General features: G+C 58.5%; 31 protein-coding genes, 1 tRNA gene and 2 pseudogenes (1 of these 34 only partly in view). 6 read left to right on the forward strand and 28 right to left on the reverse strand.

The window, feature by feature from the left end:
- The 9 genes from ffh to ftsY all read right to left on the reverse strand — a co-directional run.
- Positions 1 to 1,446, reverse strand: partial view of a signal recognition particle protein gene (gene ffh / locus ACED87_RS05080; RefSeq protein WP_449089652.1) — the 5' portion only. Its footprint begins 129 nt before the window's first position; 1,446 of the gene's 1,575 nt are visible here — the first part of the coding sequence; the start codon lies at positions 1,444 to 1,446; its stop codon lies off the left edge, out of view.
- A gap of 251 nt (positions 1,447 to 1,697) precedes the next feature.
- Complete coding sequence (locus ACED87_RS05085; RefSeq protein WP_449083363.1) at positions 1,698 to 3,413, reverse strand: ABC transporter family substrate-binding protein; 1,716 nt, start codon at positions 3,411 to 3,413, stop codon at positions 1,698 to 1,700.
- A 74-nt stretch (positions 3,414 to 3,487) separates the two neighbouring features.
- Positions 3,488 to 5,563, reverse strand: a complete 2,076-nt coding sequence (locus ACED87_RS05090; RefSeq protein ID WP_449083365.1) for a dipeptide ABC transporter ATP-binding protein — start codon at positions 5,561 to 5,563, stop codon at positions 3,488 to 3,490.
- Positions 5,564 to 6,538: an ABC transporter permease gene (locus ACED87_RS05095; RefSeq protein ID WP_449083367.1), complete on the reverse strand. Its 975-nt coding sequence runs from the start codon at positions 6,536 to 6,538 to the stop codon at positions 5,564 to 5,566.
- Positions 6,535 to 7,521 (reverse strand): ABC transporter permease, encoded by a 987-nt coding sequence (locus ACED87_RS05100; RefSeq protein ID WP_449083369.1) that lies wholly within the window; start codon positions 7,519 to 7,521, stop codon positions 6,535 to 6,537. The genes ACED87_RS05095 and ACED87_RS05100 overlap by 4 nt, the downstream gene beginning before the upstream one ends.
- 290 nt (positions 7,522 to 7,811) lie before the next feature.
- Positions 7,812 to 8,642 (reverse strand): exodeoxyribonuclease III, encoded by an 831-nt coding sequence (locus ACED87_RS05105; RefSeq protein WP_449083370.1) that lies wholly within the window; start codon positions 8,640 to 8,642, stop codon positions 7,812 to 7,814.
- Between the two features lie 136 nt (positions 8,643 to 8,778).
- Positions 8,779 to 9,117: a P-II family nitrogen regulator gene (locus tag ACED87_RS05110; protein WP_449083372.1), complete on the reverse strand. Its 339-nt coding sequence runs from the start codon at positions 9,115 to 9,117 to the stop codon at positions 8,779 to 8,781.
- Positions 9,118 to 9,131: 14 nt separating this feature from the next.
- Positions 9,132 to 10,388 carry an ammonium transporter gene (locus tag ACED87_RS05115; protein WP_449083373.1) on the reverse strand — a complete coding sequence of 419 codons (1,257 nt, stop codon included), beginning with the start codon at positions 10,386 to 10,388 and terminating at the stop codon, positions 9,132 to 9,134.
- 299 nt (positions 10,389 to 10,687) lie between these two features.
- Positions 10,688 to 11,797: a signal recognition particle-docking protein FtsY gene (gene ftsY / locus ACED87_RS05120; protein ID WP_449083375.1), complete on the reverse strand. Its 1,110-nt coding sequence runs from the start codon at positions 11,795 to 11,797 to the stop codon at positions 10,688 to 10,690.
- A 150-nt stretch (positions 11,798 to 11,947) separates the two neighbouring features.
- On the opposite strand from ftsY, the gene ACED87_RS05125 reads away from it, so the two are divergent.
- The gene (locus tag ACED87_RS05125) at positions 11,948 to 13,306 is read left to right on the forward strand and encodes an MFS transporter (RefSeq protein WP_449083376.1); all 1,359 of its coding nucleotides are present in this window, start codon (positions 11,948 to 11,950) and stop codon (positions 13,304 to 13,306) included.
- Between the two features lie 42 nt (positions 13,307 to 13,348).
- Here the strand turns inward: ACED87_RS05125 and smc are convergent, their stop codons facing one another.
- A complete protein-coding gene (gene smc / locus ACED87_RS05130; RefSeq protein WP_449089653.1) occupies positions 13,349 to 16,828 on the reverse strand; it encodes a chromosome segregation protein SMC in 3,480 nt (1,159 codons plus the stop codon).
- A 199-nt stretch (positions 16,829 to 17,027) separates the two neighbouring features.
- Here smc and ACED87_RS05135 point away from each other — a divergent pair, with 199 nt between their 5' ends.
- The 3 genes from ACED87_RS05135 to ACED87_RS05145 are packed head-to-tail and all read left to right on the forward strand — an operon-like array spanning position 17,028 to position 21,840.
- The gene (locus ACED87_RS05135) at positions 17,028 to 18,059 is read left to right on the forward strand and encodes a 3-oxoacyl-ACP synthase III (RefSeq protein ID WP_449083379.1); all 1,032 of its coding nucleotides are present in this window, start codon (positions 17,028 to 17,030) and stop codon (positions 18,057 to 18,059) included.
- A gap of 8 nt (positions 18,060 to 18,067) precedes the next feature.
- On the forward strand, positions 18,068 to 20,782 hold the full coding sequence (locus ACED87_RS05140) for an alpha/beta fold hydrolase (RefSeq protein ID WP_449083381.1): 2,715 nt from the start codon (positions 18,068 to 18,070) through the stop codon (positions 20,780 to 20,782).
- Positions 20,776 to 21,840: an NAD-dependent epimerase/dehydratase family protein gene (locus ACED87_RS05145; protein ID WP_449083383.1), complete on the forward strand. Its 1,065-nt coding sequence runs from the start codon at positions 20,776 to 20,778 to the stop codon at positions 21,838 to 21,840. The genes ACED87_RS05140 and ACED87_RS05145 overlap by 7 nt, the downstream gene beginning before the upstream one ends.
- Positions 21,841 to 21,892: 52 nt before the next feature.
- Here the strand turns inward: ACED87_RS05145 and mutM are convergent, their stop codons facing one another.
- The 11 genes from mutM to ACED87_RS05200 all read right to left on the reverse strand — a co-directional run bounded on the left by mutM (position 21,893) and on the right by ACED87_RS05200 (position 32,297).
- The gene (gene mutM, locus ACED87_RS05150) at positions 21,893 to 22,846 is read right to left on the reverse strand and encodes a bifunctional DNA-formamidopyrimidine glycosylase/DNA-(apurinic or apyrimidinic site) lyase (RefSeq protein ID WP_449083385.1); all 954 of its coding nucleotides are present in this window, start codon (positions 22,844 to 22,846) and stop codon (positions 21,893 to 21,895) included.
- A gap of 54 nt (positions 22,847 to 22,900) precedes the next feature.
- The gene (rnc, locus tag ACED87_RS05155; protein ID WP_449083387.1) at positions 22,901 to 23,593 is read right to left on the reverse strand and encodes a ribonuclease III; all 693 of its coding nucleotides are present in this window, start codon (positions 23,591 to 23,593) and stop codon (positions 22,901 to 22,903) included.
- Positions 23,594 to 23,602: 9 nt separating this feature from the next.
- Positions 23,603 to 23,806, reverse strand: a complete 204-nt coding sequence (gene rpmF / locus ACED87_RS05160; protein ID WP_135011069.1) for a 50S ribosomal protein L32 — start codon at positions 23,804 to 23,806, stop codon at positions 23,603 to 23,605.
- Between the two features lie 33 nt (positions 23,807 to 23,839).
- Positions 23,840 to 24,322, reverse strand: a complete 483-nt coding sequence (locus ACED87_RS05165) for a YceD family protein (RefSeq protein ID WP_449083417.1) — start codon at positions 24,320 to 24,322, stop codon at positions 23,840 to 23,842.
- 204 nt (positions 24,323 to 24,526) lie between these two features.
- On the reverse strand, positions 24,527 to 25,000 hold the full coding sequence (coaD, locus tag ACED87_RS05170) for a pantetheine-phosphate adenylyltransferase (protein ID WP_449083389.1): 474 nt from the start codon (positions 24,998 to 25,000) through the stop codon (positions 24,527 to 24,529).
- 173 nt (positions 25,001 to 25,173) lie between these two features.
- Entirely contained in the window at positions 25,174 to 25,794 is a 621-nt protein-coding gene (locus ACED87_RS05175) for an LURP-one-related/scramblase family protein (RefSeq protein WP_449083391.1), read from the reverse strand.
- Entirely contained in the window at positions 25,791 to 26,363 is a 573-nt protein-coding gene (rsmD, locus tag ACED87_RS05180) for a 16S rRNA (guanine(966)-N(2))-methyltransferase RsmD (protein WP_449089654.1), read from the reverse strand. Before rsmD ends, ACED87_RS05175 begins: the two co-directional genes overlap by 4 nt.
- Before the next feature lie 243 nt (positions 26,364 to 26,606).
- Complete coding sequence (locus ACED87_RS05185; protein WP_449089655.1) at positions 26,607 to 29,249, reverse strand: ATP-dependent DNA helicase RecG; 2,643 nt, start codon at positions 29,247 to 29,249, stop codon at positions 26,607 to 26,609.
- Positions 29,249 to 30,250 carry a DAK2 domain-containing protein gene (locus tag ACED87_RS05190; protein ID WP_449089656.1) on the reverse strand — a complete coding sequence of 334 codons (1,002 nt, stop codon included), beginning with the start codon at positions 30,248 to 30,250 and terminating at the stop codon, positions 29,249 to 29,251. The genes ACED87_RS05185 and ACED87_RS05190 overlap by 1 nt, the downstream gene beginning before the upstream one ends.
- Entirely contained in the window at positions 30,231 to 31,274 is a 1,044-nt protein-coding gene (thiL, locus tag ACED87_RS05195) for a thiamine-phosphate kinase (RefSeq protein ID WP_449089657.1), read from the reverse strand. The genes ACED87_RS05190 and thiL overlap by 20 nt, the downstream gene beginning before the upstream one ends.
- A 9-nt stretch (positions 31,275 to 31,283) precedes the next feature.
- Positions 31,284 to 32,297 (reverse strand): hypothetical protein, encoded by a 1,014-nt coding sequence (locus ACED87_RS05200; RefSeq protein ID WP_449089658.1) that lies wholly within the window; start codon positions 32,295 to 32,297, stop codon positions 31,284 to 31,286.
- Between the two features lie 178 nt (positions 32,298 to 32,475).
- On the opposite strand from ACED87_RS05200, the gene ACED87_RS05205 reads away from it, so the two are divergent.
- The gene (locus ACED87_RS05205; RefSeq protein ID WP_449089659.1) at positions 32,476 to 33,003 is read left to right on the forward strand and encodes a DUF3515 family protein; all 528 of its coding nucleotides are present in this window, start codon (positions 32,476 to 32,478) and stop codon (positions 33,001 to 33,003) included.
- On the opposite strand, the gene ACED87_RS05210 is transcribed toward ACED87_RS05205, so the two are convergent.
- From ACED87_RS05210 to murA, 4 genes are read right to left on the reverse strand one after another with little or no spacing between them, the layout of a single operon-like run.
- The gene (locus ACED87_RS05210) at positions 33,000 to 34,127 is read right to left on the reverse strand and encodes a D-alanine--D-alanine ligase family protein (protein ID WP_449089660.1); all 1,128 of its coding nucleotides are present in this window, start codon (positions 34,125 to 34,127) and stop codon (positions 33,000 to 33,002) included. The genes ACED87_RS05205 and ACED87_RS05210 overlap by 4 nt on opposite strands.
- A gap of 49 nt (positions 34,128 to 34,176) precedes the next feature.
- Positions 34,177 to 35,265 carry an NAD(P)H-dependent glycerol-3-phosphate dehydrogenase gene (locus ACED87_RS05215; RefSeq protein WP_449083405.1) on the reverse strand — a complete coding sequence of 363 codons (1,089 nt, stop codon included), beginning with the start codon at positions 35,263 to 35,265 and terminating at the stop codon, positions 34,177 to 34,179.
- A gap of 25 nt (positions 35,266 to 35,290) precedes the next feature.
- On the reverse strand, positions 35,291 to 36,064 hold the full coding sequence (locus ACED87_RS05220; RefSeq protein WP_449089661.1) for a lysophospholipid acyltransferase family protein: 774 nt from the start codon (positions 36,062 to 36,064) through the stop codon (positions 35,291 to 35,293).
- A 1-nt stretch (position 36,065) separates the two neighbouring features.
- Complete coding sequence (gene murA / locus ACED87_RS05225; RefSeq protein ID WP_449089662.1) at positions 36,066 to 37,388, reverse strand: UDP-N-acetylglucosamine 1-carboxyvinyltransferase; 1,323 nt, start codon at positions 37,386 to 37,388, stop codon at positions 36,066 to 36,068.
- Positions 37,389 to 37,772: 384 nt separating this feature from the next.
- Here murA and ACED87_RS05230 point away from each other — a divergent pair, with 384 nt between their 5' ends.
- Positions 37,773 to 38,489 carry an IclR family transcriptional regulator gene (locus tag ACED87_RS05230; protein ID WP_449089663.1) on the forward strand — a complete coding sequence of 239 codons (717 nt, stop codon included), beginning with the start codon at positions 37,773 to 37,775 and terminating at the stop codon, positions 38,487 to 38,489.
- Between the two features lie 1,083 nt (positions 38,490 to 39,572).
- Here the strand turns inward: ACED87_RS05230 and ACED87_RS05235 are convergent.
- From ACED87_RS05235 to ACED87_RS05245, 3 genes and pseudogenes are all read right to left on the reverse strand, one after another.
- Positions 39,573 to 40,187, reverse strand: a pseudogene (locus tag ACED87_RS05235) (dynamin family protein); the annotation flags it as partial.
- Between the two features lie 1,273 nt (positions 40,188 to 41,460).
- Positions 41,461 to 42,063 (reverse strand): annotated as a pseudogene (locus ACED87_RS05240) (dynamin family protein); the annotation flags it as partial.
- A gap of 96 nt (positions 42,064 to 42,159) precedes the next feature.
- Positions 42,160 to 42,232: transfer RNA gene (locus ACED87_RS05245), tRNA-Glu, on the reverse strand.
- Positions 42,233 to 42,502 lie beyond the last annotated feature (270 nt).

Raw genomic sequence — 42,502 nt, forward strand, 5'->3', positions numbered from 1 at the left:
GCGCTTGGCCGGGTTACCGGAACGGGCCTTCTGCTTGCCCTTACCCTTGCCCTTGTTCTTGCGGGCAGAACCACCGGCTGCTGCCATACCGGGCATCTGCATGCCACCGGGCATACCAGCCATGTTGCCGCTAGCAAGCTTCTTCATCATCTTCTGGGCCTGAGCAAAACGCTCCATGAGCATATTGACCTCAGAAACAGTCACACCGGCACCCTTGGCGATACGGGCACGGCGGGAGCCATTGATAATCTTGGGGGCAACTCGCTCATGCGGGGTCATAGAGCGAACGATTGCCTCGACGCGGTCAATTTCCTTCTCGTCAAAGTTCTCCAACTGCTGACGGATCTGGGCGGCACCGGGCATCATCATGAGCAGCTTCTTCATGGAGCCCATCTTGCGAATCTGCTGCATCTGGGCCAGGAAGTCCTCAAAAGTGAAGTCTTCCTGATCCACAAACTTCTTGGCCATGCGGTCAGCTTCGGCCTTATCCCAGGTCTGCTCGGCCTGCTCGATCAGGGTGAGCACATCACCCATGTCGAGAATTCGGCTGGCCATACGGTCTGGGTGGAACTGCTCAAAGTCGGTGACGTTTTCACCGGTGGAGGTAAACATGATGGGCTTACCGGTGACGGATGCAACGGAGAGAGCGGCACCACCGCGGGCGTCACCGTCCAGCTTGGAGAGCACGACACCGGTGAAGTCTACGCCCTCGTTGAAGGCGTTAGCGGTGTTAACAGCGTCCTGACCGATCATGGCGTCGATAACGAAGAGGACTTCGTTGGGTTCAATGGCGTCGCGGATATTGCGGGCCTGCTGCATGAGCTCAGCGTCTACACCCAGGCGGCCTGCGGTATCGACAATGACCACATCGTGCAGCTTGGCGCGGGCCTCAGCCACACCATCACGGGCCACCTGTACGGGGTCACCGCTGGGTGCATCGAACTCACTGGTGACACCGGGGTGAGGGGCGTAAACGGGTACACCGGCGCGCTCACCAACCACCTTGAGCTGGTTAACAGCATTGGGGCGCTGCAGGTCAGAGGCCACCAGCAGGGGGGTGTGCCCCTGCTTCTTGAGCCAATGGGAGAGCTTACCGGCCAGGGTGGTCTTACCTGCACCTTGTAGACCTGCCAGCATGATGATGGTGGGGCCGGTCTTGGCCATGTTGATGCGGCGGGTCTGGCTACCCAGAATATTGACCAGCTCTTCATTAACGATCTTGACGATCTGCTGGGAGGGGTTGAGGGCTTCGGAGACCTCGGCACCCAGGGCGCGTTCTTTGATGTGGGCGGTAAATTCGCGCACGACGGGGACGGCGACGTCAGCATCCAGGAGGGCACGGCGGATTTCGCGTACTGTTGCGTCAATGTCTGCTTCAGTTAGCTTGCCTTTGCCGCGCAGGTTTTTGAAGGTTGCTGTCAACCGGTCTGAGAGTGAATTAAACACGGGCTGTGCACTACTTTCGTGGCTGGATGGGCGTCGCGGGCTGAAGGGGCCCGCCACCATAAATTTTTGAGTCAGCTATTAAGAATAACGTATGTGGGCAAGGGTGCACCGGGTTTGCAGGGTCAAGAGTGCAAGATTCCCCAGCACACCCTGTTCACAGGTTGATTCTTAAAAACCTTGCCCCACCACCTTGTGGAAGGTGATGGGGCAAGAGAGGGGTGAGCTTGAGAAAATCTCTCAGTTAGAGAAACTTAGTTCTTCATCCAGCCAACGCGAGCCCACTGCTGGGGGTTGTCTGAGGGGCTACCGAACATGGCTGCACCGTAGTTAGCCAGCTTGTTCTTGCAGTAGACGATATCGGGGCCGTTGAAGACGGTACCGAGAGTAGCGAACTCTGCCATGAACTTACTCTCGATTTCGTTGCACTTTGCGTTACGCTCAGCGTCATCCTCAATCTTTTCCATCTCAGAAATCATGGCATCGATTTCTGCTGAGCCGGCAGCACCGTCCAGGTTGGATGAGTGGTAGTACTGGCGGGTTACCGAGGTTGCATCAGAACCTACGGTGTAACCCGAGAAGGTCATGTCGTACTCCTTGTTACCCATGACTGAGGCGAAGTTAGCGTCGGGCTGCTGGTCGATGGAGCATTCGATGCCAATGGCCTTCATCTGCTCAATCATGGTCTGAGTCAGGGCTGCGCCGCTGGGGTCATCACCGAAGTTGGTGATACGGAAGCTGGCATTTGCGCCGTCCTTAGCGTAGTAATCACCGCTCTTGGTGTAACCGGCATCTTCTAGAATCTTCTGAGCAACCTCAACACCGCGCTCTTCGGGGTAGTTGTCCCGGTAGTACTCAGAAACCGGTAGCAGCATCATGGAGCCGGGGGTCTCTTCAGTCCAATTCAGGCCCTGGAAGCGGACGTCGGAGAGAGCCTTACGGTCGGTACCTGCGAAGATAGCACGGCGCAGGGCAACATCTTTAATACGAGCCGGGTTGAGGTTCAGGCCACCAGCGAAGAGGCGCAGGGAGCGGCGGGGTTCTGCATCAGCAGTTCCCTCAACGTCCTTGTAGGCTGCCAGGGTACGGGCACCTACAGCATCGATTTCGCCATTACGGAAGGCGGCACGAGCTGCGGCTGCCTCCATCTGACGGAAGGTAATCCGATCCAGCAGGGGCTTGGTGCCCCACCAGTTTTCGTTGGGAACAACAGACAAACGCTTCTCCGCTGAGTTCCATTCTTCTAGCTTGAAGGGGCCTACACCGTAGTCGGGGTTGGGGTTATCGGTCCAGCCATTGTTGAAGACCTCAGGGTCTACCATGGCAGGGTGCAACAAGGCGCCAAAGAGGTTATCTGCCGGGTAGTAGGGTTCCTTCATAGTCACAAGAGCTGAGAAGGCGTCGCCATCTTCTTCAATGGACTCAATGAACTCGTACATACCCGAGGTAACAATGTTGTACTCACCCTCAGATGACTTAAAGACATTCCATGAGGTGCGCAGAGACTCAATGTCAATGGGGGTACCGTCATTGAACTTGGCCTTGGGGTTCAGCTTCACGCGGATGGTCTGAACGCCATCGACGGTCTCAGCCTCATAGGATTCACAGAAGTCAGGGTTAACGCTAACGTTACCCTCAAAATCTGACTGCCAAAGACCGCTGGTCATTGAGGTGTGGAAGGTGGAGAGAACGAAGCTGTTATCTAATGAGTTACCGTTCTGCGAGGTACGGTTGAAATCGGGGCCCAGTGAGGCAACAGGCAGAGTCAGCACACCGCCGGTTTGCAGATTAGCGATGTCCTGCTCATTGATTTCTACCCTAATTTCATCACCTGCTGCTGCCATGCTGGCGCTTGCTGCGCTGGTGGTGTTGGAACCTGAACCGCCACATGCAGTCAGCAGGCCGGTGGTTCCTAGGATGCCGGTACCCCAAAGCAGGGTACGGCGGTTCAGAACAAGATTCTTATTCATTCTTTTCTCCTCATGTGATAAAGATGGACAAAAGCGGAAGTGAAGTGATTTCAATTACATACTATACTTGTAATTTAGCTTACAGCAACTTCATGTTCAGGATAATAGCAGGCATACTGATGATCTCCGTCTGCCTTGCTCAGTGCAGGCACATTCTCAGTACATTTCTTCTGCTTATCCTCAGGCAGCAACTTAAAGATGGGGCACCGCGTTGCAAAAGCACAGCCCTCCGGCGCATTCACAGGAGTAGGCAAATCGCCTTCCAACACAATACGCTGCCGACTAGCCTCAACATCAGGGTCAGGCACCGGAATAGCAGAAAGCAGAGCCCGCGTATAGGGGTGCACGGGGTTATCAAAGACCTGATCCACATCACCTATCTCAACGACGCGACCCAAATACATCACAGCTACCCGGTCAGAGGCATGGCGCACCACAGCCAAGTCATGAGCCACCATCAAATAGCTCAGCCCCAACTCAACACGCAACGTTTCCAGCAGATTAATAACACCTGCCTGAACCGACACATCCAGAGCAGAAACAGGCTCATCCAAAGCCACCAACTTAGGGTTAACAGCCAGCGCACGGGCAATACCGATACGCTGACGCTGACCGCCAGAGAACTGGTTAGAGAAACGATTAACGTGGTCAGGTTGCAGACCTACCGTCTTCATCAGTTCAAGCACGCGCTTCTTAATGTCCTTGACCGCCCAGCCCTGATTTTGCAAAGGCTCAGCCAAAATCTCATAGACAGTGAAGCGAGGGTCAAGGGCACCGGTTGGATCCTGGAAAACCATCTGCTGGTTTTTACGCAGCTCATTCAGCTCAGAACCATGCAAGCCCTGCTTGTTCGAGACACCCGCAATCACAATCTCGCCGTCAGTATCTGGTGAGAACTCCATAATTTCAAGCAGAGTAGTGGTTTTACCACAGCCTGACTCACCCACAATAGAGAAGCACTCCCCCTCACGGATATCAAAGCTCACCCCGTTAACTGCCTTAACGGTACCCACCCGACGCTTAATCAGGGCCCCCTTAGTGAGGGGGAAGAACTTTTTAACATCCCTCACCTCAAGCACGCTAGCGCGCTCTTCACGGGGCACACCCGTAAGCGGCGAGGTAGGGATCTGAGGTACAGGGAACATCTGCTCAGGGCGCTCATTAACGAACTGATCTGCATAAAGACAGGCTGCACGGTGATTCTCACTAGTACCAGCAACAAGCTTTAGCGGCGGCTCTTCCACCAGGCAGACGTCCGTAGCGACAGGGCAACGAGGGGCGAAGGAACAACCCACCACAGGCTTCAACAGATTAGGAGGAGTACCTTCAATAGGAACCAAAGACGCCTTCTCCTTGCGGTCTACACGAGGCACAGCACCCAGCAGGCCAATGGTATAAGGCATAGAGGGCTTCTTATAAAGGTCACTAGCCTGAGCATGTTCCACGGCCTTACCGGCGTACATCACCATGATCTCATCAGCCATGCCAGCGACGATACCCAAATCGTGGGTGATCATGATAGTTGCTGCCCCGGTCTCTTCCTGGGCCTTCTGCATCACTTCAAGCACCTGAGCCTGAATCGTCACGTCCAAGGCGGTAGTGGGCTCATCAGCAATCAGGACGCGTGGCTCATTTGCGATAGCCATAGCAATCATGACGCGCTGACGCATACCACCAGAGAACTCGTGGGGGAAAGACTTGAGTCGGCTCTCAGGTGAAGGGATACCCACCAGGCGTAGCAGCTCAACAGAGCGATCATGGATAGCTTTCTCGCTCATCCCCTTGTTGTGGGTCTTAAGCACCTCAGCTAGCTGGTTACCGATGGTAAAAACCGGTGTCAGTGATGAGAGCGGATCTTGGAAGACCATGGAAATTTCTTTACCACGGTAGTCACACATCTGCTTATCGCTCAGGCCCAAGAGCTCAGTGCCCTTGTATTTGATAGAGCCGGTGATATCAGCGGTCGTGGGGTGCAGACCCATAATCGCCATAGAGGCAACCGACTTACCTGACCCGGACTCACCCACGATGCCCAGTGTTTTACCCGTGTACAGGTCGAAGTCAATGCCGCGCACCGCGTGCACAATACCATTTTCAGTATTGAACTTTACGTTGAGGTCTCGGACGCTCAGTACTGGTGTAGTGCTCATTTACTTCTTCTTTTTCTTAACTTTGCCAACGGACAGGGAGGTAGGATCGAAGGCGTCACGCAAGCCGTCATTCATCAGGGCTAGAGGGCCAACCAGCAGGAAGAAGAACAGCAGCGGAATCCAGAACATCCAGGGCAGGGTGTTGATTTGGCTTGAAGCCTGGGCGATCAAAGAACCCAGTGAGAAGTTCGGGTATTTCACGCCGATACCAATAAAGGTAAAAGACACCTCAGCCAGAATCGCTGCGGTAATACCGCGAGTAAATTCAAGCACCATCAAGGAGCCAATATTGGGGACTAGGTGACGCCAGACAATTTTGAAAGGGTGCACGCCCATGTAGCGGGCCGCTTTGACATAGTCACGGGAAATAAGCGACATAGCCATAGCTCGAATCACGCGGGCAGTGTACATCCAGCTAAAAATTAGAAGCACAACGGTCAAAATCAGCCAGCCAGGAATATTATCGCGTATAGCCTGACCACCAGAACCGTTAATAACAATTGCTACCACCAGCAGGCTGGGTGCCATGATGAGGGTCTCCAGCACAAAAAGCATGGTCTTATCAACCTTGCCGCCAAAGTAGGCCATGACACAACCGTAGATAGCTGCAAAGATTACCGATACGCCACCCACAATCAGACCGATAAAGACCGAGGTGCGAACCGCCTCAACCATCTGAGCGTAGAGGTCAGTACCTGCACTGGTCGTACCAAACCAGTGTTCTGAGCTAGGGCCAGTGGAAATATGGAAAGGGTCAATGGTGGTGGTGCCCCACTTGGAGAGGAAGCCACCGAATAGACCGAAGGCAATAACCAGAAGAAGAACAACCAAACCGAAAACCGCAGTCTTATTACGCATAAAACGACGGAAGATAATCTTCTTCTTACTGATAATTTCAAAATCAGCTTTTTTATGGTCAACCCGGGTAATGATACCGGTAAGGTTGTCGTGGTTGATAGCTGGTGAGTTACTCATGAGATCCTCACTCGGGGATCGACGATAGTGGTTGCAATATCAGCAATAATTGCGCCAACTGCAAAGATAAAGGAGCCGTAGGCCAAGGTTGCTACCGCAGCGTTGACGTCCTGGGCCCCAATTGCCTGAATCGACCAGAGGCCAATACCAGGCCAGGCGAAGATTGCTTCAGCGAAGAAGCCGCCGGTAAAGATAGCGGGAACGGTGAAAGCAATAGATTGAGCTACCGGGATGAAGGAAACTCGCAGAGCATGGCGGCGAATAGCCTGGTTGCGGGTCAGGCCCTTAGCACGAGCGGTACGGACGAAGTCAGCATTGACACTATCGAGAAGGTACTGGCGCTGGGAAATCTGGTAGCCACCCCAACTCATAATGGTGATACAGAAAGTAGGCACAATATAGTGGGCCGCCAAATCTACCCAGTATTCCACACTGCCCGGTGTGAGACCTGGCGAGGAAATACCGGTGACGAAGAAGATGCGCTCCCCTGCGGCATTGTTAATAGCAACAGCTCCAAGCTGCACCAGGAAGTAGGCGATAGGAGCGGGCAAAATGTAGACCAGGTAGGAGTAGCCGGTAATCACACGGTCTGAGAACTTATACTGGCGGGCTGCAGAATAGACACCCAGAGCGACACCAATGATGAGGGAGAGAATCACAGCCACCATGTAAAGACGGGTAGAGACCCACACACGCTGACCGAATTCAGCGTTAATGTAAGCGCCATTGGGGCTACGGCCCCAATCCCAGTGCAGTACAACGTTGGTGAGCCACTGAACGTAGCGGTCCCAGGCACTCATGGTGGGGTCAAGGTTCAAGGAGGAGAAGTTACGCTGAATCTGCTCGGGGGTGGGGCGAGGAACGCGTTCCTGTTCAATCAGGGCGGGATTCAGCGAGGTGACAGCGAGGAAGTAGCCACCGGTCGTCGTTAAGAAAATCATGACGGCGTAGGTAGCTACTCGCCTCAAAAGATACTTGATCATGAGGCGAACTCTTTCTGGAGGACGAACATTGTGCGTGAGCCTTTACAGATACTATGGGGTTTGTGATGCCCAACATATGCTGACGTATTGAGTTGAGTATATTGAGTCACACCCGGCACATCAAGTTAGACAACCCATCCTTGAAACCCCGCCTCACAGCAATGAAATACACCAGAAATAATTTCCGCCTTGAAAAGCCCGATAATACCTGGGAAAACTCCCCGCACCCCACCCACACACGGCTCATTCGCCTCTCAGAAAGGCCCCAAACGTTAAAAAAGATTAAACAATTACCCCATATTAATCTCCAAAAGAATCGGGGTGTGATCCTGGCGGGGGCCAGAGTCAATCATTTCTGAAGCCTGCACCTTCTCAGCAAGACGATCAGAAACCAGCCAGTAATCAATACGCCAGCCGGTGTTGTTAATCTTCGAGGTCCGCGAGCGCTGAGCCCACCAGGTATAGGCCCCTAGAACATCACCGTGCAGGTGGCGGAATGTATCGGTAAAGCCGCGAGAAAGGATGTGGGTGAAGCCCTCGCGTTCTTCGTCTGTGAAGCCCGGTGAGCGGCGGTTGGCTTTAGGGGTGGCTAGATCAATTTCGGTGTGGGCTACGTTGAAGTCACCGGTGGCAAGTACCGGTTTGGTGGCGTCTAGGCTAGCGAGGTAGTCAGCGTAGAGGCGGTCCCAGATTTGGCGGTCAGGTAGGCGGCGCAGACCATCGGAGGCGTTGGGGGTGTAGACCTGAGTGACGTAGAAATCCTCAAATTCTAGGGTGATGATGCGCCCTTCGGCGTCCATGGTGGTGGGGGCGGCCAGCTGGGGGTAGGTGACGGTGGGTTCTAGTTCCTGTTTGTAGAGGAACATGGTTCCGGCATAGCCTTTGCGGGCAGGCTCGTCAGATGATACCCAGGCGATTTTGTAGTCGGGGAAGTAAGCGTGCAGCGCTTCAAGGTGCTTCTTGGTGGGCCCCTTGGCAGATAGCTTGGTTTCTTGCAGGGCAAGGACGTCGGGCTTTAGCAGGGCGATAGAGGCAAAGACATCGCGTGAGAGCAGGGCACGAGCCGACTCACTGGTGAGTGCGGCGTTGAGTGAATCAACGTTCCAGGAGACAAGTTTCATGCCCTCCAGTCTACCCGGCAGGGCCCTGCCACCTCCTCGGTACTGCCTCGCTCCCCTCTGCCGTGGGACTCCCCTGTATCTCAAGCAGAAGGGCAGGCCTGAACGATGGTGGGCCTGCCCTAGTGTCTTGATGTTTTTAGATGGCTGAGATGCCGCGTTCGCCGGTGCGCACTCGCACCACCTCATCGACGGTGCTCACCCAAATTTTGCCGTCCCCGGCGCTGCCAGTGTTGGCGGTAGAGATGATGAGGTCGATGATGTCCTCAGCCCGGCCGGTATCGGCCAAGATTTCCAGTCGAACCTTAGGGATCAGGCGAATGTCGTATTCCTTGCCGCGGTAAACCTCTACGTGCCCGTGCTGGCGTCCGTACCCTTGGGCCTCTGAGACTGTCATACCATCGACCCCAAAGTTTTCCAGGGCCTGGCGTATTTCATCAAATTTTTCAGGTTGGATCAAAGCGGTAATGAGTTTCATAACTGTTTCTTCCTCTAGTTCTTTGCAAAGGCCCCGGAAGTACCGGAAGACATGGCGTAGGCAGTTTCAGCGTGCTGGGCCAGGTCAATACCCTGAACTTCCTGCTTCTCACTCACACGGAAACCCATGGTGCGGTGAATCGGAATGACAATCAGCAAGGTCACCACCGCGCAGTAAACAATGGAGATAATGGTTGCCACCGACTGGGTCACCAGTAGCCCCAGTCCGCCCCCGTAGAAGAGGCCCGCTGTACCGGTCGACGGGGTTGCAATAAAGCCCAGAGCCAAAGTGCCGATGAGACCAGAGACCAGGTGTACGCCTACCACGTCCAGGGAGTCGTCATAGCCCAAGCGGAACTTAAGGCCAACAGCCCAACCTGAGGCGATACCAGACACAAAGCCCAAGGCCAGAGCGCCGATAGGGTCGACGTTAGCGCAGGCCGGGGTGATAGCAACAAGACCAGCTACCAGGCCAGAGGCTGCACCCAGAGAGGTGACGTGACCATCACGGACGCGCTCTAGCAGGCACCAGCCCAGCATGGCCGCTGCCGGGGCAGCAAGAGTATTGACCCAAATCAGACCAGCCTGGGTGCCATTTGAGGCTGCACCTACGTTGAAACCAAACCAGCCGAACCACAAGATAGCTGCACCGAGCATGACCAGAGGCAGGGAGTGGGGGCGCTGGTTGGGGTCCTGGCCAAAGCCCTTACGGGCACCCAGCACCAGGGCCAGAATCAGGCCAGCAACACCGGCGTTGATGTGAATTACCAGGCCACCAGCAAAGTCAATGGCTTCACCGAACATGGAGCCAATGAAACCTTCTTCACCGAAGAGGCCCCCACCCCAGACCATGAAAGCTAGAGGGCAGTAGACCAGGGTAAGCCAGAGGGGGACGAAGAGGCACCATGCACCAAAGCGGGTGCGGTCGGCAATAGAGCCGGAGATAATAGCTACCGCGATGATAGCGAAGGTGGAGCTAAAAGCGACCGCTAACATGTTAGTGCCGCCATCAGCCAAAGTGGCAGAAAGACCAAAGTCCTTGAAGGGTGAGCCGACGATATCGTGGATGAGGGCGTTTCCTCCGCTCATGCTATAGCCCCAGAGCACCCAGCAGACGCCAACGATGCCCATAGAAATCACGGACATCATCATCATATTAAGTGCTGACTTAGCCCGCGTCATACCGCTGTAGAAGAGAGCGAGACCCGGTGTCATGAACAGAACAAGTGCCGCGGCCACCACGGTCCAAACATCACTGGCGGTGAGTTCCATGCCTGTTACCCCTTTCAAAATCTGTACAGAAAACCTGTGTGCCGGTCTGAGCCGGCCCTGGTGTGTTTGACAGTTTCCATTGTTCTTTTGGCATGTTTCGGCCTCAGGCGAGCAGAGTTTCACCAGAGTTACAGGTGGCCTAGACCTGTTGCCAGCAAGAAAACGCCGGTTACAGGCGTGTTACTAGCAGTAACAGGGAAGTTACTCCCCCTCAGCAAAGGGAAAGCACAGCAAAAAACCGGGGGTAACTAGCCCTTAGGCAGTTACCCCCGGTTCATAACCAAGGTCAGCAGGTGGTTTTATGTATCAAGCAGAGCATCAACAAAAGCAGCAGGCTCGAAAGGAGCCAAATCGTCAGGGCCCTCACCTAAACCGATCAGCTTAACGGGCACGCCCAGTTCTTCCTGGATAGCAACCACAATGCCGCCCTTAGCTGATCCATCCAGCTTAGTCAGCACAATACCGGTAATCTGGACGACCTCAGAAAAGACCTTAGCCTGAATCATGCCATTCTGGCCGGTGGTAGCATCAATCACCAGAAGCACCTCGGTAACAGGTGCCTCCTTCTCAACAACACGCTTGATCTTACCTAGCTGGTCCATAAGACCCGCCTTATTCTGCAGGCGCCCGGCAGTATCAATCATGACGGTATCTACCCCGCGCCCCTTACCCTGACGGATAGCTTCAAAAGCAACGGAGGCCGGGTCGGCCCCGTCCTTATCTGAGCGGACGGTCTGAACACCCACCCGGTCACCCCAGGTCTGCAACTGGTCAGCTGCCGCCGCACGGAAGGTATCTGCTGCCCCCAACAGGAGGGTCTTGTTCTCAGCGACCATCACACGGGCCAGCTTACCCACGGTCGTGGTCTTACCGACACCATTGACACCAACAACCAGCACCACACCCGGGTTACCATCGGCACCATCTAGCGCCAGCGAACGGTCAGTATCTTCACCAACAATAGACAAAAGCTCCTCGCGGAGCATCTGCTTCACCTGGGCCGGATTCTCCGTGCCCTCCACACGCACACGCTGCTGCAAAGCAGCTACCAGGCGCGCTGAGGGCTCAGCGCCCAGATCAGCTAGAAGCAGGGTTTCTTCTACCTGATCCCAGACATCCTGGTCAATTTTGTCGCGAGAGAGCAGGGCCAACAGCCCCTTACCCAGCAGGTTATTTGAACGAGAGAGACGGGCGCGCAACCGCACCAGGCGGCCCTGGGCAGAAGCAGGGCGCTCAATAGTGGTCACCGGCCCATCAGCAGCACCATCTGCTGGGAGGTCATCGGCATCACGAGTGCCCTGATAGCCTTCCTTAGGGGCTTTGGGGCCGCGCAGCAAAACAGCGAGCACGCCACCTAGAATCAGCACACCAAGAAGTATGTACACAATGAGAGTTAGAGAATCATTCACCCCTCTAGCTTGCCATATTCTCCCGGCACCAAACAGCCTGGGCATGAGAGTAAGACGCACATCTACCCAGCACCCCCTACCACAAACTAGTATTGTGAGCTAAGATACCTAAACCGTTAGTAGAGCCTGACAACACCAGACCCCCACAGCATGAGCAAGCACATACCCACCCCCTCCATGGACACCGGGGCAATCCCCATCATCCCCGAAACCGTACGCCAAGAAAACCGCACCCAGCACCCCCACACCGCAGAAACCATCAAAGTACCCACCCAAATCAAAGTACTCATCTGCGCCTCCTTCCTCATTGCCCTCGGCTACGGCCTAGTAGCGCCCGTGCTCCCAGGTTTCGCACGCAGCTTCGACGTAGGGGCTATGGCGGCAACCTTCGTTGTCTCAGCCTTCGCCCTTTCCCGCCTAGCCTTCGCACCAGCGTCCGGACGCCTCATCTCCCGCTTCGGCGAACGCCGCATCTACTCAGCAGGGCTCATCATCGTAGGTATAGGCTCCATCGGGGCAGGGCTCTCCATCAACTACCCCATGCTAATTATCTCCCGCATCATCAGCGGCACCGGGTCAGTCATGTTCACAGTAGCGGCCATGGGAATCCTCGTGCGCAACGCACCACCAGCCATTCGAGGTAAAGTCTCAGGCTACTTCGCCACCTCCTTCCTACTGGGCAACATCTTAGGCCCCGTCTTAGGAGCTGCAACATCATCACTGGGCATGCGAGTACCCTTCTTCGTCTACTGCGCCATGCTCCTATGCGCGGCCCTAGTAGTTCTCACCCGGCTCAAAGAGCGACCCCAGGAGGTCCACCTCAATACCCAGGGCATCGCCGTCCCCAAGCCCCAGCTCAAACTAGCTGACGCCCTCAAATTCACCAACTACAAGGCAGCCCTCATGGCCAACCTGGCAGTAGGGTGGAGCATCTTCGGCCTACAAACCACCGTCGTACCCCTTGCCGCCGTGGCCCTCCTCGCTAGCCTTCACACCGATCAAGCAGGCTACGATGCGGCAGCAGCCGGAGCTAAACTAGCAGGGTTCACCCTAGCCACCTATGCAGCCGGCAACGCCCTGGTACAGATTTACTCAGGCAAGATGGGCGATAAAATAGGCCGCCGGCCCATGGTTTTCTCTGGGCTTCTTCTAGCAGGTTCGGTCACCATCATCTTTGGTCTAATTACCAGCCCCATAGTTTTTGTGGCCGCCGCCGTGCTTCTGGGGGTTGGCTCCGCCCTTCTGGGCCCCTCCTTGCAAGCCGCAATCTCCGATATTGTCGGCAGCAAACGCTCAGGTGGCCAACCCCTGGCCTACTACCAGATGGTCTCAGACATGGGCCTAATTATCGGCCCCCTGGTTGCCGGTTTCATCATCGACACCTGGGGCTTCTTCCCGGCCTTTATCGTAGCCGGTGCCCTGCTCTTTCTGGCCGCTATCGGCTGGTTCCCCGGCTACCGCCCCGAGTTCCCACCAGAGATAGCCGATCAAGGCTACACCGGCAGGTAACCCCGCCCTCTTAGTCTCCCCCGGCTAGTCTTCCAGAAGGTCTTATCGTGGGTCTTCTAGGCGGTGGGACAGAACACTAGAGACACCCTGGCGCATAGTAATACCGTACAGAGTATCTGCCTGGGCCATGGTGCGCTGATGGTGGGTAATCATCAGCAACTGCGACTTCTCTCGAAGCTGGCCCAAGACCTCAAGCAGGCGCCCCAGGTTACGGTCATCTAAGGCCGCCTCTACCTCATCAAGCACATAGAAAGGTGCAGGGCGGGCCATGAAAACTGCCAGCAGCAGGGCCAGCGAAGCTAGGGTGCGCTCGCCACCAGAAAGTAGGGAGAGGCGAGTGACCTTCTTCCCAGCCGGTGTCACCCGAATATCCAGCCCACTATGCTCCAGGTCCTTGGGGTCTGCAAGGATGAGCTCTGCCTGGCCGCCGGGAAAGAGCAGGGCAAAGATACGGCTAAATTCCACCTGTACATCGGCAAGAGCCTGGGTGAAGGATGTTTCAATAGTCTGGGTCAGGTCTTTCATGACCGTACGCAGGTCAGCCCGTGAGGCCTTGATGTCCTTAATTTGCTGACGCAGGTAGTGATGGCGCTGTTCTAGGGCCTCATATTCTTCTAGCGCCAGAGGGTTAATGACGCCCAGGCGGGCAAGCTCCGCTTGGGCTGCCGCCAGGTTCTTCTGAAGACTCTGACGGGGCACATCGGGGGTTTCTCGCTCAAGGAGGGTTTCAAGGCTCAGCCCCAGTTCGCTCTTCACCCGCTCAGTCAGGGCCTCCCAGCGGGCATCGACACGGGCCCCTTGGGCCGCTGATTCAGCCTGTAAGGTCAGGGCAGCAGCGAGGGAGGCTTGGGCCCCTGCTAGTTCTTCGCCGGTGATGGTTAGGGCCTTCTGCGCTTCTTGGGCTTTGAGCTGGGCCTGAGAGTAGGCCGCTTCTTCCTGGTGGCTCACCTGCTCTAGGGCGTAGCTGAGGGCGCGGGCACGGGCTGCTATTTTTTGTACTCGATGGCGGTTTGCCTCCGCCTGGTCTTGGCGTTGCTGGCGGGTTTTATCAGCCTCTTCCAGGGCTGTGAGGGCTTCTTGGGCTTGGGTCAGACGAGCCTGGGCTGTTTCTTCTATCTGGTGGGCGTATGTGCGGGCTGCTTCTGCGCGGGTCTTTGCTTCAGTTGCTTGAGCAAGAGTATCTTCTGCGGTGAGTAGCTTCTGGCGCAGGGTATCAAGATCAGTGTGGGTGCGCTTCTTCCGCGCGTGAGACAGGACTTCTTGGGCTGCACTGACGGTTTCTTGTGCCTTGTGCTGTGCCTCTTCGGCGCGCTGGGCGGCTTCGCGCAGGCGGGCAAGGGTGAGTTGGGAGCTTTCTGCCCGGCCGGTGAGGGTGGCTAGTTCAGCGCGGGCGGTGGCTAGTTGGGCGGTGAGTGTGCCGGTGGTGCGGGCCTGGTCTTTTTCAGCTTTTTGGGCTTGGGCCAGAGCTTCTTCTGCCTGCTGGTAGGCCTGCTCTGTTTGTTCTTGCAGGTTAGTTAGGTGCTGGTAGGCCTCTTTAGCCTGGGTTAGTTCTGTGTAGCTTTCGGTCAGGGGCCGCTGTTCTGAGGGGTAGAGGGTTGAGCCTGCGGTGAGTACAGTACCGTTTGGGGTCACAGCGCGGACGCCCGGGTGGGCTGTTACCAGGGCGCGGGCGGTTTTTTTATCAGGTACCAGGTAGGTGCTGGCGGTCAGTAGGGCCAGGGTTGGGGTGAGCGGCTCTGGTGCTGTGAGGGCCTGAATCAGTGGCCGAGATTGGCAACCTTCAGCTTGAGATGCAGAGAGTTGGTAGAGGTCAGATAGGTCAAGAGAGCTCTTGGGGGAATGAAGGTGAGAGACTTCCTCAGATAGGTAGGCGCCATCGGTACGGGCTAAAGCCCGCAGGTAGGGCGTCAGTACAAGCGCCACGGCCTTCTGCCATTCATCTTCAATCTCAAGTAAAGAAATAAGCTCCTGGGCGCCCTCTTCTAGAGCCTGCCGACGATGCTCTGGGTTATCGCCTACTTCTGAAGAATCATGATTCCAGGCAGCTTCAAGGGCCTCATACCGTGCCTGAGCAGCATGAAGTTTCACTTGAGCTTGATGAGACTCTAGGCGGCTAGCATCTACCAGCTCCCCTGCCCTCTGACGCAGCTGCCGACATTTCTTCTCCTCTTCTTCAGCAACCCGCACCTGCTCCTGGAAGGTAGCGACCGCAGCCTGAGCCCGCTCAGTATCAGCCGCAGAAGAAGCCCCCTGAGCCTGCGCCTCAGCGTATTCATCGGCCCGGCGCTTAGCCTCTTCGCAACTACGCTCAAAAGCCACCCGGGCTGTAGCAAGCTGACCAATTGCCTCAGAGATACCCTCCTTAGCGGCCTTAGCCTGCTCCTGGGCAGTTGCAAGAGCCTGCCGGGCTAGGTGCTGCTCTTTCTGAGCAGTGTCCAACCCTGCCTGAGCAGCCGCTAGCTCCTGCTCCGCTCTATTTCGTGCCTGCCGGGCCTGCTGGAAGGCTTTCTCCTCCCCATCGCGAACCTGCCGGGCCTGCGATAGGCGGGCGGTGGCGTCCTGCTCTTCTTGCTCACGGTCAGAACCTTTCAAACGCTCAGCAGCCACCAGCTGAACCGTCTCCACCAGGTGCCCAACCTCTTTCAGGGCAGCACGGCCTTGAAGAGCCTCATCAAGAGCCTGCTGGGCAACCTGCCGAGCAAGTGTCACAACCCCTAGCTGCTCCTGCAAGGTTCCCGCCCGCTCCTCAGCCCTTACACGGGCAGCCTCAGCCTGCTCACCGGCCACCCGCTCAGACTCCCGCTCCTGCACCATGGCCCGGGCATCACAGGCCAACAAATCAGCGCTCAGACTCCGCACCCGGCCAGCCACCTCGCTAGCTGCCCGGGCAGTCTCAGCCTGCTCCCGGCGTCCTTCTAACTGCTCCGCCAACTCGGCAACCACATCTTCTAACCGGTCAAGATTGGTCTTTAAATCCTCAAGCTTGGTGGCAGTCTTAGCCTGACGCTTACGATGCTTAAGCAAACCAGCAGCCTGCTCAACCAGCTCACGGCGGTCATCTGCGGTGCCGTGCAAAATCCTATCGACCTGCCCCTGCCCCACCAGGGTATACAGTTCCCGGCCCACACCAGCCTGCGCCAACAAATCCTGCACATCAGCCAAACGGGCAGGCTCACCATTAATCTCATACTCAGAACCACCAGCAGAAAACATGGTGCGCGACAGACGAATCTCAGAGTGCGGAAGCGACAAGGCACCACTCTGGTTATCAATAACCAGCTCAACCTTGGCACGGCCCAACGCGCCCCGGGAGCCACCACCAGCGAAAATGACGTCCTTCATAGCCCCACCGCGTAGCTGCTTAGCGCCCTGGGCACCCATCACCCAGGCAAGAGCATCCACCACGTTAGACTTACCCGACCCATTAGGCCCCACTAGCACATTCAGCCCCGGCTCAAACTCAAAAACTGTAGCCGATGCAAAAGACTTAAAGCCACGCACGGTCAAAGATTTCAGATACATAGTGGTAAGCCCCATCGGTTGGGTAAAAACGGGTTTAGGTCGGCATACCACTTTACCGCAGGCCCCTACACCTGTTCGGTGTGAGATGAACCCGCGTCATCAATCACCGCCCCAGCCCCCAGGGAGCCTATTATTGAAAAGTGCCCTTTTCTTCATCGAAGGGTTTGCCCAAGTCCGAAACTAAGGCTAGAAGAGTAGATTGACCGCTAATTCAGATATTCGCCACAAGAACGCCTCCCTACTATCGGTAACCAGAGTGCTACCACCGGAGGTCGTCACCAGCTCCTACTTTGATGAGCAACTAGCGGCTACCTACCAGCGGCTCAGCATGCCCAAGGGCCTCCTAGAACGACTGGCCGGCATTAGAGAACGCCGCGCATGGGGCCCCACTATGCACTTTGAAGACGGCGCCGTACAAGCAGCCGAAGAAGCCATCGCCCAGGCCGGTATCAGCAAGGAACAGATCGGGCTCATCATTAACACCTCTGTTACCCGCGATAACTTTGAACCGGCTGTAGCAGTAGGCATCCACGACCGTTTGGGCCTTCCCCGCCACGCCCTCAACTTTGACATCACCAACGCCTGCCTTGGCTTCGTTAACGGTGTGACGGTGGCCGCCAGCATGATCGATGCCGGTGCCATCGACTACGCCCTGATTGTCGATAGCGAAGACCCCTCCCCCTGGCACGCCACCGCCCTACGCCAGCTGGGCCGCCCCGATTCCACACGCGATGACGTCCTCACCCAATTCGCCACCCTCACCCTGGGCTCAGGGGCTGCCGCTGCCATCATCGGCCGCTCTGATGTGCACCCCGAGGGGCACATCATTGTCGGTTCAGTCTCCCGCGCAGGCACAGAACACCGCAAGCTCTGCATCGGCGGTGACGCCGATCAGGGCATGAGCACGGACGCCGAAGGGCTGCTCAAGCACGGCCTGCAACTAGTAGCTGAGGCCTGGGAAGAAGCCCACCAGCAGGGCTGGGACTGGAAGGAGATGGACTCCTACGTCACCCACCAAATTTCTAACGCCCACACCAACGCCATCATTGAGGCTGTAGGTATTGACCGTCAGCGCATCCCCCTCACCTTCCCGGTCTGGGGTAACGTGGCAGCGGCCGCCTTGCCCATGACCTTGGCTGAAGAAAGCCCCCGTTTCACCCCCGGCGACCGGATTCTCTGCATGGGTGTGGGCTCTGGCCTGAACACTGCCCTGATGGAAATCACCTGGTAGGAGCCGCCATGACTATTTCTCAGCTGACCGCAGACCCCTCTCTCTGGCCCGGTGTTGACCCTGCCTGGTCCCACCAGATGCAGGTGCCAGCCTCCGCCCCGGTAGAAGAACCCGGCACCAGCCGCCGCTGGCACTACCTCGATAACGGCCCCGCTCTCCAAGCAGCCGGACGCACCCCGGTAGGTACGGTACTAGCCGTGCACGGTAACCCCACCTGGTCTTACCTCTGGCGGTCAGTCATCGCTGCCGCAACCAAGGCCCAGCAGCCCTGGCGGGTTATCGCCGTCGATCAGCTCGATATGGGCTATTCAGAACGCACTGGCAAGACCCGTTCCCTCGCTGACCGTATTGCTGACCTGGGTGACTTCACCGCAGCTTTAGGGCTTGATGATACTGACCTACCCCTAGTGACCCTAGCTCACGACTGGGGCGGGCTGATTTCTCTGGGCTGGGCTCTACGACACCGCGAGATTGTCTCAGGGCTCATGCTGACCAACACCGCTGTTTTTCATGATGCCGGGCAGAAACTTCCTGTTGCCCTACAGGCTGCCCTGAACCCGGCTTTGCATGGGTGGGCTACTGAAAAATCAACCGCCTTCATAGACGTAACCCTGGGCCTAGCCCAGGGCAGCGGTCTTGATGCCGCAGTCAAAAAGGCCTATAAACTGCCCTACAGAACCGCTGAACACCGGGCAGGTGTGCGTAATTTCGTTGCCGATATTCCCGCCACCGAAGCGGCCTCTAGTTACCGCCCCATGGTCTCTGTGGCTGAAGGTATCACCGATTTAGAGGTCCCTGCCCTCATGCTCTGGGGCACTAAAGACCCGGTTTTCCAGCGCCGCTACTTAGCTGACCTAGCTACCCGCCTACCGCAGGCTGACATTCACCGTTTTGAGAACGCCAGCCACCTGGTGGCCGAAGATGAAGACATCGCCAGCCCTATTCTAGAGTGGCTAACCGAGCACTTCGTCACCGGTAGCACCCAGCGGGAACGCCACCAAGAAGCACGCGCCACACAGGTGCAAGAAGACTACCGCCCCATAGGCGCCGAACTAGCAGACCGGGCATCAGACACCACCCTAGCTGTGGTCGATATGAGCAAGAAGGGGGACGGCACCCAGGTCGCTGCCCAACTTTCCTGGGCCGAACTGGCCGCTGAAGTGGACCGGGTAGCTTCTGGGTTGCACAAGCTCGGAATCAAACCCGGTGACAGGGTTAACCTGCTAGTCCCTCCCGGTATCAAGCTCACCACCCTCATCTATGCCTGCCTCAAAATTGGGGCTGTGATTGTTGTAGCCGACACCGGCCTGGGTGCTGCGGGGCTGACGCGCGCACTCAAGGGGGCCCGCCCCTCCTGGCTCATTGGTGTTCCAGCAGCGCTCACCCTCGCTCAAGCCCTGGGCTGGCCGGGCAAGCGCATTGTGGCCGGTTCCCTGCCCTCGCTTGCTGCCCGTGCCCTGGGTGTAGTAGGTGCGGTCGATGATTTTGTGGCCCCTGAAATTTTTGCGGTAGCTGACCCTGACCCCGACATCGACGCCGCTATTCTCTACACCTCTGGCTCCACCGGCCCGGCCAAGGGCGTGGTTTACACCCACCGCCAGCTAGCAGCCATGCGAGATACTATCGCAAGAACCTACCAGCTAGCTGCAGGCAGTGGCCTGGTGGCAGGCTTTGCCCCCTTCGCATTACTGGGCCCGGCCCTGGGCGCTACTTCGGTGACTCCAGCTATGGACGTCACCAAACCTAAGACCCTGACCGCTGCCGCTTTGGCCTCTGCTGCCCAGGCCATCGGGGCAAGCACCATCTTTGCCTCCCCTGCCGCGCTCATGAACGTGCTCGATACGGCAGCTGATCTGACCGACCAGCAGCGCACTGCCCTGGGGCAGGTCACTACCTTGCTCTCAGCCGGTGCACCTATCACCTCTCCCCTGCTGGCGCGTTTGCAGAACCTGCTACCGGCAGCCTCCTTGCACACCCCTTACGGTATGACCGAGTCCTTGCCCGCCACCGATGTTTCTTACGCTGACATCAAGCAGGCTGAGAAGGACGCTACCGCAGGCCTGCCCGGTGCTGGTGGCGGCGTCTGTGTGGGCACCCCGGTGGACGGGGCCACCCTCCAGCTTGCGCCTCTGCTGCCCGATGGTACCTCTTCACACGAGGTCACCACCGAGCCCGGTATCACCGGTGAGATCCTGATTTCTGCCCCGCATATCAAGGACCGCTATGACGGGTTGTGGGTCACCGAACAAACCTCTACGTCCAACCCTGGCTGGCACCGCACCGGCGATGTGGGCCACTTCGATGCTAGCGGACGCCTCTGGGTCGAAGGGCGCCTAGCCCATGTCTTAGTCACCGCCCAGGGTGTGCTAACCCCCGTGGCCTTAGAACAGGCCGCCGAACTTGATTCTGAGGTGCGCCGGGCTGCTGCCGTTGCTACTGGCCCCGCCGGAGCGGCGTCCGTACTAGTGGTGGCTGAAGTTGGCCCCCGTTTCCGGGGGAAGAAGACCCGCAACGGTCTAGCCCCAGCAGATTTGGCTCAGCGGGTACGCCAGCGGGTTCTGGATGAAACCGGGGTAGAAGTTTCTGCTGTGCTGGTGGTAGCTGAGCACCCCACCGATGTGCGGCATAACTCTAAGATTGACCGCCCGGTTCTTGCTACCTGGGCCCAGCAGCTCTTGGAGGGGAAGAAGACCCGCCTGGGCAAGGGGGTTATTGCATGGTAGTCTCGCTGCGTTCACTTGCCCCAGATGCCTGCCAGCCTGCCCGGGCTGAGCGGGTGCTGGTCACCGGCGCATCAGGGCTGTTGGGCCGGGAGATTGTCTTTGCCCTGCTGCGGGCTGGCTATGCTGTGCGAGCCTTTCAACGCGGGGACTGCCAGATAAGCCAGATGCTCCCGCCCCACCTGGTAGATCGCTTTGACCAGGTGCAAGGTTCCCTCACTGACCCGGCTGCGGTTCGTGAGGCTGTGACCGGTGTGCAGGGGGTCATCCATCTTGCCGCTAAAGTTTCTGTGGTCGGTGACTGGGAAGACTACCGGCAGGTTAACGTCGAGGGCACTCGCACCCTCTTAGAGGCTGCCCGCGCAGCCGGTATCGGCAAGTTCCTGCATGCTTCTTCCCCCTCGGTAGCCCATTCCGGGGCCTCTATTGTGGGTGAGGGTAACCCGCCGGCCAGCCCTGAGCAGGCCCGCGGTAACTATGCCCGCTCTAAGGCTGAGTCGGAGCTGCTGGCGCTGAGTTTTGATGCAGATAATTTTTGGGTTGGGGTGCTCCGCCCCCATATTGTCTGGGGCCCCGGTGACACTCAGCTGGTGGAGCGCGTCTTAGAACGTGCTGCTGCGGGCCGCCTGCCCCTGCTCAATCAGGGTACGGCCATGATTGATACCCTCTATATTGATAACGGGGCGGACGCCTTCGTGCGCGGCTACCAGCGTCTTGAGACGATTCGTGGGGTGCCTTTGGTGGTCACTAATGGTCAGCCCCGCCCGGTCGGTGAGATTATTGCCGGCATGTGTACCGCCTGCGGCGTTCAGCCCCCCACCTATTCGCTCCCGGCCTCCGTGGCTTACGGGCTGGGTGTGGTCATGGAAAAGGCCTGGGCCCGTTTTGCCCCCGGGCAGATCCCTCCGTTGACGTCTTTCTTAGCTGAGCAGCTTTCTACAGCCCACTGGTTCGATCAGCGCACCACCCGGAAACTACTAGATTGGACTCCGGCTGTTGCCCTTGAGGAAGGCTATGAGCGGTTGGGTGACTTCTACGGGGACAGGTTCACTGGCTCTTAGTCTCTGGCGCACCTATAGGCCCTGCACCTATAGGGCCCTTTGGCTATAAGGGCTATACGCCTCGTGGTTTTCTCTGGCAGTGGGGACAACGGTAGGAGCTTCTTCCCGCAAAAGGCTCACGCACTATGAGGGAGGTTCGCCCGCCCGCTAGGCAGCGGGGGCAGGGCTGCCCGGCTTGCCCATAAGCCCTAAGGGACCGGTCAAAATAGCCTGATTGCCCGTTGACGTTTACATAGAGGGCATCAAAACTGGTGCCACCTTGGGCCAGGGCCTCACGCATGACCGTGCGTGCAGCCTCCACCAGTTCCCGGGCCGTTGCAGCCGGGATGCTTTTCGCTGGTTTAGCGTAGTGGAGTCTCGCCCGCCACAGGGCCTCATCGGCGTAGATGTTCCCCACCCCAGAGATAGCGCTCTGGTCTAGGAGGAGCTTCTTAATGCCGGTAGAGGTAGCCAGCATGGTGCGCCGGAACTGCCCAAAATCAAAGTGAGGGTCAAGCGGGTCGCGGGCAATATGAGCTACAGCCTGAGGGATTAGGGCCAAGCCCAGGGCGGACGCTGACGCCGCAGGTAGCGGCTGCCCGTCCGCGCTCTGGGTGGGTAGTAGGGGGCTGGTGAACATGCCGCCAAAGATGCGCTGATCCACAAAACGCAGGGTCAGCGGGGCTGGGTACCCGCTCTCATCGGTGGCACCTGCCAGGTTTATGAGCACTTTGAGGTGTTTTTCTGCCGGCATTCCAGGGTCTTTGAGGAGTACTTGGCCGCTCATGCCCAGGTGAATGACCAGGGCGAACTCTTCATTGTTCTCAAAGAGTAGCCAGAGGTATTTGCCGCGCCGGGCCACGTCAATCACGCGTAGGCCCGTCAGTAGTTGCTCAAAGTTCTCTGGCCCGGCCTGGTGGCGGCGCACGGAGCGTCCGTCCACTACCTGCACGCGCTCAAGCACGGCACCGAGCAGGTGCCGTGCTAGGCCGCGGCGAACCACTTCAACTTCGGGTAACTCCGGCATAGTCCTTGGGCCTTTCCACCGTAGGGGGGCGCGCCCCTCTGTGCGTAGCAGGTGCTAGTTAGTTGAGCTATGGACCTTATGGTAGGCCTGTTCGGCAGCCATACGCTCAGCTTCTTTCTTGCTGGTGCCCTTGCCCTGGCCCATCACCTTTCCAGCCAGAAGAACCTTGGCTGTGTAGCGGCGGGCATGGTCAGGGCCAGTACCTTCCACCTCGTAGATAGGTTCGCCCTTGCCCTGGGCGGCAGCATATTCCTGGATTTCAGTTTTCCAGTCGCGGCCAACATCTAGGGTCTTATTGTCATCGAGCATGGGTGAGGTGTGGGTCAGTACGAGCTGGTGGGCTGCTTCAGGCCCGTAGGCCATATAGACGGCACCAAAGACAGCTTCCATGGTGTCAGCCAGGATTGAGTCCTTATCGTCGCCACCGCTTTTCTTCTCCCCCTTACCTAGTCGGATGCAGGGCCCCAGTTTGAGGCTGCGGGCCAGGTTGGCTAAGGTTCGGGTGGAAACAATCACGTGGTGGCGTTTAACCAGTTCGCCTTCAGGCAGGTCGGGAAACTTTTTGTAGAGCTCTGAAGCAACGGCCAGGGACAGTACGGAGTCGCCGAGAAATTCTAGGCGTTCGTTGTGGGGCAGGCCGCCGTTTTCAAAGGAGTAGGAGCGGTGAGTCATTGCAAGCTGAAACGTCTCGGTATCGAGGTCGATACCGAGACGTTTCAGAAACTCTTGTGATGCAGAGTTAGTCATAAGGTGTGATTAAGCGTCAGCTACCTTGCGGCCCTTGTACTCGTAGAAGAGTTCGTTGCCAGCTGAGTCAGTCACGAGCTTTGCCTGGTGGGGCAGGGAGTAGGTGACGCGACCGTTTTCTACGGTCTTGACCAGCTGAGGAACGGAAGCCTTCCACTGGGAACGGCGGGCGCGGGTGTTAGCACGGGACATTTTCCGCTTGGGAACAGCCACAGCTATCTCTTTTCTCTTGTTGCTTTATAAGTTTTATTTGTCGTTCGCATCGAGCAACGCTGATAGCGCGTTCCACCGGGGGTCGATGACCTCATGGTGGTGCTCAGGGTCGTCCTCTAGGTGTGCGCCGCATTCGGTGCACAGGCCCTGACAGGAGTCACTGCAAACAGGTTGGAACGGCAGTTGAAGAATCACTGCGTCCCGCAGCGCCGGTTCGAGATCAATTTCATCGTTCTCTACGGCGTACTGCTCATCTACTTCATCTTCGGGGCCACCTTCAGGGGCCTTCTCGAAAACAAAAAGCTCTTGAACATCGGCTGTAACATCAAAGTCAACCGGGTCGAGGCAGAGGCTGCATTCACCGGAAACGGTGACAGTTGCAGTACCAGATACCAAGATACCATCTGAAACGGATTCTAGGCGAACATTGAGGTCAATGTCGCTACCTTCTTCCGCTTCAATCAGAGCATTGCCAAATTCGCTTGGCGCAGGCAGAACTTCATCAAGGGTCTCCATTGCGCCCGGGCGATGAGCTAGATCTCGAACCGAGATCAAAAGGGGCGATGAATCTTTTCGTGAAATGACGAACTCCCTATCGAATGTTTTAAACCAAGTACCCATTTTAGGGTCTTAAGGCCCAGCGAATCAAGCACTATTATTTTTCAACCCTGTCTAGCTGACCACAAGCGCCCCAGCCCGCCCCATGGAGCAGACCCACCCTTACTCGGGGTAAAGGGCCCGCTGCACCGCCCGCGGCACAAAATCACGGACGTCCCCACCAAAACTAGCGACCTCTTTCACAATGGTAGAAGAGATGTGATTGTACTTAGGGTCCCCCGCAATAAAACTGGTCTCCACCCCGGCAATATGGCGGTTCATAGAAGCCATCGGCGCCTCATACTCATAATCGGCAGTATTCCGCAAACCCTTAACGATAAGAACCGAACCCTCTTCACGCACAAAATGAGCCAGCAACTCCCCCTCCGGGAGCACCTTGGCGCAGACCCCATCAAAGAGCGAAAAAGTTTCTTCCACCATAGCCACACGCTCTTCTAGGCTAAAGCGATAGGTCTTCTTAGAGTTATGAGAAACCGCGACAATCACACTGCCATAAATTTTGGCAGCACGAGTAATAATTTCAACGTGACCGTTATGGATAGGGTCAAAAGAACCGGGGCAGACAACCAATTGCATGACTCTAGGTTACAGTAGGTGCTTAGGCCTAAGATACTGCATGACACCCAGGTGATGAGGTCCTTCTCTTCACACTCTACTCCCCCCTGCCGCCACCCGGTTGCGCGCCTTCTCCCACTAAAACCTTAGGCTGTGCCCCAGCGGCCCGGTGAACTTGTAGGGTTCAGTGCCCCCTAGTTGCGGGCGTCCTTTGCCCGAATCAGGTCAAGAGCAACCAGACCACCCACAATAGCCAGACGCACCGGCTCAGGGGCACCGGGATCAAAGGTTACTCCGTAACGGCTCTTACCGCGCAGCCCAGCCATCAGGCCACCCCACTGGCGGGCAACATGAGCCGCAACGTGGCCATTGACCGTGATGTTGAAATCGTACTCGAAGAGACTACCCTCTAATTGCAGGGTGAGGCCGGGCAGCTCAATGGCCAGGCGTTTACGCATGAAGGAGAACTGCTTTTGTACGTGAGCGAAAAGAGAGCCGTCAGGGTTGTGCAGTTCGTAGCGGTCTAGGCCAAGATCAAAAGGGTCAATAATTTTAAGCAGAAGGTTTCCGTTGCCGTCCACCAGGTCAAAGGTGCGATTACCCTTCAACAGCCTGCCCGCCGTTGAACCAGTGGTGAGCACCCGGCCCAGCACCTGCCCACCCTGGCTTTGAAGCTCAAAGTCGTTGCTCATAAAGCTACGGGTCTGCTGCACCACCAGGGTGTTTTCGGTTAGCAGAGGTAAGGGCGACTGCTGGCTGATTTCAGGGGTTGGCTGGGGCTGATAACCAGATTCGTTGATATTCTCACTCATCATTCCGCCCTAACACCGACAGGCTCCACGTAGTAGAGCACAGTTTCCCCGTACTTTTTCTCAGCAAACTTTTCCAGCCCCTGCGGCCAGGCAGGCTCATCGGTACGAGAGGCCCGTTCCACAACCACCACAGCCCCCTCCGTCAGGCGAGGGGCCAGCAAGGTCAGCAGCTCTTCAAGCTCACTGTTAGTCACCGCGTAGGGTGGGTCAATAAAGACCAGATCCCAGGCGGACGCCCCCGCGCCCAGGTAGGTGCGGGCCGTCATCTTATGCACCCGGGCAGTGCCGCTGGTGCTCTTACCCACAGCAGCAATATTCTTCTCGATGACGGCAGCCGCCTTGGGGTAGTGATCCACAAAATCTACGTGGGCTGCCCCGCGTGAAAGAGTCTCACACCCTAAGGCACCTGAGCCACCAAAAAGGTCAAGGGCACGCACGCCCTCTAGCATGTTGTAGGTGTCTAAGCGGGAGAAGAGGGCTTCTTTCACCCGGTCTGTGGTGGGGCGGGTGTTATCACCAGGCACGTTGGCTAGGCGCAGGCCACCTGCGGCTCCTGCAATAATGCGACTCATAGGGCTGCGCTCCGCTCCTAGGGGTAAGGGTATGAACTGTTTTAAGGGTACCGGTAGGGTCAAGAGGAAGAAAGGTAGGGCTGGGTGCAGGCTGACCAGTGACGAGTGCTCAAGGTAGTCAAAGGGGCACCTTTATTTACCGCATTTATTCTGTTTTATCCGCAACTAGTTGCGGATAAAACAGAATAAATGCGGGGGTTTCGACCGGCCGCTGTCCTGACTAGCCGCGCCCCAGCGTCCTGATCAGCCCCGCCCCAGGAAGGCTTCGCGGTCAGCGTCCAGGGCCCGGTCTATCGTGCGAGCCAAATCGGGGTGCTTAGCCAGGGTGGGGTCAGCCTCAATGATGCTAAAAGCATCGTGCCTGGCTCGTTCGATGAGCTTGGCATCAGTTAGGGCCCGCAAAAGTTTCAGCGTGGACTTCTTCCCCGACTGGGCAGCCCCTAGAATATCGCCTTCACGGCGCTGCTCTAGATCAACCCGTGATAGTTCAAAACCGTCGGTGGTGGCCGCTACCGCAGCTAGTCGTTGCCGGCTGACGCCGTCCGCCGCTTGCTGGGTGACTAGCAGGCAGGTGCCCGGTAAGGAGCCTCGGCCAATGCGTCCGCGCAACTGGTGCAGACCAGAGATACCGAAACGATCAGCATCCATGATAATCATGAGGGTTGCATTGGGTACGTTCACGCCCACCTCAATCACGGTGGTAGAAACGAGCAGGTCAATATGCCCGGCGGAAAACTCGGTCATGACCCGGTTCTTCTCTGCGGTGTCCATACGCCCGTGCAGCCCTGCAATGCGCACCCCGGCCAGGGCCGGTAGCCCCTCTAACTCTTCGAGGGTGCTCTCTACTGAGGCTAGTGAGCCGCGGGCGCTCTGCCCCGCTGCCACCTGGGACCCCAAGCCGGGCCCCTTCCCCTGCCCAGCAGCTGAGCCGGTAGCTGCCCCCAGGCCGAAGAGGGTTTGACCGGCCTCAGCGTCCGTGGGGGTGTCTGACCCACCAATTTTAGGTACGACCACATAGACCTGGTGCCCTGCATCAATTTCTTCGCGGGCCCTAGCCCAGATACGCTCAGCCCAGCGGGGGTGCTCTGCCAGGGGCACCACATGGGTAGTAATTTTTTGGCGGCCAGCCGGTAGCTGGTCAAGCACTGAGGTGTCCAAGTCACCAAAGACGGTCATGGCCACGGTACGGGGTATGGGGGTAGCGGTCATGACCAGCCGGTGGGGTAACTCCCCGCCGGGCCCACGCAGGGCATCGCGCTGTTCAACGCCAAAGCGATGCTGTTCATCGACAACAACTAGCCCCAAATCGGCGAAAGTAACAGAATCCCCCAGCAAGGCGTGGGTGCCAATAACAATATCTGCTTCACCCGATGCGATAGCCAGCAGAGCCTCCCGCTTAGCCTTGGTTTTGAGGGAAGCAGTAAGTAACACAACGCGGACGCCCGCACCCGGCTCTGCCTGCGGGGCCAGCATCTGCCCAAGAATCTCGCACACTGACCGGTAGTGTTGTTCCGCCAGCACCTCAGTGGGCGCCAGCATCGCCGACTGGGCGCCATTATCGGCCACCTGCAGCATAGCGCGTAGAGCCACCACGGTTTTACCCGAACCTACATCCCCCTGCAACAGACGGTTCATGGGGGAAGAACTGGCTAAATCGGAGCGAATTTCAGTACCAACAGCCTCCTGCCCTTCAGTGAGCTGATAGGGCAGGGCCGCAAGCAGGGCATCAGCAAACCCACCGCTCGTATAGGGGCGGGCTAGGGTCTGGTGGGCAGCGCGGGCAGCACGGATACGCGCTAAGGCAGCCTGCAGCACGAAGGCCTCCCGGTAGCGCAAAGAATGGTGGGCTGCCCGCCAGGTTTCTTCAGTATCGGGGGTGTGTACGGCCCGGTAGGTCCACTCCAAAGAAGGGATTTTGCGGCTCTTGCGCACAGTAAAAGGTACGGGGTCTTCAAGCTCTTTGAGGTTGATGCGCTCAATGAGGGTCTCGATGGCGGCGGCCACCTTATCGGTGGGGAATTTGGGGTTGGCCTTATAGACCGGGATAGGTGCGGACGCCCGCGCAGCAGCCCGCTCAATAGCTTCAGCACTAGCACCAGTGGCGGCGGTTAGTTCCTTCCCCGCAATGACAGCGTAGTGGGGGTTAGTTAGGGTGAGCTCACCCCGGTAGGAGCCGACCTTGCCGGAGAACATGACCTGATCGCCTTCGTGAATCTCACGCGCTGCTGTCCAGGCGTTGAAGAAGCTAAGAATCATGGTGCCCTGGGCAGTCAGGGAGTAAGGCTCAGGGGCGTAACCACCAAAGATATCCCCCATCTGATAACGGGGCGCACCCGGTGCGGCACTCGGCATCTGAGACTCTGTGTACCCCCCTGCGCTACCGTGCAGACGGGGGTTGGTGTAGCCCCGCGTGTAGGAGGCTGGTGGGGCAGCTCCCCGGTAGGCATTAGGGTTGGTGGGCTGGCCGGTGGGAGCTAGAGGGTCTGGCTGGCTTACCTGGTTTGGCTGATTTAGCTGATCTAGCTGATCTAGCTGATCTAGCTGATCTAGCTGGTCGGTGATAGTAATTTCTGTAATGGACCCGCGGCGGGAAGCCATCTGCCGGGTGCTCACACGCACCACCTGAGCAACGATAGTGGCCTCAGTGCCCTCCACCAGGGATGAGAAGGGGGTGAGTTCGCCACGGGGCAAATACTTGCGGGGGTAGTGGTCTAGGGCCTGCCCTACCGTTTCGATACCCAGATGGGTTTTGAAGGACTTAGTCAGGCTGGCCCCCAGGTAGTCGACCAGGGGGGCGTTATCTAGGCGGTCTTCTGCGGCGTAGCGGGCTAGGGCGTCCTTAGCTTCCTCGCTGAGCTTGGGGGTCTTGCGTGCGCGGGCTGCCATTAGCGCTCATCGCCCCGGTCATTGCTGGCATCTTCTGAGGCGGTGAGGGAACTGGTACGCACGTTGATGGGTTCTCCAGCTGCGCGCAGGAGGGTTAGGGCGTCCTCGGCATGGGGTACGTGCACATGGATAGCCCACAGGGCTTGGTTGCCGGCCTCAACCTGGGCGATAGAGACAGAGTCCCCCACTGTTTCCAGGGCACTGCGGAGTTTAGTGACTTCAAGCACGGTCAGGTGAATCTGGCACATGACTTCAACCTGGGGGCCTGCAGCAGAGCGCCGGTGTGGGGCGCGAACCTGTAGGGGTGCTGTTTCTACCTGGAGCAGGTCACGGTAGGTAGCAGGTGGTGCAGCCCCCAGCAGTTCAGTAGCCAGAGCCACTAGTACCAGGTGTAGGCCCAGGGCACCGGAATCTACCCAACCGTTCTGGGCATGGGCGGCCTGGGCGGTGCCGCGCAGGGCAGCTTCTGAGGTGGCAAGCAGGTCGGTGAGGTAGGTCTGCCAGGGGCTAGGGTCGCTAGTGGCAGGTAGCGGGCAGGTCGCCAGGGCCTGCATGAGGGTGAGCATGGTGCCTTCTGCTGGCTGGCTTAGAGCGGCGGACGCCTGTCGGGCACCTTCTGCCCAGGCAGCAGCGAGCGCAGCGGGGGTAAGTTCCTGCCGGTTCTCCCCCTCTAGGTGGGCTTGGCCTACTTGCCCGGCCTGGCCCGGTTGCCCGGCCTGGCCTAGTTTTTGGGCAAGGCCCAGTAACCAGACAGCTAGTAGAGTGCCAGAGTTTCCTCTTGCCTCCCGCAGGGCCGCACGGGCGGCAAGAGCTAGGGTGGGTTCGTCCGCCATTCCAGCGGTGTCAGCTGCCTGCCCCAGGGTGGCGACCATGTTCGCCCCGGTGTCGGCATCAGCTACGGGAAAGACGTTGATGCGGTTGAGAAGGGAACGGTGTTCCATGAGCTGGGTGCGCGCGCGCAGTAGCCAGTTCAGCCACCAGTCAGCGGGAACCTGCCTCAAAGTGATCCCATCCTTTCGCGGTGTAGGTGCGGCCATCAAGGGTGATACCGTCACCTGTCTGTACCGTACCAATTCTAGTAAATCCCGGCGGTATCTGCTCTGGGGGGCAGGTGCCTAGCAGGCCGTGGTCTTCCCCGCCGGTCAGCACCCAGCGCAGGGCTTGGGCCTCTGCGCGCTCTGGTTGGCCGCCAGTTAGTAGGGCAGCTGCCGGGTGCACTTTCTGCGCCCAGGGGGCCAGGGCTGCTGAGTTAAGGTCAAGGGCTACCCCTGAGGCGGCAGCAATTCGGCCGCTGTCGCGCACCAGGCCGTCGGAGACGTCCATGAGGGAGGTCAGGTAGGGTGCCGCGCTGGCTCCCAGGGCTAGGGGTGAGCGGGGGCACTGCTGGGCCAGGACGCAGGTGCTTAGCTCCTGAGTGGCAGTAAAGGGCTGTGAGTCTAGTAGGGCCAGGCCGGCTGCGGCTGTGCCCAGGGCACCGGCAAAGACGATGGCTTCCCCTGGCTGGGCGCCGCTTCGGGTGATGGGCCGGTCAGTGAGGCCCACGGCGGTCACTGTCACCGAGATTTCGCTGCCTGAGCCCATGTCTCCCCCGGCGATGGTGCAGGTGCTAGCCCCCTGGGCTGTGCAGGATTCGGTGATTCCGCGGGCAAAGTCCTGCACCCAGCTTGTAGGGGTATCAGGGGTCAGTGTCAGCGAAACCAGTAGGGTGACGGGGGTGGCGCCCATGGCTGCGATGTCGGCGAGGTTTTGGGTGGCGGCCTTCCAGCCCACCTCGTACCCGCCGGTGCTGTACCCTGAGGGCCAGTGCTGGCGGAAGTCCTGGTTTTCTGTTTGGGTGTCGGTGCTCATGACGGTCAGCCCATCCCGCAAGTCTAGGGCTGCTGAGTCGTCCCCTGGCCCCAGCAGGAGGGCACCGGGTACATCTTGTTTGGCGCGGACGTCTGCCGCCTGCTGGTTGTGGGCAGCAAGAATGGGTAAAAAGAGGGCAAGAAGTTGCCCTTCGCTCGTCTGGGCTACCGTCGTCATCGGGGGCTCCTAGTTCTTGGGCGCACGGTTACGCCACACAAAGTTAAAGACCACCAGCATGAGGCCCACTGTGGCAATGCCGGTAAAAATGAGCAGGGGGCGGGCGCCGTTCACAATGGTGCCTCCGCGTTGGAAGATGCTGCCCCCGGTACCGGCCCCCATCTGGTGCCCTTGGGCTTGTGCCCCGGCCACGCCCACGGCCTGGTTGGGGTCAGCAGATGATGAGCTACCTGCGGGGGCAGCCGAAATGTTCAAGAACCCTTCCATCCATTCAGGTGCCCCCTCATAGGCTAGGTTTTGCTGGCTACTAGAGAAAATACCCAGGACTGTTGCCTCCGCTGGTAGGGTCTCTGCCAGGTTATTCTCGGTTTCTCTAAGGTTCGGGGCTTGGGCGCCAGTAACCCCGTTAGCTATGATGTCTGGCCCGCGTGGCGCTGGGGCAGGTGCCAACTCTGGGGTGTTGCCTATTAGTCCTCTTGCCTCAGGCCCCTGGGGCCACGAGCCTTCTGCTGGTGGGGCAGGTGGGTAGGCCGCTACTGGGTTCGAGGGGGTAGCTAGAGGTGCTGGCTGAGTAGCAGCTGGGGTAGCTGAGGAAGGGGCAGACGAATCAACAGGGGCATCTGTGGTGGGGTTAGCTGTGGGAGATTGAGCTGGCAGGGAAGTTGTTGTACCTGCATCCGGCAGGCTAGCAACCCCACCTGTCACAATGAGGTTAGCTGTCTGATCAGGTGAAGGAGACACCACCGCCTCTGCCGATTCACTGGGTGTCGGGGCTGGGGCAGGATCCGCCGAAGGGAGAAGGCTGGGGCTGGTGCTGGGACTGGTGCTGGGGTTGGGGGCTACCGTCCCCTGTGCACCAGGGCTTTGAGAGGGCAGAACCGGCGCAGTCGGTGAAGAATCAGTGGCCGACTCAGCGGCAAAAGCGCTCTGAGGGCCAGTAAGAACCTGCCCCACCAGCAAAGAGAAAGGGGTCAGAGTAAGGGCAAGAGCCGAACCCACCGCACAGCAAGCCTTCTTCTTCACAGCCCCTCCTTCCACCACTCATATAGGGTCATCCCCCTGGCGGGCAACACTACCCCCTACCCTACCGAATCTCTTCCCCACCTGCTAGCGCCTCTTCTTCCTCTCAGCAAGCAGACCGCCCCAGCAGCACACCGGTGCAAGGAAAAACCCGGTCAAAGGAAAGATATACAATAGCCAGGTGAGAATACCGCGCAAACCCTTCGTCCTCTTCCTAACCGTCTTAGGTCTAACTGCCTGCGGGGCTGGGGCTGTCCAGCTAGAACCCGCCCCTGATGCCGCTAACCCCACCTGTGCCTATGCCCTGGTCGCGATGCCCAAAACCGTCAGTGGCCTAGCCCAACGCGAGACCACCGCCCAGGCCACTACAGCCTGGGGTGAGCCCAGCGCCATTATCCTCAAGTGCGGAGTTCAGCAGAGCACCGCCCCCGTCTCAGGCCCCTGCGTCTCAGTCAACGGCATTGACTGGATTATTAAACCCACCGACGATGAGCTAGCTGCGGCCACCGAGCACACAGCCACCGGCACCTGGGTTGCCGAAACCTTCGGACGAGACCCCGCCCTGCAGGTCACTTTCGACGCGGATCAAGTCTCATCATCTACCGTCCTTGCAGAACTATCATCGGCAGTAGCCCAGATACCCCAGCAGAAGCAGTGTACCAACGTCGATGACACCATCACCGACCCCCATAAAGGCAAGGGCTACTAGCGCAGGCCCAAGGGGCGTTCCAAGGCCAAAGAAATCAGCTCATCGATGAGCTGCTCGTAGGCCAGGCCAGTGTTCTCCCACATGGTCTTGTACATAGAAATCGGGGTGAAACCAGGCATAGTATTCACCTCATTAATGACCAGGCGGCCGTCCTCCGTATAGAAGAAGTCAGCCCGGCACAGGCCCTCACCATCAACTGCCAAGAAAGCCTCCACAGCAAGCTGGCGCATACGCTCAGACACCTCAGCCGGAAGATCAGCAGGGCAGCGAGTCTCAGCAGAGGTCTTAGAAACGTACTTAGCCTCAAAATCGTAGAAATCATGCTGCTCATCTAGCACCACGATCTCACCGGGGTAGGAGGCACGCGGCAGCTGAGCATGGGGCGCATCAAGCACCGCACACTCAATCTCACGGCCCACGATACCGGCCTCAATCACCAGCTTAGGGTCATGAGCCTGCGCCTCAGCAATAGCAGCATCAAGCTGGTCAGCAGAATCAACCTTAGTAATACCGAAGGAAGACCCCGCACGAGCAGGCTTAACAAAGAGCGGGTAGCCCAGCTTCTCAATACGCTGGCGGGCACCGGCCTGATCGAGTGCCCACTGGCGGCGGGTCACTACCTCGTAGGGGCCGACCTCTAGGCCAGCAGCCTCAAAGGCCACCTTCATAAAGTGCTTATCCATGCCGATAGCAGATGAGGCTACACCGCAGCCCACATACTTCAAATCTGCCATTTCTAGCAGGCCCTGCACGGTGCCGTCCTCACCAAAGGGGCCATGTAGTAGGGGGAAGACAACATCGATAGCCGGGCCGATCTCAACAGTGGTGGAATCGGCAGTATCAATCAGGCGCAGGCGGTTATCTCCACCGCCTAGAGGCAAGAAAACCTGCTGACCTTGGGCAGGGAACTCTGCCAGGGCGGTAGCCTCGGTGAGGCTGCTCAGGCTTGCTTCATCGGTCAGGTACCAGCGGCCGTCCTTGGTGATGCCGATGGTGACCACATCGTACTTTTCACGGTCGAGGGCCCCGAGAACACCGCAGGCGGTAATCAGTGAGATGGAGTGCTCCGATGAGCGCCCACCACACAGCAGAGCAAGGGTAGGTTTAGTGCTGGTTTCGGTCATAACGTCCTTTAGGTATCGTGCGGGGCTGAGGGGGCCCCAGCTGCCCTAGCTAGGTGCCCGGGGTGCTTTCCTCAGATTTGAGGGAGCGGCCCAGCAGGGCCGGGGCTAATTCTTCAACTGATATTTTACGGTCGAGCACAGCAGTAACCGCCTCAGTGATGGGCATTTCTACCCCCACTTTTCGCGCGAGTTCTGCCACAACAGGGGCTGACTTGATGGACTCAGCGGTCTGGGTCATCACGGTATGCAACTGGTCTGGGGCGACCCCCTCAGCCAGCAGACGGCCAGCGGTGTGATTGCGTGAAAGCGGTGAAGAGCAGGTGGCAATCAGGTCACCCATACCTGCTAGGCCGCTCATGGTCTCGCTCTTACCGCCTAAGGCGAGGGCTAGCCGGGTGGTTTCTGCCAGCCCTCGGGTCATCACTGAGGCCTTGGAGTTATCGCCGTAGCGTTTGCCTTCGCACATGCCCACGCACAGGGCGATGACGTTCTTGACCAGCCCACCAATTTCTACGCCCACAATATCGGTGTTGGTGTAGGGGCGGAAGTAGTCGGCGGCGCAGATAGCGGCAACTTGCTGGGCGATGTCTTGGCTGTGAGCGGCAACCACGCTGGTGGTGGGTTGCTCGGCAATAATTTCTTTAGCCAGGTTGGGGCCAGAGAGCACAGTTACCCGTTCTGGCACAGCCTCAACCGTTTCAGACCCGGCACCGTTAGCGATCAGATGTGCCTGTAACACCTGGATTATGACCTGGCTCATGCGCAGACCCGTGCCCATTTCAAGGCCCTTGGCTAGAGAAACTAGCAGGGCGTCTTCTTCAATCAGGGGCGCAAAAACTTCTAGCTGGGAGCGTAGCGCCTGGGCAGGAATGGCTAGCACCACGATGCTTGCCCCGGTGAGGGCCTGGGCTGCGTCAGAGGTCATGACCATGCTCTCAGGTAGCTTCACACCCGGGAAGTAGCCCTCGTTGGTGCGGCTTTCTTGCATGGCGGCCATGGTCTGAGGGTTACGCCCCCACAGCACCACCTGCCGGTCTGCACCGGCGCTGGTGGCGGCGTCCGCAACAACCTTGGCAAAAGCTGTACCCCAGCTGCCTGCCCCAAGGACAGCGATTTTCTGGTGCTTGACATCGGTCATGGGTGCGTGCCTTCCCCTTGTGCGGTTATTGGTCAGGTGACTGGCGGACGTTCAAGACAGCGTTCCAGCGCCCGTTGGGGGCTTTCTCACCGCGCAGGCCCTCAAGGAGGGTGGTCACGCCGTCAAGCATACGGTTGGTTATGGCTGTCAATTCTTGCTGGCTGTAGCGGGTATCAGTCTCACGGCGCTGGGCCAGGTCGCTAAAATCAACGGGGTCACCCACCACGATCGTGACCTTCTTACACGGCAGACTAAAGCGGGGCTTGCCGCGGCGGGGCCAAAAATCCTGGTCGCCCCAGTGGGCAATAGGATAGACCGGGGCGCCGGTAGCCAGAGCCAGGCGGGCAGCGCCAGTTTTACCAGACATGGGCCACATGTCGGGGTCCTTGGTCAGGGTGCCTTCGGGGAAGATAATGACCGCTCCCCCACCCTGAAGCACGTTCTGGGCTACTTCAAGGGACTGGCCTGCCTGGGCTGAGCCGCGGGCTACCGGTATGTGGGCACACTGGCGCATCAGCCACCCCAGGACCGGTGCTTTAAAGAGCGCTTCTTTGGCCAAAAAGCGGGGCAAGATACCCTCGATGAAGAGGGGGTAGGCTACGGTCACAGGGTCAATCACGGTGAGGTGGTTTGAGACTACGATAAAACCGCCAGTCTTAGGTAGCTTCTCTCGCCCCTGAATTTTCACCTTCATGGGCAGGTTGAAGAGGGGGCGTAAGAACGTACCGGCTACGGTGTAGATTGCATCCCCCAGTGTGGTGGGTTTGATGTCCCTCAAAGAATTGCTCTTTGTGCTCATCTTAGGCAGTGACCTCGAAGTTAGCGCCCAGGGCGGTGAGCTTATCAACAAAGTGCTCATAGCCGCGGGAAATGACAGAAACACCGGTGACGTTTGAGGTGCCTTCAGCGGTGAGCGCCGCAATCACGTGTGAGAAGCCACCGCGCAAATCGGGCACGTTAATGTCGGCACCGTGCAGCGGGGTCTTGCCGGTGATGATGGCAGAGTGCTTGAAGTTCTGGTGGCCAAAACGGCAGGGGGTGGGGCCCAGGCAGTCCTTGTGCAACTGGACGGTAGCGCCCATGCGTACCAGGGCATCGGTGAAGCCGAAGCGGTTTTCGTAGACAGTCTCGTGAACTACAGAGACTCCCTTAGCCTGGGTCATAGCGACAACTAGGGGCTGCTGCCAGTCGGTCATGAAGCCCGGGTGCACGTTAGTTTCAACGAAGAGGGGGTTCAAATCGCCGCCCTGGTGGAAGAAGCGGATACCCTCATCGGTGATGTCCATGCCGCCACCTAGTTTGCGGTAGACGTTGATGAAGGTGGACAGGTCCTTCTGGTTTGCGTTGCGTACAAAGATGTCGCCACCGGTTGCTAAAGCCGCAGAAGCCCAGGAGGCTGATTCGTTGCGGTCGGGCATGGCCACGTGGTTATAACCGGTGAGCTCGTCAACACCTTCAATGATGATTTGGCGGTCAGTTTCGACGGTGATGATGGCGCCCATTTTCTGTAGAACCGCGATGAGGTCCATAATTTCAGGTTCAATGGCAGCGCCGGTCAGCTCGGTCTTACCCTTGGCGCGGGAGGCAGCCAGAAGAACCTGCTCGGTTGCGCCAACGGAAGGGTATACCAGGTTAATCTGGGCACCCTGGAGCCCGCCTTCGGGGGCCTTCATGGAGATACCGGTAGGTAGCTTCTCAATTCTGGCACCGAATTTTTCAAGGACGCGCAGGTGCCAGTTGATGGGGCGGTCACCGATCTTGCAGCCACCTAGATCAGGGATGAAGGCCTCACCAATAGTATGCAGCAGGGGGCCGCAGAGCAGAATGGGGATACGTGAGTCACCTGCGTGCACCTCAATGTCGGTGTGGTTGGCGACAGAGACCTTGGAGGGGTCCATGCGCAGTTCGCCAGCTTGCATGTTGTAGTCCACTGAGACACCGTGCAGTTCTACCAGGTCGGTGACGACCTGAACGTCCTTGATTTCAGGAACATTGCGGAGCACCGAAGGAGTGGAGCCCAGCAGGGCTGCAACCATGGCCTTAGGAACCAGGTTCTTAGCACCGCGGACGTTTACCTCGCCCTTCAGAGGGGTGCCACCTTCAATACGCAGTGCGCTGACCATGTATGTCCAATCGTCAAAAAAACTAGTCGGGTGTTACAACACGTTACTTCACGCGTCAATTCTCGCTTACCAACTTTACCCCACTTGGGGGTGCTGGTTGGTGCGGCGGCGGTGTTCTTAGCCATACCACAGGTATTGCTTATCTAGACCTCTTAATCTGAATAGCCGAAGGACGCCGGCACCCGGGGCACGGCGTCCTTCTTCAGCGTGATGAGCTCAGGATAACCTTTCCAATAAATGAACTCGCATATCACAATATGAGAGTCATGATAGATTATTACGGACACAATCTTTAGCCCTAGATTCGCACACCCACAAGGCACTGAACGAATCATTCACCTAGGCCCCCAGCGCGGCCCTTAACCACAGGCGAAAGTTACCACCATGCAAGAAAACCGCAGCTCCGGCGTCGGGGTCCTCGACAAAGCCTCCTACATTCTTGACTGTCTCGAAGCAGGCCCCGCCACCCTGTCCCAGCTTGTCGAAGCCACCGGACTCGCCCGACCCACCGCCCACCGACTGGCTGTTGCCCTCACCCACCACCGCCTGGTGGCCCGCGACGTCCAAGGCCGCTTCATGCTCGGCCCCCGCCTGGGCGAGCTCTCCAGCACAGCCGGTGAAGACCGTCTCATTGCTGCAGCCGGGCCGGTACTCAACAACCTCCGCAACGTCACCGGCGAATCCTCCCAGATCTTCCGCCGCCAGGGTGACTGGCGAGTCTGCGTAGCCTCTGCAGAACGCCCCATCGGTTTACGCGACACTATCCCCGTAGGAACCCAGCTCTCCATGAAAGCAGGCTCCGCCGCCCAGATTCTTACCGCCTGGGAAGACCACTCCCGCCTGGTTGAAGGCCTACAGAACGCTCGCTTCTCAGCTACCATGTTGGCAGCTGTGCGCCGCCGTGGCTGGGCCCAATCTGTGGGCGAGCGCGAGCGCGGCACCGCTTCTGTTTCTGCCCCTGTGCGCTCACCTTCAGGGAAGGTGATTGCGGCGGTGTCTATCTCTGGGCCTATTGAACGCCTGACCCGTCAGCCTGGGCGTTTGCATGCTGAGGTGGTGTGTGAGGCTGCTGCGGCGTTGACGGAGGCCCTGCGTAGCTAGAGCCTGCCGGTAGTTGTGCAGGCGGGCTAGTTCTTCTTGCACGGGGGCGGTGACGCAACGGGCCGCTACATCTGCCAGGTTGGTTTCTAACTGGCGGCGAATGTTTTTGGCGTAGATTCGGTGCCCTACTGCTGCTGCCCCTCGGCCGAGGGCTGCGGTGAGTATTCCCAGCAAAATGCCGGTGGCAACGAGCAGGGTTGGTAGGGGTAGGGGGAAGCCGTCGATGGTGGGCGGGTCAGGTAGCACAATCTGGAAGTACCCGGCTAGTGCTAGGCCGGTGAGCCAGAGCAGGCCTACTAGGGCGGTGGCCAGTCCTGCCCATTGTAGGGCGTTGAGCAGGTGCCACCACCAGCGTTTTTTCTGGGCGCTGTAGTGGACGGTGGCGGCGGCACGCTCAATTTCTGCTGGGAGGTGGCTCTCAAAGGTGCGGGCTGCTGCTCTGATGGAGTGATTCCAGGGTTCTTCTACTCCCTGGGAGACGCTGGTGGCGTAGGTGCGCAGTGAGGTGGAGAGGGCCGCTTTTTGGGGTGCGCCGAGTGGGGGTAGGGAGGATTTAGAGATGGGTGCCCCGTCGTGTTCTTTGTGCAGGCCTAGGCGTTTGAGGGGGTCGCGTTTCAGTTTCAGGAGCCAGCGGGTTGCGATCCAGCCGGTGGATGAGGCTGCGTGTAGTTTATAGGAGTCTGCTGCGGCTTTGACCAGGGATTCTGCCCCGGAGGCGGTGTAGAAGTCGTCTTCTAGTCGGGTGGTTGCGGCGGCGGTGATACCGGCTGGCTCTGGCCCGCCGTCTTGGGCGGCTAGGTCTGAGCGGACGCCTGCTAGGTCAGCTTCCAGGCGGGATAGGGCTGCGCTCTTGGCGACGGCGACTTGCCCAAGGATTTCGCGTAGGCGGGGTATCTGGTAGCCGGTGCGGGCTGAGACGCCGAGGGGGTCAGCTAGCAGGGTGGAGCTGAGCCCGTCCTTTGCTAGGAGGAGTTTGAGGGAGTCTAGGACTGCGGGTACTTCCTGCTCATCGAGCCTGTCGACTTGGTTGAGTACCGCTAGGGTGACTGCCCCGTGGGCTGCTAGTGGCTGGATGAAGTCTTGGTGGATGACGGCATCCGCGTATTTTTGGGGGTCCATGACCCAGACCAGCACGTCGACGCATTGGGCCATTTTTTCGACGATTTCTCGGTTGGAGGCTTCTACGGAGTCAAAGTCGGGTAGGTCAAGAAGAATTAGGCCGCCGCTGGCTTGTTCGGTTTTTCCGGCTCCTACAGTGCGGCGGATTTTGTTCCACATGCCCACGGTTACTGGCACGTCGGCGCGGTTGAGGGCTTCTGTGGCTTGGGTGGGGTCTTCGTCCATGTAGGTGCGTTTGCTGACCTCTAGCCAGTCGAGGAGGGCTTCTGCTCCTTCTGTGCCCCAGATGGCTGCTTGGGCGGTGGAGGTGGTGGGGCGGCGGGTAGCGCTCTTGGCTATTTCTTTGCCGACGACCGCGTTGAAGAGGGTTGATTTGCCTGACCCGGTGGCCCCGAAGAAGCCGATGACGGTGTGTTCGGCGGAGAGTTCTCGGCGGCTTGCGGCTCGTTCTAAGGTGGTGCGGGCTTTGTGGAGGGTTTCGGGGTCTACTCGCCCTTCCCCTAGTTCTAGGGCCTGTTTGAGGGCGTCGAGGCGGCTTGCTAGGGCGGTGGTGGCGAAAGTTGTGTCTGTGGTGGTCACGGTTTCTGCTCTCGCTTACTGGCTCTCGGTGGCGGTGTTTGTGGTGGCGGTGTTTGTGGTGGCGGTGTTTGTGGTGGCAGGTTTGACTCTTGCCCCCCGCCGGTGCGGACGCCAGCTGCTCCCCTGCCTGCGCCAATGCTTGGGCTGCCTCTGCCAATGCCTGGGCTGCCCGGGTCAGGTCAGCAGCTGAGGGGACGTGGGGGTCGGTGACGCCGCTGGCGGCGTCCAGGCGTTTGCTGAAGCGCTCTTGCTGGTTGAGTAGTAGCTCGCGCATGCGCTCTTCTAGGCGGGTGCGGGCCTCGGTGGCCATGCGGCGTACCGCCTCCTCACCAAAAATTGCTTCTAGGAGTTTCTGCCCTACCACCCCGGAGCCGCCTGCTATACCGACTTCTAGGCCGGTGAGTCCGCCGGTCATGGAGAAAACTGCGATCATCAAAATGACGGCGGTGACGTTTACACCCAGTGACATGAAACGGGCCCGTTGGCGTTTACCGGCACCTTCTGCGGCGATGATGTCCATGACGTCTTGCTGCCAGGCGCGGATTGCTTCAGCAACCTCTTCAGAGAAACCTTCACTCAGTGCGGCTAAATCGTCCCCGGCTAGCAGGGCGCGGCCTGCCCGGTCTTCAAGCCAGCGGCGCTGGGCGGTTTCAGCAGCAGTGGCAGCTTCTTCCATGATGACCGAGTGCAGGCCTACTTCAAGGGCTTCTTCTACTTCGACGGCCTGGGTGGGTGGGGTGCCTTTGAAGAAGCCGGCGATACGGTCGCGCACCTTGCCGATGGTGGTTTCTACCTGGCGGAAGAATTCGCCGGTGCCCACAAAGTCCTGCCAGCGGGTCAGTACTTCTCCGCGGAGCATCTGCCCGTCTTGGGTGGCCTCATTCAGGTTGCTCAGGGCGCGTTCGAAAGCGGTAGTGACATCTGCTCGGAGGCGGGCCTGGGTTTCTTGCTGTTCGCTGGCAGCCTGGGCAAGGCTTGTCGCTTGTTGTGCCACTGCACGCACGGCACCTTCTAGGGTGCGGCGGGCAATATCAGAGCGGGCATCAGTATTGGCACCTAGACCACGCAGCCAGAGGACGACGGGGGTTAGGGCAGCTAGGGGCAGCAGGCCGTTCTCGTCACGTTCTTGTTCTGTGACTGAGTGGATGAGGGCCGGGGTGATGCCTGCTTCAGTGAGCATGCGGGTTAGGTCGGTTTCGATTTCGTCTTCTGCGCCCTCTGGTACACGGTTGAGGAGTACCGCGATGGTGATGTCTCGGGCTGCGGCTTGGCGCAGGATTTCCCAGGGGACAGCATCAGCGTAGCGGTTGGCGGTGGTGACGAAGAGCCAGAGGTCAGCGGCGCGCAAGAGCTGCTGGGCTAGGCGGCGGTTCTCATCTGATACTGAGTCGAAGTCGGGGGCATCAATCAGGGCGATACCGGCTGGTAGGGAGTCCACAGGCACGGTCACTAGCTCGTCTTGGCCGCTGTGGGGGTTGGCCCCGGGCAGGGCTTGACCTGCGGTTGCTGGCACCCGCACCAGGTGGGGCAAGATGCGTTCTGGGGTGAAGGCTTCGGCGTCTTCTGGCCGGTGCAGTAGGACAGGCTGGCGGGTGGTTGGGCGGATGGCACCGGAGCGGGTGACGGGCTGCCCAATAAGAGTGTTAACCAGGGTGGATTTACCGGCGCCTGTGGAGCCACCGACCACTACGGTGAGTGGGGCATCCAGGGTGGCCAGCTTGGGCAGAATGTAGTCATCGAGCTGGGTGACGGCGGTTCGCGCTTCTTTGCGCGCTGCCTCGGCTGAACCTGTGACCAGGGGGAAGGACGCCGCAGCTAGAGTTGCGCGGGCTTCTTGGACGGTTGCCAGGGTGGGAGTGATTGATTCGTTGTGCACGTACCCTATTCTTGCATGCTTGGCAGGTTCGCGGAATGAAGCTGGGGGTAAAGAAAAAGCTCCACTTCCTTGGGTGGAAGTGGAGCTTTTAGCCTGTGACCCCAACCGGATTTGAACCGGTGTTGCCGCCGTGAGAGGGCGGAGTACTAGGCCGCTATACGATGGGGCCGAAACTCTTGCGAGCTGCTGCCTTTTTTGGCAACAGATAAAACTATACACGCCTGGTTTACCCGGTGGCAACCTGTATTATAGTTAGCTCCACCACGCACAAGACTGCTATCTGGGTAGATACATAGGCAAGAGGGTGCGGGGCAGATGTTTTAGGGCATAGAAAAATCCCCCGCTCCAGAAGAAGCGAGGGATTTTAGCCTGTGACCCCAACCGGATTTGAACCGGTGTTGCCGCCGTGAGAGGGCGGAGTACTAGGCCGCTATACGAT

The organism is Rothia sp. 32237D007AR (assembly GCF_053544675.1).

Excerpts from the sequence above, each read along its gene's own strand:
- ACED87_RS05165 (WP_449083417.1), bottom strand. The coding sequence starts at position 24,322 with ATGGAGACCCTTGATGAAGTTCTGCCTGCGCCAAGCGAATTTGGCAAT.
- ACED87_RS05215 (WP_449083405.1), bottom strand. The coding sequence starts at position 35,265 with ATGACCGATGTCAAGCACCAGAAAATCGCTGTCCTTGGGGCAGGCAGC.
- ACED87_RS05115 (WP_449083373.1), bottom strand. The coding sequence starts at position 10,388 with ATGGAACTCACCGCCAGTGATGTTTGGACCGTGGTGGCCGCGGCACTT.
- ACED87_RS05185 (WP_449089655.1), bottom strand. The coding sequence starts at position 29,249 with ATGGCAGCCCGCGCACGCAAGACCCCCAAGCTCAGCGAGGAAGCTAAG.
- ACED87_RS05140 (WP_449083381.1), top strand. The coding sequence starts at position 18,068 with ATGACTATTTCTCAGCTGACCGCAGACCCCTCTCTCTGGCCCGGTGTT.
- smc (WP_449089653.1), bottom strand. The coding sequence starts at position 16,828 with ATGTATCTGAAATCTTTGACCGTGCGTGGCTTTAAGTCTTTTGCATCG.
- ACED87_RS05220 (WP_449089661.1), bottom strand. The coding sequence starts at position 36,064 with ATGAGCACAAAGAGCAATTCTTTGAGGGACATCAAACCCACCACACTG.
- murA (WP_449089662.1), bottom strand. The coding sequence starts at position 37,388 with ATGGTCAGCGCACTGCGTATTGAAGGTGGCACCCCTCTGAAGGGCGAG.
- ACED87_RS05090 (WP_449083365.1), bottom strand. The coding sequence starts at position 5,563 with ATGAGCACTACACCAGTACTGAGCGTCCGAGACCTCAACGTAAAGTTC.
- rnc (WP_449083387.1), bottom strand. The coding sequence starts at position 23,593 with ATGACTAACTCTGCATCACAAGAGTTTCTGAAACGTCTCGGTATCGAC.
- ACED87_RS05125 (WP_449083376.1), top strand. The coding sequence starts at position 11,948 with ATGAGCAAGCACATACCCACCCCCTCCATGGACACCGGGGCAATCCCC.
- ACED87_RS05145 (WP_449083383.1), top strand. The coding sequence starts at position 20,776 with ATGGTAGTCTCGCTGCGTTCACTTGCCCCAGATGCCTGCCAGCCTGCC.
- ACED87_RS05095 (WP_449083367.1), bottom strand. The coding sequence starts at position 6,538 with ATGAGTAACTCACCAGCTATCAACCACGACAACCTTACCGGTATCATT.
- ACED87_RS05105 (WP_449083370.1), bottom strand. The coding sequence starts at position 8,642 with ATGAAACTTGTCTCCTGGAACGTTGATTCACTCAACGCCGCACTCACC.
- coaD (WP_449083389.1), bottom strand. The coding sequence starts at position 25,000 with ATGCAATTGGTTGTCTGCCCCGGTTCTTTTGACCCTATCCATAACGGT.
- mutM (WP_449083385.1), bottom strand. The coding sequence starts at position 22,846 with ATGCCGGAGTTACCCGAAGTTGAAGTGGTTCGCCGCGGCCTAGCACGG.
- ACED87_RS05175 (WP_449083391.1), bottom strand. The coding sequence starts at position 25,794 with ATGATGAGTGAGAATATCAACGAATCTGGTTATCAGCCCCAGCCAACC.
- ACED87_RS05100 (WP_449083369.1), bottom strand. The coding sequence starts at position 7,521 with ATGATCAAGTATCTTTTGAGGCGAGTAGCTACCTACGCCGTCATGATT.
- ACED87_RS05085 (WP_449083363.1), bottom strand. The coding sequence starts at position 3,413 with ATGAATAAGAATCTTGTTCTGAACCGCCGTACCCTGCTTTGGGGTACC.
- rsmD (WP_449089654.1), bottom strand. The coding sequence starts at position 26,363 with ATGAGTCGCATTATTGCAGGAGCCGCAGGTGGCCTGCGCCTAGCCAAC.
- ACED87_RS05210 (WP_449089660.1), bottom strand. The coding sequence starts at position 34,127 with ATGACCGAAACCAGCACTAAACCTACCCTTGCTCTGCTGTGTGGTGGG.
- ACED87_RS05110 (WP_449083372.1), bottom strand. The coding sequence starts at position 9,117 with ATGAAACTCATTACCGCTTTGATCCAACCTGAAAAATTTGATGAAATA.
- thiL (WP_449089657.1), bottom strand. The coding sequence starts at position 31,274 with ATGACGACGGTAGCCCAGACGAGCGAAGGGCAACTTCTTGCCCTCTTT.
- ACED87_RS05230 (WP_449089663.1), top strand. The coding sequence starts at position 37,773 with ATGCAAGAAAACCGCAGCTCCGGCGTCGGGGTCCTCGACAAAGCCTCC.